The organism is Paraburkholderia sp. BR10141 (assembly GCF_056155635.1).
This window is the reverse complement of the sequence record NZ_JBMIQH010000003.1, coordinates 173,015-230,685: the sequence shown is the minus strand read 5'-3', so window position 1 is coordinate 230,685 and position 57,671 is coordinate 173,015. Positions and strand designations below refer to the sequence as shown.

Below are 57,671 nucleotides of genomic sequence, written 5' to 3'. Positions count from 1 at the left end.
TCTCGGCCCCGATGGACCGAGTCTTGGCGGCTTCGTCTGTCCGGTGACCATCATCGAGGCCGACCTCTGGCACATCGGGCAACTGAAGGCCGGCGACAAGATCCGCTTCGTTCCGGTGGAGGTAGAAGAGGCGCGTGAAGCCGCACGTCAACGCGCCCGCGAACTGGAAAGCCTGGAGGTCGAGTCGAACGCGTCGACCTGCAAACGCTCGTCCCTGACCTCGCCCATCGTGCTCGACCTGGGTTCGGGCGGCGAGCGGCTCGTTGCGCGCGTGTCCGGTGACACGCATCTGCTGCTCGAGATTGGGCCCGCCGAGCTGGACCTCGTCTCGCGCTTTCGTGGGCACGCGCTCATGCAGTCTCTCGAGGCCATGGCGCTTCCCGGCGTCGTTGATCTGACGCCTGGCATCCGTTCCCTCCAGATTCACTATCGACCGGAGCAGCTGGCGCTCGCGCAATTGCTGGATGTCGTACGTCAGGCGTGGGAGCAGGTCTTGCTGAAGAAGGATTTGCGCGTGCCGTCGCGGATCGTGCACATTCCGCTCTCCTGGGATGACCCGGCGTGCCAGCTTGCGATTGAAAAATACATGACCACGGTGCGCAAAGATGCGCCGTGGTGCCCGAGCAACCTCGAGTTCATTCGCCGGATCAACGACCTCGAATCCATCGATGCCGTCAAAGAGATCGTGTTCGACGCGAGCTATCTCGTGATGGGTCTCGGTGACGTCTACCTGGGTGCACCCGTTGCGACCCCGCTCGATCCGCGTCATCGCCTCGTGACGACCAAATACAACCCGGCCCGTACGTGGACCGCGGAGAACTCGGTCGGCATCGGCGGCGCGTATCTGTGCGTGTACGGCATGGAAGGGCCCGGCGGCTATCAATTCGTCGGCCGCACGCTGCAGATGTGGAATCGCTATCGCAAGGTCGCGAATTTCGCCGGTCAGCACTATTTGCTGCGCTTCTTCGACCAGATTCGCTTCTACGAAGTGTCGGCCGACGAATTGCTTCGCATCCGCGCCGATTTTCCGCTTGGGCGTTATCCGTTGAAGATTGAAGAGTCGGAACTCTCGCTGCCGGACTATCAAGCGTTTCTCGAGAGCGAAGCCGACAGCATCGGCAAGTTCCGTTCGCGACAGCAGGCGGCCTTCCAGGCCGAGCGCGAGCGTTGGCGCGAAGCGGGCACCCCTGAAGAGGCAATCGAGGCACCGGACGCGGAGGACGCCCAACTGGCTCCGTTGGAAGACGGGCAGATCGCCGTGGACTGTGAAATCGCCGGCAGCCTCTGGCAGGTGAAGGTGAAGACGGGAGACGTCGTTGCCGCGGGCGACGTATTGCTCATTGTGGAGTCGATGAAGATGGAGATTTCGGTGTTCGCCTCCTGTGCGGGGACCGTCGGCGATATTTACGTGGCCCCCGGCTCGCCCGTGCGCGCAGGGCAACGAGTCGCAGTCATTGAACGCCATTAAGTACAAGGACAGAAAATCATGCCGACATTCGATCTGCGGCTTTCCACGCTTCGCAGCGCGTATCGTGACGGGCGCCTCACGCCGCGCACGCTCGTGACTGAACTGCTCGGAAAAGCGAGCGCGCTGAATCCGGAGTTCAATCTCTTCATTCATCTACTGACCGAAAGCGAAGTCGCGCCATACCTCGACTGGCTCGAGAAGCAGGACTTCGAGCGTCTGCCGTTGTACGGCGTCCCGTTCGCGATCAAGGACAACATCGACCTTGCAGGAGTCCAAACGACCGCCGCGTGCCCCGGCTTTGCGTACATGCCAAAGGAGTCCGCGACGCTCGTCAGCCAGCTGATTTCGCTTGGCGCCATCCCGATCGGGAAGACCAATCTCGACCAGTTCGCGACGGGTCTGAACGGCACGCGTTCGCCATACGGCAAATGCCGCAACAGCGTGCATCCTGGCTACCCGTCGGGTGGTTCCAGCGCGGGTTCATCGCTTGCCGTTGCATTGGGCGTGGCGAGTTTCGCGCTCGGTACCGACACGGCGGGGTCGGGACGTGTGCCTGCCGGCCTGAACAATCTCATCGGACTCAAGCCGACCAAAGGCATCCTGTCGACGGCGGGTGTCGTCCCGGCGTGCCGCACACTCGATTGCGTGACCTACTTCACGGCAACAGCCGGCGAGGCCAGTGAGCTTCTCTCATTGACCGCACAAACCGACGTTCGCGATGCATACAGTCGCAGAAACCCGCAATGGAACTCGGCAAGCGCGTTCGGCAAGCCTACGTCGTTCCGGTTCGGGGTTCCGGCGCGTCTTGAATTCGCGGGATGCGCTGAGAGTCCGGAATTGTTCGCAAGCGCGCGTGCGCGTCTGGAAGCAGCAGGCGGCGAGGCAGTGGAGATCGATTTCGAGCCCTTTGTCGAGGCCGCGAATCTCCTTTATCAGGGCCCGTGGGTTGCGGAGCGCTACAGCGTGGCCGGAGAGTTGATGTCAGCGACGCCGGACGCCGTGCTTCCCGTTATTCGGAACGTGCTGGCCAAGGCGCCGGGCGCGACGGCGGTCGAACTGTTTCGCGCGCAGTATCGTCTGCAGGCGTTGAAGGCGATCTGCGATGCGGTGCTCGATTCATTGGACTTCGTGCTGACGCCGACGTATCCGCGCCCTGTGACGCTCGCTGAACTGGAGAAGGACCCGATTGGGCCGAACTCATTGCTCGGCTACTACACGAACTTCATGAATCTGCTCGATTACGCGGCCGTCGCCACGCCGACAGCGTTCATGAAGAACGGGCTCCCGTGGGGCGTGACGGTCTTTGGCCGCGCGTTCACCGACCAGTATCTGCTGGGGGTTGCCGATGTGTTGCAGACGGCGAGTGGCATCGAATGTGTTGGCGTAAGCCGCCCGGAGCCTTCCGCCAGGCGAGTCGCGGCCAACGACCGGATTCGCGTCGCGGTGTGCGGTGCTCACATGCAAGGGCTGCCGTTGAACAAGGACCTGGTTTCGCGAGGCGCGCGACGCATGCAGGTAACGCATACGGCTGCCCATTATCGGCTGGCCGCGCTGCCGCCTTCCGCGGACGGCACCCGACGCCCGGGATTGTGGCGAGTTGCCGGGAACGGCTCCGAGATCGCGGTCGAAGTCTGGGACATGCCGAGCGTCGAGTTAGGCTCGTTCATGGCAACGGTGCCGTCTCCGCTGGTGCTGGGGAAGGTCGAATTGTCGGACGGCTCGTGGGTGACCGGCTTCTTGTGCGAACCCTATGGCGTGAAGTCGGGAACCGATATCTCCGGATTCGGCGGATGGCGTGCATGGCTCGCGAGCGAGCGCTAGCCCGATTGACCCTGCGAGATGGAACGCTCGTCGCGACATCCAGTGCACAACCTGTGTGCCAACGCCAGCGCCAGTCGTGCCCCGACCTCGGCGTTGTGTTTCACGATCGCGATGTTCGTCGCCAGACTGCGTCCACCCGTGAGTGCCGTGATGCGAGACAGAAGGAAGGGCGTCACGGCCTTACCTGTGATGCCTTGTGCCCTGGCCTCAGTCAGCGCCTGCTGAGTCAGCGCGTCGATCTCTGCGGACTGCATCGCTGATGCCTCCGGCACCGGCGTGCTCAACACTACGCCGCCCTCGAGGCCCAGGTTCCACTTGGTGCGGATGAAGCGCGCCTGGTCCGCTGCGTCGTCCAGCCGGAAGTCCGCGCGAAAGCCGCTATCGCGCGTGTAGAACGCCGCGAAATTGTCCTGCCCGCAACTGAGCACCGGCACGCCGTAAGTCTCCAGGTATTCCAGTGTGAGCCCGATGTCCAGGACGGACTTCGCACCGGCACACACCACCGCCACCGAGGTCTTTGCCAATTCCTGCAGGTCGGCCGAGATGTCGAAGGTTTCCTGCGCGCCCCGGTGCACGCCGCCAATGCCTCCGGTGACGAAGACCTCGATGCCGGCCAGCGCGGCACATATCATCGTGCCAGCCACTGTCGTGGCACCGAGCCCGCCGGCGGCCAGCACAGCCGGCAGGTCGCGGCGGCTAACTTTGTGTACATGCTCAGAGCGGCCGAGCAGTTCCAGTTCGTCGTCAGCAAGTCCGATGTGAATTCGCCCCCCGATCAGTGCAATCGTCGCGGGTTCGGCTCCCGTCGCGCGGACCAGGGCCTCCACTTCGCGCGCAGTGCGAATATTCTCCGGATAGGGCATGCCGTGAGCGATGATGCTCGACTCGAGCGCGACAAGCGGGCGGCCGGCGGCCTTTGCAGCGGCTACAGCCGCGCTGAACGTCAACCAGGAGTGTGCGAGGTCGGCAACCATGTCTTTGGGCCTTCGGGTATCGTGGACTCGAGTATGCCGCATGGGGACGCTTCACAGCGCATCGCTCGCCCGATCCACGTGCTCCAGACGAACGATCGGGCAGTCCGGGTTGCGGATAGATCCTGACCGGCGCATTGTTCACGGGAATCGAACTGAGGCTCGCTTTCGCGTGCCGATCCATTTGACAGGCGTCGCCATGTTGCAGGAACGTTTTCTCTACTTTCCCAGGCGGCTGAGCATAACGACTGGCCTGGCCACGTCGACGATAGCCGGTGGCGGGAGGCGATCGGCTTCCTGCTCGCACCTTCCGGATCGGAATAGATGAGAACCCGCCCGATCCCGCCCCAGTGCGAACGCTTCTACATCCTCGACGCGAAGAACAGGCCTGTCGAGGTGTTCGACCGCAGCGAGTGGTCGCGCTGGATGGCCGAAAACGAATTGATCTTTCGCCGCACGCTGCTCGAAGAGTCCGGCGTGACGGTCACGACGCGATTTCGCGGTGTGACTGACGCGCGGACCGCCGAGCCCGCGCTCTTCGTGACGCGCATCGCCGGAATGCAAGCGCGAAAAGACAACGAGAGCTTTGGCGCAAGCACGCTCGGTGAGGCGCTCGAGTTGCACGAACGCATCGTGCAGAAGATCCTTCGGCTGCTGACCGGGCGGTGATCGGCGTGCCCTGATCGTTGGCAAGCTTTTTGCAAGTGAGTCGGCGTATCCCCTTCCCGGTCATCTTCACCGACTGCCCTCAAACGTCGGGAAGTGCGCCGGATCTTTGCCTATGCTTCCAGTGTGAGAGTGGCCTGATGCCAGGCTTGCGATTGCAGGGGGAAGGATATGCATGTTCGGACGGGTTTTGTCGGGTGCGTAGGCGACACGCCGCTGATCAGGCTCGCTCGTCTCAGCGACGAAACCGGCTGCGAGATTCTCGGTAAGGCCGAATTCATGAACCCGGGTGGTTCGGTGAAGGACCGGGCGGCGCTGTCCATTATTCTGGACGCCGAGCAGCGTGGCGAACTTAGGCCCGGCGGCACGGTAGTGGAAGGGACTGCGGGCAATACCGGCATCGGCCTTGCCCATATTTGCGCGGCTCGCGGCTATCGCTGTGTCATCGTTATTCCCGAGACGCAGTCTCCCGCGAAAATGGAACTGTTGCGCGTCCTGGGTGCGGAAGTCCACCCGGTACCGGCCGCCCCCTACAAGGACCCGAACAACTACCAGAAGATCGCCGGAAGGCTCGCGGAGGAACTGGACGACGCGATCTGGGCGAACCAGTTCGACAACCTTGCCAATCGCAAGGCTCACTACGAGAGCACCGGCCCAGAAATCTGGCGCGATACCGCTGGCACGGTCGATGCGTTCGTCAGCGCGACCGGTACTGGCGGCACCCTCGCCGGGGTGGCCCGCTTCCTGAAGGAGAAGAACCGCGATCTGTGGATCGTTCTCGCCGACCCGTACGGCAGCGGCTTGTACAGCTACGTGAAGACGGGCGAGATTCACGCGGAAGGCAGCTCGATTACCGAGGGGATCGGCTCCAGCCGCCTTACCGCGAACCTCGACGGCACGCCGATCGATGACGCTTATCAGATCGACGACCAGTCATGCGTCACCATGGTCTACCGATTGCTGCGCGAAGAAGGGCTCTATGTCGGCGGTTCGACAGGCATCAACGTCGCGGCTGCTGTCAGGCTTGCCCGGGAGATGGGGCCGGGGCATACGATCGTCACACTGCTGTGCGACGGCGGCGAGTTGTACCGCTCCCGCCTTTTCAATCTGGACTGGTTGAAACAAAGGGGCCTGGTCCCGGCGTAGACTGCCCGTCAAGTCTGGCGTCACCCATGTTCCCCTTGTGTTTATCTCGTGAGGAGGTCAAATGAGCACCAAGGACAAAGGCAACGTGCGCGCATTCGTGCAGACGGCCGAGCAGATCGGCGGTTGGGTGTGGGTTATCTCGCTCGTCGATTTCGATGCGCGCGAAGTGCGGCGCTCGCTCGTCGCCGAAGAGCCCTTTGCGACGGAGCGCGCGGCGAAAGACGCGGGCTACGCCCGTCTCGAAGCGCTCGCACACGATCAGTAGCTGCGCAGGGAGAGTCCCCATGGCCAGTCCACGAGGTGCACCGGCGTTCGATGTAACCGTCGACGCCGGCAGTTATCGTGTCGCGCGTCCTGATAACCCGCAACAGGTTATCGAACTACTGCGCGAACACAAGATTCAGATCGTCGACCTCAAATTCACGGATCTGCCCGGTCTCTGGCAGCACTTTTCGATCACGCTGCCCGAGGTGCACGAAGACCTCTTTGCCAACGGGATCGGTTTCGACGGTTCGTCGATCCGCGGATTTCAGGAAATTCAGGAATCCGACATGCTTCTCAAGCCGGATCCCACGACCACGTTCATCGATCACGTGAGCGAAACGCCCACACTTTCGATGATCTGCGACGTGATCGATCCGGTGTTGCATCAGCCGTACTCGCGCGACCCGCGCTACATCGCGAAGAAGGCCGAAGCCTACCTGAAGCAGACCGGCATGGCGACGACGTGCTATTTCGGGCCCGAGCTCGAGTTCTTCATATTCGATTCGATCCGTTTTGGCCAGGATGCCCATAGCGGCTACTTCTTTGTCGAATCTGCCGAAGGGGACTGGAATTCGGGCCGCGACGAAGGCGCGTATGGCGGCGGCAACCTCGGTTACAAGCCTCGCTTCAAGGAAGGATATTTCCCGGCGCCGCCGCACGACACACTGCAGGACATCCGCTCGACGATCGTGTTGTTGCTTCAACAGGCCGGCGTGCAGGTGGAAGTGCATCACCACGAGGTGGCGACAGCGGGGCAGAACGAAATCGACATGCGGTTTTCCACGCTTACGCGGATGGCCGACAACGTCATGATCTACAAGTACATCTGCAAGAACGTCGCGCGCCAGCACGGCAAGGTGGCGACGTTTATGCCGAAGCCGCTCTTCGCCGACAATGCGAGCGGCATGCACTGCCATCAAAGCCTGTGGAAGGACGACGAGAATCTGTTCTACGATGCGCATGGCTGGGCGCTTACGTCTGACATGTGTCGATGGTATATCGGCGGCCTGCTTAAGCATGCGCCAGCGCTGATGGCGTTCTGCGCTCCGACCACGAACTCCTACAAGCGCCTCGTGCCCGGATATGAAGCGCCGGTGAATCTGGCGATGTCACAACGCAACCGCTCGGCGGCCGCGCGCATTCCGATGTACTCCGATTCGCCGAACGCGCGGCGCGTCGAGTTCCGGTGTCCCGATCCGTCGGCCAATGCGTATCTCGCCTTCTCAGCAATGCTGATGGCCGGGCTCGACGGCATCGAAAACAGGACAGACCCAGGCGATCCGCTTGACGTCAACATTTACGACCTGCCGCCCGAGAAAGCGAAGGACGTCCGTCAGGTGCCGGGTTCGCTCGACGAATCGCTGAATGCGCTCGAGGCCGACAACGAGTTTCTGCGCAGAGGCGATGTCTTCACTGAAGATGTCATCGATACGTGGCTTGAGTACAAGCGCAAGCATGAGATCGACGCAATCAGGCTGCGTCCGCATCCGTGGGAGTTTTATCTGTACTTCGACGTCTGATCACACGTGCAACGCTGAGGGGAAGGATGGGCGCAATAACTATAATGAATTGGGCGGCGCCCGCCTCGCGTGACGCGTTTTGTACTGCGGGGCATCGAGGGGGCTGCTTCGTTCCCCTTTGCGCGAGGCAAATCATGCAACGCCCTGATGCGATCCTCAAGCAGGTGATGGCGGCGTTCGAACGCGAATCGCACCTGAAACTCCACAATTGCCCCATTCACATCAGCCGCGATAGCGGTGCCTTGACGGTTGCAGGCGAAGTGCCGGACATAGCGTCCAAGAAGCGGTTTATTCGGTTGACCCGGACTTGCAGCGACGGCGAACCCCTCATTGACCGACTGCGCGTCAGCGCTGAGCCGCCGATTGGCGACGGCGAGTTGCGCACGCGGATCTGCGAACGGATTTTGCGAACGGTGGAGTTCCGCAACTGTGTGATATGTGCGCGCGTGAAAGACCAGCTCGAAATGCTGCGCGGCACCATGGACCAGGCCGGCGAGGAGGGCGGCGGCGTTGTGGAGGTCACCGTGGAAGGTGGCGTCGTGACGTTGACGGGCCAGGTGATGAGCCTGTCGCATCGACGGCTCGCAAGCGTGATCGCGTGGTGGGTCGGCGGGTGCCGGGACGTGACGAATCTGCTGGAGTTGGTGCCGGCCGAAGCGGATGGCGACGAAGAGATTCACGAGGCCCTCGCTCTCGTGCTCGAATCCGATCCGCGCGTTCACGCAGAACAAATCACAATCAACGTGGAGAGCAAGCGGATTACGCTTGCGGGGCGTGTAGCGACCGAAGCTGAGAGGCGCCAGGCAGAGATGGATGCGTGGTGTCTGGACACCGTAGGAGGCGTGGTCAACCGGATCGAGGTGCGCGCCTGAGTGTGAGTCGTCGCCATCGCGAAATTCCCCGGCATCGGGCGATCACAGGATCTGATAGCCGCATGGTGGCTGTGCGCGTACCTGCGGGTCATGGCGCTGCTCACTGCTGGGCAGCAAGCAATTCGGCGGCAGCGGTCGGCTTCCCGAGGAAGCACCCAAAACCCAATGGCGCGTTCCGGGCTGTCCGCCATGCACCCCTCAGGCATCGCTGGGCGAGCGCTCAAATGCCCGAGCGAGTCGCAGGCGGTAGCACGGCCGCAGCATGGCGGACTTCCACCGCGATCGACCGCAACGGAGCTTCGGCAATGAAACGGTCGAGCAGTTCGCGCACATCGTAATCGATGTAATCGGCGCGCGAGGTGTCGACAATCACTGTCGCGCGATCCGGGATGTGAGCGAGCATCTGCTTGAGCGGCACCTTGCCTAAAAAAGATACGTCCTTGCGAAAGGAGACCAGGAAATGATCGTCGTGCCGCGCGAGCGCGATCGGCCGATGCAGATTCGCCCACAGCGCGAGGCCCGCGCTGCACAGCACGCCGAGCATGATCCCCGTGAGGAGGTCGGTGGCGAGCACGCTGGCGATCGTAACGATGAATGGCGCGAACGGCGCCGCGCCTTGTTTCGCGAGCGCGACGAACAACGAAGGTTTGGCGAGCTTGAGGCCGGTGTGAATGAGGATGGCCGCAAGACTCGCGAGCGGAATCATGTTGATCACGTCGGTGAGTGCAAACACGCTGACGAGTAGCAGCACGCCGTGCACGATCGCAGAGAGCCGGCTTTGCGCGCCGGCATGCACGTTGGCCGAGCTGCGCACGATGACCGAAGTAATGGGCAGTCCGCCGATCGCGCCGGCGACGATATTGCCGACCCCTTGCGCCTTGAGTTCACGGTTGGGCGGCGCGGCGCGCCGCTGCGGGTCGATCTGTTCGACCGCTTCGAGGCTCAGCAGCGTCTCGAGACTTGCAACGACGGCGAGGGTCAGGGCGACGATCCAGATCTCCGGGTCGGCAAAGCGCGCGACGCTCAGCTCGAATTCACCGAACTGAAGAGCGTCGCCGAGGGCCGCGAATGATTCGATGGCAGGCAGTGCCACGCGTTGTTCGACCGGCAACGCGAATGCCGAGCCGAGCGAGCCACAAACCAGCGTCGCGCTCACGCCCGCAAGCACGACGACGAGCGGTGCGGGCACGAGCCGCACCAATGCGAAGCGTCGCAAGGCGCGTGTTTCCCAACCCGCGAGAATGGCGAGCGAGATCACAGTGACCGTGCATACGATGGGCGAGATCGACTCGAGCGCGTGAGTGAGAGACCCGGTCTCGTTGCCCGACGTCAGTCCGAGCGCGAGCGGGATCTGCTTGATGACCAGCATCAGGCCAATGGCGGCGAGCATGCCCTTGATGACGGGTGTGGGCACATACGAGGCGAGCCGCCCGGCTTTGAGCATGCCAAAGCCGAACTGCAGCACACCGGCGAGCAGCACAGCAATCAGGAATGCAGAGAAACTGCCGAGGCGCGCGATGCCATCCACGACGATCACGACGAGGCCAGCGGCGGGGCCGCTCACGCTCAGGCGCGAGCCGCTGAGCGCGGCGACGACGATGCCGCCGACAATACCGGAAACGAGGCCGGCCAACGGCTCGGCCCCAGAAGCCCTTGCAATGCCGAGGCATAGCGGCAGGGCGACGAGAAAGACGACGGTGCCGGCGGCGAGGTCACGCGCAAGCGCGGACAGTGAAGCTTTCGAAGTCATGATGGAAGCGGGTAGAAAAGAAGGGTGGAGGACTCGACGGCGGCGGTCCTGACGCGACTTGAGGCGTGCGCCTCAAGCGTGCGTGGGCTGTGCAATGCGCAATGGATTAGCATAGGCCGCGGCGGTTGCTTTCGCTGATTCAACGTCGTAGCCCGACGCGAGTTCACGCAGCTGGCCGTCGTTCAGCGAAAAGATCCAGCCGTGCACGAGCGGCGCAGGTTCGCCCTCACGTACGAGCGGATGCTCGCGCAGCAGGCGCACCTGTTCGATCACGTTCAGTTCGGCAAGGCGGTTGATGCGTGCCTCTTCCGATGGCAGGCGCGCCAGCGTCGAGCGGTGCGTTTGCGCGAGCGCGCAAAGCGGCTCGATGCGACGGTTCACATGGGGCAGGGCGTCGGCGGGCGGTAGCAGCGAGGCGCGTACGCCGCCGCAGCCGTAGTGCCCGCAAACGATGATGTGCGCGACTCGCAGCACACGCAGCGCGTATTCGAGCACGCTCGTGTTGTTGTCATCGTCGGGATGGAAAAGGTTCGCGATATTGCGGTGAACGAACAAGTCTCCGGGCGCGCAGTGCGTGACGCTTTCGGCGGGCACGCGGCTGTCGGAGCAGCCGATCCAGAGCACCTGGGGCTTTTGCCCTGTGGCAAGCGTGCTGAAGAATTGTGGGTCGCGCCGGGCGATTTCCTGTGCCCAGGCGACATTGGCAACGAGCATACGTTTCGGCAGATTCATGGGTCGAGGCTCCGTTGGAGGTGGCGGCTTCGCTCAATCCTTACGTATACCTTTCTATCAGAAATCAGCCTGTCGGTTTCGAAAAATAAATCGGAACAATGCGCGGCGAATATAAAAAAACAGCCCCGCAACGCTCGAGATCCCGCTCGTCGAGTCGAATGTTCGGCAGCCTGCTGGGACGGAGGAGCCACTCACGTCACCCCTACGCCTCGCGCAGGCAACGCTTGCCGATGAAGAATCGCCTGGATGGGTCATGTCGCCGCCCCGTCGCGTGGCCCAGTATCCATTTTCTCCATGCGGAACAGGAAAATGTTTGACATCGAAGGCGCGTTAAGGACAACGACGCGGTCTATCAAGTGGGCAATGAAGCGAAGTCGGCGCGGAAAAAACGTATCCCACTGGACGTTCGGGATCAGGAAGAAGTCGATTTTCGATACTGGAAGATCAAGCTTTTCGATTGCTTTTAGGACTTTCGTAGCGTTGCAAAGCCGGTAATAGGCGGGATAATCGTTTGCCTGTGGAGCGATTGACCGACGGTAGAGATACTTTATCCCGAGCGCCTGCATGATCCGCACGATGACAGTGAACGGGTGTCTCGCGTTAGGCGACATTGACCAATACACACCGCCGGGTTTGAGCACCTCGATCGTTTTGGCGAGAAACGAAGTCTCGTTGACGACATGCTCTACAACGTTATAGGAATAGGCGAGGTCGTACGTGTTCGACGGAACGGGGATTTCCTCCATGGCACAGGTCCACCGCTGCCTGATCAATGGATGGGGTTGAACAACGGGGAACGGATCGACGCCATCAACTTCCCCAAGGACATGCTGGATCCTGCTGATGGTTGGGTTGGTGCCGTGACCACATCCGATGTCGAGTACATGGCAGGATATTCCGGGCTCCGCTGCGAGACGAGTGGCGTAGTACTCCTGAAAGAATGATCGATTAGCGTCGTAATGTTCGAATTTACGATTGCAATCAACATAATGATATGAAATCGTAATATGGCTCATTTCGACCTCTGAATGGCGGAATGACGTGCTGGCGACGAAGATGTCGGCAAACTTTCCGGGAGGAAGGGATTTAAATCACGATCTCAACAATAGGACACATATGCGAAAACGGCGGTGATATTTATTTATTTTCGTGGGCGCGTTGAAAATATAGATGATGGCCGAGCCAAAGTTCGAAAACCGTGGATAGAAAGCTGATTTGGCTGGTTTGCGAAGGTCTATATTTCGCTGGAAAACCGACGATCAAATGTCCGTGCAACGGTGTAGATCATTGGCCGTTGTGGCTCGTCGCGACGACGGTTGCGACCGCTGGCCGATTGAGCGCATGATGGGTGACCGCGGCTTGAGGCTGTGCTCGTACCGCAGGAGGCAGCACGCCTGGCGCGGCGGCGATATCCGGAGCGGTGAAAAAACGCACGGCAGCGACACAAGGAGCTGGCGATGAAATTCTATGCGCGTGAGTATGAAGGGCGGCTGGAAGTGTTTAGCTTCGACGGTGTGTATAGAATTCGCATCGCTCAGTTGTGCGGCGCGGCAAAAACAGCGTTCGCCGACACCGTCCAGCTATGGATAGGTGACGGCGTATCAGCAGACGAAGCCGTTGCGCGAGAAGCCGAGTCGTTGGCTCGATTAATTAACGAATATTAGAAAACGACACGTTGCGGTGGGCCTGGGAACGAGCGGTCGCTCATGACCCTTTCATGGGCGCATCCAGCACGGCTTGCAAGCCCGATGGCAAGCAATGATCAGAGATCTCCGCGGACCTCACCGGTTCCCAGCTCGCTCCGCTGCCGGTTGACCTCCGCCCAAAGCTCATCGCTGTCGTCATTGCGAAGCAGGACTACCCAGTCCAGTTGTTCCTCGGCCACGCCGAAGTATTCCTGGATTTCCCGGCGAACGGCATCGATGAACTGCGCGTATTCCGGAGTTGCCTGGGCCTGCGCGTGCAAGGCGTCGTATGCCGCATCGTCCGCGCCGCCGCCGTGCTCGTCGATGTAGCGCGAGATCCACTGGTCCCGCTCGCGGTCGTAGTCGGCTTCGGCACGCATCGCCTGCACCGCCGTGTAGAAGTCCAGTTGGGCAAACGCGGCGATCGCCGCCGTTGTTGCCTCGTCGAATGTAGATGTCATCGCCTATCTCATGGTTGCCGTGGCGCATCATCGCACAGGCCGCAACAGGGCGTGTGCCGCGAACTCGTCAACCATGCCGTCCCAGGAAGACGACGGGAGGGCAAGTCACTTGAGGGGGCATCCGTTTGCGATTCGCTCCCGCGTCAACGGAAATCGTGCTCCATCTCGACCTCTGCCCGCAGACTCTCTGTATCGCGATAAATAGAGGCTACGGCGACGACGCGCCCGTCTCGCTTGTAGCGCAGGAAGCAGTCGCGCGCTGCAATATCGCCGTCAACTGAAATCTCGTCCCAACTGTCCGCGTGCCCGAGATAGTTGATCGGGACATCGTAGTGCTGGCTCCAGAAGAATGGCACGGCGTCGAACGTCTCACGTCCGCCAATCAAGTTCATCGCCGCCGTTTGTCCCTGGCGCTGCGCGACGACCCAGTGCTCCACGCGAATTGCCGTGCCACTGTGCGGGTCGGGCCAGCGTGCGATGTCGCCGGCAGCGAAGACGCCAGGCGCGCTGGTCTGCAGGCAGGCATCGACCACCACGCCGCGGTCGATCGCGAGGCCGGCTTGCTCGGCCAATGCCAGTCGCGGCCGCACGCCGACGCCGACCACCACCAGATCGGCCTCCAGGCTGCCGCCCGCTTTGAGCGATACCTGCCGCGCGTCGATCGCGCTGGCGGTGTTCCCGAGGTGGAAGACGACGCCGTGTTCTTCATGCAACCGCTGCACGAATTCACCCATCTGTGGCCCCAGCACACGTTCCATCGGACGCTGCTCCGGCGCCACGACATGGACTTCGAGTCCACGCGCGCGCAATGACGCCGCCACTTCCAGTCCGATGAAGCTGGCTCCGATGACAACCGCGCGCCGCGAGTTCTCCGCGCGAGCGATGATGGCGCGGGAATCGGCCAATGTGCGAAGGGTATGCACATGCGGCAAATCCATGCCGGGAATAGGCAAGCGAACCGCTTCGGCCCCGGTGGCTAAAAGCAGACGGTCGTAGGGGACCTTGCTCCCATCCGCAAGCTCCACTTCCTGCGCGGCGATGTGAAGACGCGAGACACCGGTGTTCAGCCGCAGATCGATGCGTTGGTCTGCGTAAAAAGCATCGTCTCGAAGCGGCGCCCACTCCTCAGGCGCGCTGCCGGCCAAATAGTCTTTGGAGAGGTTGGGCCGGTCCACCGGCGGCGCCGCGTCGTCGCTCAGCATCGTGAGACTGCCCGCGTAGCCGAGGCCCCGCAGGCGCTCGGCCGCAGCAAAGCCTGCGGCCCCTGCACCGACGATCACGATCTTCTGTGGCGCTCCGGCCGGCGAGGGCCCGGAACCCGCGGGCGGCGCTTTTTTGTGCAGTACAACAACCTTGTCGCCCCGGATCTCGGTAGACCAGCATGCGACAGGGCTGAGCGCAGGCGCTCGCACCGCTTCCCCTGTACGCAGGCTGAAACACGCGTGGTGCCACGGGCACCGTACCGTGTCCCCGACGGTCAAGCCTTCGGCGAGTGGGCCGTGGTAGTGAGTACAGGCAGCGTCGATAGCGAAGAATTCATCACCGAGCCGCGCAATCAGCACCGCATCATTACCGACGTGTCCTGACAACAGGCCAGCTTCACCGAGGGATTCGATGGGCACGCCTTTTGCCAGATCAGGACCGCTTTCATTCGATGCCTCACCACTCATGGCGACCTCCACGGGCACGTGACCCAGCTAATGCATCACTACCGGCGTCCTCGGCAGAGGCCGCCAGTTTCAATGTTAGTCCACGTTGATCAGAACACCGCCGCAGGCAGGACCCGACATTGCCAGAGACCAATCCGCTTGCGGAACTCTTTCAGTCATCCGAAAGCTTCGTGATTCCGGATTTCAGCTGGCATCTGCGGTGAGGCGTGGGTCCCGTGGGAAAACCGTTCGCGGGTCGCGTCAACTTGTTGTGGCATGATTTCAAACTCTGCATCTGCCGTTTCGTTCGTTTTCCGCGCAGTGAAACAAGGTGGATCGATGATCGATGACGTCAACCACGGTTTCAGTCGCAGCCGGTCGCACTGGCATTCTCGCAGTGCGTCTCACCGCCATGCAGCCGGCGACACGCTCACGCGTGCTGCATGGGGCATCGTCCTGATCGCGTTGTCCGGCTGCACGGTTGGCCCCAATTACCATACGCCCGCGCCGCCCGCTACCGGCACCTACACGTCCACGCCGCTACCCGATCAAACGGCCTCGGCGCCGGGCGCTTCGGGTGTCCCGCAACAGTTCGTGGCCGGCCTCGACATTCCCGCACAGTGGTGGACGCTCTATCATTGCGAGCCGCTCGACGCGCTGATACGCGAGGCGCTCGCCAACAGCCCCAACGTTGCCGCGGCACAAGCGGCGCTCAGGCAGGCCGGCGAAAATCTTCGCGCGCAAATGGGCACCACGCTCTATCCGTCAGTCGATGCAAAGGCCAATGCCACGCGTGAGAAGTTCAACGGCGTCACGTTCGGCGAGCCGCAGCTCACGGAACTGCTGAACCTCTATAACGCATCGGTGAACGTGTCGTACAACCTCGATGTGTTCGGCGGCGGAAGGCGCGAGCTCGAGTCGTTGCGCTCGCAGGTCGATTACCAGGGCTTTCAGTTGCAAGCGGCGTATCTCGCGTTGTCCGCGAACATCGTGACGGCGGCCATCAAGGAAGCGTCGCTGCGGGAGCAGATCGAAGCGACCGCGCGCATCGCCGACGACGAAGACGCGCAGCTCGGCATCATGCGCAAGCAGCTCGAACTGGGCGGCGTGAGCCGCGCAACGGTGCTTGCACAGGAAACGCTGGTGGCGCAGACGCGCGCGACATTGCCGCCGTTGCATCAGTCGCTCGACCAGACGCGTCACCAGCTCGCGGTCCTGGCGGGCAAGCCGCCGAGCGATGCGGACGTGCCCGAGTTCCGGATGTCGATGTTCACGCTGCCGCAAACGTTGCCCGTCAGCGTGCCGTCTTCGCTCGTGCGGCAGCGCCCCGATATTCTCGCCGCCGACGCCACGCTGCATCAGGCGAGCGCCCAGGTCGGCGTGGCGACGGCGAACATGTATCCACAGCTCACGCTCTCCGCGAGTTACGGCCCCGAGGCGCTGACGCCCGCGGGCCTTCTGAAGTACGCCGACATGATCTGGAGCATCGGCGCAGGCATCACGCAGCCGATCTTTCACGGCGGCCAGTTGAGTGCGCAAAAGCGCGCGGCAGAAGCGGCATTCGACGAGGCCAACGCGCAATACCGCCAAACGGTGCTGCTCGCATTCCAGAACGTCGCCGATACGTTACGCGCGCTGGAGCACGATGCGACCGGCCTGAGCGCGCAGACGCAAGCATGGCGCGCTGCCAGCGATTCGCTCGACCTGACGCGCGGTCAGTTTCGTATCGGCGGCGTCAGCTATCTGGCGCTGCTCGATGCACAGCGCCAATACCAGCAGACGGTCGTGAATCTCGCGCAGGCGCGGGCCGCGCGCTATGCAGACACGGCAGCGCTGTTTCAGGCGCTCGGCGGCGGCTGGTGGAACGACACGGCGACGAGCCAGGCAGCCCAGCCGAGTCCGGCTGCGCCGAAATGAATCCTTTTGCAGTGGCCACCCCGGCCAGGACATGACGATGACGACGAAGAAGCCGATGGCAAAGCGGATGATCATCATGCTGATCTGCGTGGGCATACTGCTCGCCGCGCTGGTCGGCTTCAATCTGTTCAGGGCGCACATGATCCAGAAGTTCATGGCGAGCAACGCCGCACCGCCCGCCACCGTCACGGCCGCTATTGCAGGCTATCAAACATGGCAGCCGCAGCTTGTCGCCGTGGGCAGCCTGCGCGCGGTGCGCGGCGTCGACGTGACGACGGAAGTGGCCGGGCTTGTGCGCGAGATCGCGTTCAACTCGGGGCAGGAGGTGAAGACGGGCCAGGTGCTCGTGCGCCTGAACGACGATTCGGACCGCGCGCAGCTCGCGTCGTTGCAGGCAGCGGCGGACCTAGCGCAAACGGTCTACAAGCGCGACAAGGCGCAGTTCGACATCCAGGCGATTGCCAGGGCGCAGCTCGACGCCGACGCCGCCGACCTCAAGAGTAAGAGAGCCCAGGTCGAGCAACAGGCCGCCCTCGTCGTAAAGAAGACGATACGCGCGCCGTTCGCGGGACGCGTCGGCATCACGACGGTCAACCCCGGCCAGTACCTCAATCCGGGTGACGCCATCGTCACGCTGCAAGCCATCGACCCGATCTACGCCGACTTCTTTCTGCCGCAGCAGCAGCTCGGCCAATTGCAGGTTGGCCAGACCATCGTCGTCGATACGGATGCGTTCGGCAACCGCACGTTCGACGGCAAGATCCGCTCGATCAATCCGCGTGTGGACAGCACCACGCGCAACGTCCAGATCGAGGCGACCGTCGACAATCGCGAGCGCAAGCTGCTGCCCGGCATGTACGCGAACGTGAAGATCGATGCGGGTGGCGCGCAGCGCTATCTGACCTTGCCGCAAACGGCGATTACCTATAACCCATATGGCGCGACCGTGTTCATCGTGAAGCCCGGCGAACATAAGAACGCACAAGGCAAGATCATGCCCGTCGCGCAACAGGTGTTCGTCACGCCGGGGCCGACGCGCGGCGACCAGGTCGCGATTCTCAAGGGCATCGGCGAAGGCACGCAGGTCGTGACGAGCGGCCAGCTGAAACTGAAAAACGGCACGCCCCTTGTGATCGACAACCGCGTGCTGCCTGCGAACAGCCCGAACCCGACGCCCCAGGAACAATAGAAGAGCGCGCGATGAAATTTACCGACATCTTCATTGATCGGCCGGTCCTCGCATCGGTGGTGAGCCTGCTGATACTCGTGCTCGGCTTGCGCTCGCTTGCCGCGCTGAAGGTCAGCGAGTATCCGCAAACCGAAAACGGCGTGGTGACGATCACGACCGCATACTACGGCGCGAGCGCCGACACGATGGCGGGCTTCATCACGCAACCGCTCGAAGCCGCGATCGCACAGGCACAGGGTATCGACTACATGTCGTCGACGAGCACCACGGGTGTCTCGACGATCACCGCGACGCTGCGCCTCAACTACGACTCCAACCGCGCGCTCACGGAGATCAACACGCAGATCGCATCGGTGCGCAACCAGTTGCCGCCGCAGGCGCAACAGCCCGTGCTGACCGTGCAAGTGGGTCAAACCACCGACGCGATGTACATGGGTTTTTACAGCAACGTGCTGCCGAGCAACAACGTTACGGATTATCTGCTGCGCGTCGTGAAGCCGAAGCTCGATTCCGTCCAGGGCGTGCAGACGGCGGAAGTGCTCGGCGGCCGTCAGTTCGCGCTGCGCGCATGGCTCGACTCGAGCAGGCTCGCCGCGCACAACGTGACGGCCGCTGACGTATTCACGGCGCTCGGCAACAACAACTATCTGGCGACGCTTGGCACAACGAAAGGCCAGATGATAAGCGTCGATCTCAACGCGGGCACCGACCTGCATTCCGTCGAGGACTTCAAGAAACTCGTCGTCACGCAGAAGAACGGCGCGATCGTGCGGCTTGAAGACGTGGGGAACGTCGTGCTCGGTGCTGACAATTACGACTTCAACGTCGCGTTCAGCGGCAAGCGATCGGTGTTCATCGGCATCAAAGTGGCGCCCGATGCGAATGTGCTCGACGTCGCGAAGCGCGTGAAAACGATCTTTCCGGATCTGCAGAGGCAGTTCCCGACGGGCATGACGGGCGACATCGTCTACGACGCGACCGACTTCATCAACACGGCGATCACGGAAGTAGTGAAGACGCTCGTCGAGGCGCTGCTGATCGTGACGGTCGTGATCTTCCTTTTCCTCGGCAGCTTGCGCGCGGTGATCGTGCCGGTGATTGCGATGCCGCTCTCGCTGATCGGCACGTTCTTCGTGATGCAGGTGCTCGGCTATTCGATCAATCTGCTGACACTGCTTGCGCTCGTGCTCGCCATCGGCCTCGTCGTCGACGATGCGATCATCGTGGTCGAGAACGTCGACCGGCATATGAAGGAGGAGGGCAGGCGGCCTTTCGAAGCCGCACTGATCGCGGCGCGCGAACTCGGCGGCCCGATTCTCGCGATGACGGTCGTGCTGATCGCCGTGTACGTGCCCATCGGCTTTCAGGGCGGACTGACTGGCGCGCTGTTCACCGAGTTCGCGTTCACGCTCGCGGGCGCCGTCACGGTGTCGGGCGTGATCGCGCTGACGCTTTCGCCGATGATGTGCTCGCGTTTTTTCCGCATGGACCAGCAGTCGGGGCGCTTCCCGCGCTTCGTCGACCGGCAGTTCGAACGTGTGCATCACGGCTACCGGCGTCTGTTGCATGCGATGCTCGACACGTGGCCCGTATTCGTCGTGATGGGCGCGCTGCTCCTGTGCGGCACCGTCTATCTCTTCATGACGTCGCAAACGGAGCTCGCACCTCAGGAGGACCAGGGCATCGTTCTGTCGCAGGTCCAGGGTCCGCCGAACGCGACGATCCAGCAAATGCAGACCTACGCGGATCAGGTCTTCGACATCTCGAATCAGTTGCCCGAATACGCGCAGATGTTCCAGCTCACGGGCGTACCGACGCTGAACCAGGGTATCGGCGGCGTGCTCTTCAAGACGTGGGACAAGCGCAAGAAGGGCGCGACGCAATTACAGCAGGAATTGCAGCAGAAGTGGAACGGCATCGCGGGTGCGCGTGTCGCCGCATTTCAGTTTCCGCCCCTGCCGGGCGCGCAAGGATTGCCCGTGCAATTCGTCATCAGCACGACGGAGCCGTTCGAGAACCTCAACGAAGTGTCGCAAGCCGTGCTGCAAAAGGCGCGCGCAAGTGGCATGTTCTTCTTCGTCGACAGCGATCTGAAGATCGACAAGCCCGAAAGCGTGTTGCTCGTGGACCGCGACAAAGTCGCTTCGCTCGGGCTGACGCAAAGCGATGTCGGGCAGACGCTGGGCGCGGCGCTCGGCGGGAACTTCGTCAACTACTTTTCGATCGCTGGCCGCTCGTACAAGGTGATTCCGCAGGTGCTGCAAACGGACCGGCTGAACCCGTCGCAAGTGCTCGACTATTACTTGCGTACAGCCAATGGCAGCGTGATACCCGCATCGACGGTCACGCATCTGCAGCGCAACGTCGTGCCCGAGTCGATCAATCACTTCCAGCAGCTCAATTCGGCCACGATTTCCGGCGTGCTCGCGCCGGGCATCTCGCAGGGCGAAGTGCTCGACTTCCTGCGCAAGGCCACGACCGACGTCGCGCCGGCGGGATACACGGCCGATTATTCGGGTCTGTCGCGACAGTTCGTGCAGGAGTCCGGCGGCTTCGTGACCACGCTGCTATTGGCGACGATCATCGTGTTTCTCGCGCTCGCCGCTCAATTCGAGAGCTTTCGCGATCCGGTCGTGATTCTCGTATCGGTCCCGATGGCGCTGTTCGGCGCGCTGATCTTCATCAACGTGGGACTCACCACGCTCAACATTTACACGCAGGTGGGCCTCGTCACGCTGATGGGCCTCGTGAGCAAGCACGGCATTCTGATCGTGCAGTTCGCGAATGAACTGCAACGCGCGGGGCGCGGCAAGCGCGAGGCACTCGAAGAAGCGGCTGGCGTGCGCTTGCGGCCGATTCTGATGACGACAGCCGCGATGGTGCTGGGCGTCGTGCCGCTCGTGATCGCGTCGGGTGCGGGTGCGGCCGGCCGCAACGCAATGGGACTCGTGATCTTCACGGGGATGTCGATCGGCACGCTGTTTACGCTGTTCGTCGTGCCCGCGATGTATATGTTCCTCGCCGCGGACCACCATCGAGACAGCGAGCATCCGGAGCAGACCTGAGCAACCGAAGAGATTTCACGATTTTCTGGATGTTTTCGCCACGAATGGTGTGGGGATGTGCTGAACTTTCTCGCTGCCACACTTCGGGCAAGGCGGATGAGCGGATTGATGTTCAGCAAGATGCTCGGCATGCTCGAACATCTCACCACATTTCTCGCACCGGTACTGGTAAGTCGGCATGGTATTCCTCTAACGAGAAACCGGGCGACAACCCATTCCAGTGCAGGAAATGGGCGCGCTCTCCGGTGTCGGTCCGGTCGCAAGCTAGTGCTTGCGATGCATCCAGCTCATATGGTGCGTGTCGAGCCACTGGCTCAGGCTCTCTCCCTGGTGTTCGCGCCTGTAGCGACGGGACAGGGCCATGGCAACGACAACGAGAACCACAAGGCCAACCCAAAAACTGATCATTGACTGAGTCATGGCAGCCTCCTTCGGGAATGCGACCATGCACTGAATTCTAGTGCCGAGGCGGCGGAATTCGCCCTGAAAGTTACCGCGGCGATCACTTCCGGCCAGAGCTCGAAGCAGGGATCACGTTCACGGGACCCAATGGTATGTCTATTCCTGTTGCCTAAATGAAGCGTTTGCGAGGGCAGGGCAGCAGGGCCGTACCCCAGCCGCTCTCCCGAACGTTGTCTCGTAACGGAAGCCGTGATAGCGAGTTATGTAGTGCTTGCACCATTCAAAGGAACGGCCAACGCTTGCGTCAAGCGCTGTCACGGCGCAAGTGAATAAGCACTCAGTTCGGAAGTACGGGACAGCAGCGCCTGGTGATCGAGATACAACACGTAATCCGACTTGATGACCTTTTTAACGCTTGGCGCGTACCAGTAGGTTTCGGTGAACGGCGCATCGTACAAGCGATCAAGCTGCCTGGCGTTCACCCCATGGCTGACTATCTTGTAGGCGTCAAATGAACCAGCGGGTACCTGTATCCTCTCGAACGCAACGATCTCGCCGTGGCCGCTGACATCAATGGTTCCGATCGTGAAACGCCGGACATGATGAAAGTCCCAGTTCTTTCCCACAGTCATTGGGAAACTCAGGGTTCCATTGCTTGGCTCATACGTTGTTCCGTTGCCATCCCGCGTCAGGTTGCCCTGACTGTCGTAGTGGTTTTCCTTTTGGCGCCCACCGTTCCACGAGGACGACATCGTCGTCTGCGTCTCTGTTACTGCGACTACCGTCACAACAAGAGGAACGCCGGGCGTGGAGTCGGTTCGCCCCCATATAAAGGTCCACGTATCACCGACCTTGTAGCTCGGCGCGTCAGCCGTGGGTGTGCCAGGTGGGCTTGCTGGCGGCTGCGCTGTGCACGGATTCGTCAGACACCCGAGCAACAGTGCGGCATGGCACGAGTGCCTCGTGAGCAACGAGAGGGTTGGCGTCGCGTTGCGGACTTTCACGAGTGGCTCCCGACCGCGATGACACACGAAGACCTGGCGCCGTGAGTTGGAGATTCCTTTCATTATTGTTCTTTGTTGCATTTGTGCAGACGAAATGTTGCTATCTGCCGCTCGCGCAATGCCCTGGGCAACGATCGTCACGGTTCGGAGTCGATGACGGATTGAAAATCCCTCCCGCCGGGCTAGTCTCCGGGCCACCGCCATATTCCAGCCCGGCGCTGGGCGCCGATTCCGGGTTGAACTCAGCGGCCACATGAACAGGAACGGCACCGGGCTGCGAGGGCAGATCCCGTTCGTCAGGGCGCCCCAGTAAAACATCGAGGGTTTTGGCGTGCATCGCCCAGATTTCGCAGAAGACCCCGAAAGCCTTCTGCATTGAATCGAGCGTGTCAACAGCTGTGGACTCTTGAATGCGGTGACGCCGGAGCTGGCTGACGAGCGTCTGTTGCCTGGCGAGGGCGACGGCGCTTCGGGCGACCGTGTTGCGGGCGAGCCGCTCCCATTTCCACGCGTGCAGCAATGCGGGTACGTCTGGCACGTGTTCGTAGAGCCAGTACTGACACACGGCGGCGTGCGATGCGAAATCGGCACCGCGATGGCGCAGGATTTCCATCCAGCCGAGTACCTGAAATACGGAGATAAGAGTTCCCTCGGGGCCCCATAGCGTCGAGAGCAGAAAGTAGTCTGCCTGCGCTGGTGCGCCGTCCAGAAGTACCTGCGGTTCCATCGAATCAGGCAGAAATGTGTCTGTGACCATGTTTGCCCGCGTTGCGCAACGTTGAGGGTCCATTGTGTCCGAAAAAATGCGCCGTGGTGAAGTCGTCCACGGTTCAAGAAGGCCTGGCAGCCGCTCAGCTGCTGGCCTCATGCTCGAGTTGAGCCGCAGGTACATGCCGCACGTCGGTACCTTTGACGACATAGACGACGAATTCGGCGATGTTTTTAGCATGGTCCCCAATGCGCTCTATGGCTTTGGCGATGACCATGTAATCGAGCCCAGTCGAAACGACGCGCGGGTCCGCCGTCATTTCGGCAATCAGTCCGCGCGTAAACGCCCGAAACTCGTTATCGATGGCCACATCGTCCCGCACCAGATGCGCGGCTGCGGCACTATCCATTCGTGCGAACGCATCCAGCGCTCCATGAAGGAGGCTCATGGCCATCTCTGCCGAGGTTTTGATTTCGACGATTCCGATGACCGGAGCTTCACTATTGGCCTGGATGCGACGGATGCGCTTGGCCACCTTCCGTGCTTCATCGCCAGCGCGCTCGAGATTGGTGGTGCACTTCGAGATGGCCAGCAGAAGTCGAAGATCGCGGGCTGCAGGCTGTCTGCGAGCGATGACGTTACTCACCTCTTCATCGATTTCCAGCTCCATCAGATTCAGTCGTTGCTCGCTCTCGAGCACCGCGTAGACGACGTCGGGGTCGAACGCATGCAGTAACGAAAGGGCGCGAGCGATCTGCAACTCTACGAGGCCGCCCATCTCAAGGAGCCTCGTCGAAGCGAGGGTGAGGTCAGCGTCGAAACCGCTGGATAGATGTTTTTCCGGCATCATCGTCCCCTTGATGAGCCACGCGCGCGGAACTGCCAATCAAATGGACCATCCCGTGGACGCAGCGCAGACAGACATGATAGGTCCGGTCCTTGCATGCATGCCTGTCCGGAATCCACGACTTATGGATCGCCTTAGCCGCTGAGGCGCGACGGCGTGACTGGCAAATGCAGGTCGTAGCGAGAGCTGGTTGACGGTTGTTGCGCGTGCGATCGGTAAGGCGACGCGCCGCGCCAGGTGGGACAGCTGCAGCTTGTGCACGAATGACATGGGCATCGAGGCATAAGATTGCCAGACTTGCCGGGGCCAAAAGTGGCTAAACTTCCAGGCGGTACTGCGGCATACGGGTGACCCGCCAATGCAGCAGAAGAATACGAAGGTTGCGTGTTGTGGGGTCACGCCATCGGGCAGCAAGATTGAGCCGCGGCGCTAGATCTCACTGACGCAATGCTCTTCGACCCAGCCCATTGCGCGTTCGCGCGCATAGCTCAGCGCTTCGTTCTCGTCGATGAAGTTGTCGTCCAGACAGATGTCATGGACGTCATCTTCGAATGAGCCGTCTGACGCCGGGACGAAGATTCTCGCGTTCGCCACAATTCTCCCGTCATCGATGCTTGCGCTCGTGCTGATCAGGCAAGACTGAAACATGAATTGCATGGCTCGCTCCGGTAGCTTGTCGCGTGATGAAAAGCGCCTGCGCAAATGTCATGCCGCGAGTCGTCCCAGCGAGTTGGAGGTGACTTCGCCTTGCATGCGACGCATGTTCCTTTTGAAGAGAAGGGCGCCGACCGCAGCGGAGGGGCGCTCTCGCTCCCGCCTCGGAAGCCTGTCCATAAAGATGCACATACGAACACACATACATCGTGTACTTTCGGGTCGGCCCTGAATATGCTCGTACAAGCCATCTTTAAGCTTTTCTTCGCCAGGTAGACGCGACTCGAAGGAGGCGGTCGCGATCTGAAGTCGGTCAGGCTGGCAACACATGCGGCGGTAAAGACCCGCCGGTCCGGGATTCCAGGAGACACAAGTGCTGAGCCCTCACGAATTTGCGACGCTCATGCTGGTCAAGTCATCGCCCGACCAGATCGACATGGGCCGCGAGGAACTCGATACGCTGCTCGAGCAACAACTCGTAGCACTCGAGAGCCTCGCAACCGGTGCACGCTTCGCGCATGTGACGGATGAAGGCGAATCCCTGCTTCAGGCCATGACGCGAAAACGTTGACAGGCACCCGGTCGCCCCGCTTCGAGCCGGGCGCGGGATGACCGGTCGATCAACACCCCATTTTTTTCATTCCGCGCTGGCGACGCGCGGGGTCGCAGCATTTCCGCCCATTAAGGAGACTATTGATCATGCACACCCAGGAACTGGTCGCAAGCGCTCAACGTGGCAATCTCGACGCCGTTTATGGTCTGATCAGCACGATGGTCGATGGGATCGGCAAACTCACTGAACTCAACGCACAATACATACGAGCGACACTCAAGGAGGCGTCGGAGTTGTCGCAGACCACGGTGGAAAAGCCACAGGACTGGATCGCGCTCCATGGCACGCTCGGAGCGCCAATGGCTGAGAAGGTTCAGTCCTACACTCGCGAGCTTTTGGGGATCGTGTCGTCGACGCACGCTGAACTTCTCAGCGTCGCACGGGCGGAAGGCGAAGCACGTATGCGCCGGGCGCAGACATTCGTCGAGGAAGCGACCAGAAACGCGCCTGCGGGCTCAGAGGCGGCTGTGGCTGCGTTCAACTCCGCGATTACCGCGGCCAATACGCTCTACCAGACGCTCGGGAATACGGGGCAGCAGGCGGTCGAAGTCGCGCGAAGCAACTTTAACCTGGTCGCCAATGCCGCGTCGAAGAGTGCCAGGCGCGCGAGCGCGCAGTAACAGCGACCGGCATGGCGTGAGTTGGTCTCATGGGGCGACGGGCGTGTCGATCCATGCCTGTCGGCCTTTGATCATCGTGGCGACGTGAGTGCCAATCTATTCGTTCTGGCGCAACGGCGACGCCTTGGCCAGTCCGCAATCGACCAAATAGCTCGCGAGCATCAGAATCGCCAGAAGAGGAAATGATGGCGCGGGCGCGCATGACCTGCGTGCGACGGATTGCTCACAGGCGCAAGCTGTGCGTGCGCATCAACGACACGCGCGCGCAGTGCCATGTCATAGAAAGCCCCCACCATCGGCAATGCGCCATGCGCACCTTCGCCCCAGTAGTCGTTGCGCAATGTCACGCGTGCGTCGTCGAAGCCCACCCACGCGCCGGCGACCAGTTGCGGATGGATCAGGATGAACCAGCTATCCGTGTTGTCCTGCGTCGTTCCGGTTTTGCCGGCCACGTCGGCGTGAATGCCGAAACGCGTCCTGATGTCGGAGCCAGTGCCGCGGTTGACGACGTCACGCATCGCATCGACCAGCTTGAGCGCAGCAGCGGCGGGCAGCGCCTGCTCCGGTCGTGCAGCAGGGAATTCGGCGAGCATGTTGCCGTTGCGATCCTCGATACGTGTCACCATGCGCGGTTCGACATAGGCTCCCCGGTTCGCGATCGTGCAATACGCCGAGACCATCTCCTTGAGCGTGACCGGGCTCGTGCCCAGGGCAAGCGAGGGCACGGCATCAAGGGGACTTTCGCGCACGCCCATTTCACGCGCGAGTGCCGCAACCTTTGCCGGTCCCTCCCGCTGCATGAGCTGTGCAGTCACGCGATTGCGTGAGAAGGCAAGCGCATTGCGTAGTGTCATCGGGCGGCCGGTAGGGGGCTCGGGGTCAGTCGGCCGCCATACCGCATTGCCCTTCAATGCAATGGCAACGTTGCGGTCGACGATCGTGTCACCCGGTTGTGCACCATCGGCAAATGCCGCACCGTACACAAAAGCCTTGAAGGTGGAGCCGGGTTGCCGGCGCGCCTGCTGCACGTGATCGAACGGCTCGTCGCGATAGTCCCGGCTGCCGACCCATGCCTTGATGTCTCCATTGCGTGGATCGATGGCGACGAATCCGGCCTGAATCTGGGTTTTGCTGTGGCAGAGCGCATCCACAAACGCCGCATCCTGCGCAAGTTTCCTGATTGCGGCCTGGTCGGAAAGGCCGGTGTCCCGTGCGGTCCGGTACTCCGCTGTCTGTCTGATGAAGGACTGGAACAGTTCGGTCCCCGGCCAGCAGCCTGTGCGCTCGTTCCATGTGCCGCTCGCGATCCACTGCAGCTGGCCGGCCTGCCAGGCAACGGCCTGTGTCGCCATTGCCTGAAGTCGGGAGTCGATTGTGGTGTGCACCACGAGCCCGTCCGAATAGATGTTATAGCCGTTGCGATCAGCCCACGCGGTCAACCACCTGCGCAGCTGTACTGCGAAATGCGGTGCAGTGCCAATGGGCTCGGCCTGCGGTTCGAAATCGACATTGAGCGGTTGCCGGTTCAGCCGGGCATACTCAGGAGGACTGAGCTTGCCGTATTTCAACATCTGCGCAAGTACCGTATTGCGGCGTTCCAGTGCGCGCTCAGGATTGAGCACGGGGTTGTACGTGCTATTCGCCTTCAGCATGCCAACGAGCGTTGCACTCTCGAGGACATCGAGGTCTGCTGCGCGCTTTCCGAAGTAGGTGCGCGCAGCCATCTCGACGCCGTAGGCGTTGTAGAGGAACGGCACGGTGTTGAGGTACGTCTCGAGGATCTGGTCTTTGCTATAGACAGATTCGATCTTGAGCGCCGTGATCGCTTCCTTGAGTTTGCGGGTCAACGTCGGTGCGCGGCCGATTTCGTCGGGATACAGGTTGCGTGCCAGTTGCTGCGTGATGGTGGAGCCACCCTGCCGGGCCCCGGCAAACGTGCGCAATGCCGCCGACGGAATGCGCCTCAGGTCAATACCGTGATGCTGATAGAAGCGGCGGTCCTCGGTCGCGATCAGGGCATCCACCACATGCGGTGAGATCTGGCTTAGCGTGACCCACTCGCGATTGACCGGCTTGAATTCCGCGAGCACGGTGCCGTCGGCGGAGAGGATTAGCGCGGGACGGTCGACGCGTGCCTTGCGGATGTCACCGAGGCGGGGGGTGAATGGAATAAGGGCCAGCGTATACGCGAGCGACAGCGCAGGCACAGCGGCAATTGTCAGTGCAATGCCGCGACGTGTCGGATGGCGCATGCTGCGCCACGTCGCAGCGATAAGGCGCACGGTCATTGCACCAGCGCTGGCAGCAGCTGCCCGACCGGATTTCGCCCAGCGTGCGCAGCGTTCACGAAAGAGCGACACATAGGGGTGATTCACGGTGGTTGAGCCATATACGAAACGCCGGATCGTACCAAAGCCCAGGCGGTATTCCGGCAGAAAAATGGCTCTGCAGGTGCACTGCTAACAGACGATTACACTTGTTTCGATTCTGCGGCACGAGGACGGCGGTATCGCGCGTTCAGGGGAGGCGCGTTCAGGGGGCGACCCAGCAATCGACCCAGGTATCGCCTCGACGGATATACAGCGCGCGTCGGTGACGGTCCGCCGCCGAGAGGTCCAGCCAGTCCAGGCGTGTGGGGCGCACCTCAACGACGCCGAAATGCCGCAGACCTTCGCCCGGTCCAGGAATGTGCGTCTCATCGAGCGCATCATCAGCGTGGATGATGGGAGTCCCGGGCGGCAAGCGCGTCCGGTAGACGACCAGGTCATGGTCGGGACTGGACCTCCACGCATCGAGCCGGGCCTGCCCGTCGCAAAGTATTCGGGTTTCGCCGGACACGCGGACCTGCAGGTTGTGAACAGGGTCGACGCCGACGAGCGCGATTCGCGGCTCCCGTCTGAGTTCGGCAATCTTCGGCGAGCGCAGGTCGGTATGAAAAGTAAGCACGTTCTGCGGTTCAATGGCACTCCGAAGCAGCACGGTGCGGACGTTCGGTGCACCATCGAGGCTAACGGTTGCCGCCTGCATGACCTTGAAGGGATGTTTATCTTCACGGACAGCGGCAGCGAGGCAATCCCAGATGCGGTTGTAGATTTGTTCGAGGTTCATCGGCGCGGCACCTTCAGCGTTTGCGCGCCTCGTACCGGCTCGTGCGGTGATGCCACGGGTCGGCATCATGGGCGAACTGGGCATCGAAGTGGTCGGCGTGCGAAAGGGGGCGTTCCATGTTGCCAAGGCAGGCTCAGAGTGTCCAGTCTTCGTCCGCCGCGGCTCGCTTCGCGAGCGCAGCGAGATCGTGCTCCGCGTGGCTCTGACGGACGAACACGGGCAGATCCGCTGCCATGCGAGCGAACCAGCGGTCGCGGCACAGCGGGCCGGCGCCCAGGCCGCGCGCACAGGCATGCAGTGTGGCCTCGACGGCGCTTTCCGCAGCGGCGCGAGCACGCAGCGCAAGCGCCATGGCGTCGGCTTGCGGCGCGGAGTCGATCTTATGTGCGGCGTCGCGCAGCAAGGCGCGCGCAGCGCTCAACGCGGCGTCGGCCGCTCCGAGATGCGCATTCAGGTGCGGATCATCGCGGCGCCTCGCCGCATCGCGCAGGCGGACGGCCAGCGCCGCGGCCGCGCCGTACCAGCACGCGGCGATGCCCGCGCCGCCGTGCCAGAAGCCAGGACGCCGCAAGTAGCCGTCCACTGGACCGACGAGCGTGGCGTGTGCGTTGAGCACATCGATTTCGACGCTTTGCGTCGCCGCCATGCCGACGGCTTCCCAGCCACGTGCCGTGACCGTCACGCCTGGTTGGTCCATGGGCAGTGCGGCGAGCCAATCGCGATCGTCGCTGTCGATGCAGGTCACCAGCGCGTGCGTGACGAATGCCGCACCTGAACACCACGGCTTGACGCCTGAAAGCCGGATCTGCCCGCTGCGGCTTGAGGCGTAACGCAGCTCGTTGCGCGGAGAACGGGCTGCCCATACACCCCATATTTCTGGTTCCAATCTGCGGGGCACCGCTACATGCGGCAGGCACGGCATTTCAAGCTCCGACTGAATGGCGAGTGCGTCGGCATGCGCCTCGTAGATCTTGAGGAGCGAGAGATCCTGTCCGGCGAGCCCGGCGAGAAATTGCCAGCGCGCGAGCGTGCGCCCGCCTCCCGGCAGCGGCAGCGCGGGGCCCACGGCGACGAGCTGGCGTGCGGCGCCCGCGAGCGACTGCGCGTCGAGTGGCAGCGTGCAGCCTTCGAGCAGTGCCGCAAAGTCGAACGGGCCGCACCCGCCGTCGCCAGACAACGTACGGACCTGCCGTGGAGTCGCGCTCTCCATCACAGCCCCGGATTCGTGCGCGCGGTGCGGGCGCCAACCGCGATGCTGGCATTGCTGGCGGCGACGCGGCTGCCTGGTGTCTTCGGCGCTCTTGCCATTGCGATTGACTCCTCGGTTCTGAAGGCCTCGATATACCACCGACGGAAAAATTGCTTGCGTGCCATGGCGATACAGCAAACGCGGTGCCGCGTCATGCAGGTCCGCCACGAACGCGGGAATGCCGCCTGCGCGAGCAGGCGCGTGCGTCCCGCACGAGTCACTTCACTCTAGTCAGGAAGGTATGAAAGCCGGCGAGCGCGACCGGTCGCGACGCTTTCTCGTGAACCGAAACAATCGAAGCAGGGAAAATCCGGCGCACGGCTGGGCGGCGGACATCGGACCGGGCCTGGGTACGATCGCAACCGACAACGATCCCGGCGGCATCCTGACGTATTCGCTGGCAGGCGCGCAGTATGGCTTCGATCTCCTGTGGGTCTGCGTGCTTTCCTGGCCGTCGATGGTGGCACTGCAGATGGTGTCTGCGCGCGTCGCGGCCGTCACGGGCAAGGGCCTGACCGAGAATATGCGGGAACACTATTCCCGCTGGTTGTTTCTGCTGGCGGTCGCCCGTTTTCTCGGAGCCAATACCGTGAACATGGCCGCCGACATGCTGGCGATGGGCGAAGCCGCGCAGTTGATATTCAGGGGATCGGTCCCGCTCTTCACGGTTTTCTTTGCCGGCATGTCGCTCGCGCTGCAGTGGTGGGTGCCTTATGCGCGCTATGCAAACTACCTCAAGTGGCTAGCTCTGTCGCTGTTCTGTTATGCAGGCGTCATGCTGGTGGCGGACGTGCCGTGGCGCACTTTGGCCTGGCGCGCTTTCGTGCCGCACATCAGCTGGTCGGAAGACTATCTGGGGATGCTGCTCGCGGTGCTCGGTACCACGGTCAGCCCGTATCTGCTGTTCTCGCAAGCCGAGCAGGAAGTCGAAGAGGGCTCGCACGACGGCACTCAGGACAGCAGCCGCGTACAGCAGAAAGACGTCCGGCAGCAGCTAAAGAAAATACGAAGCGACATACTGGTGCGTACCTCGATGTCCAACGTATGCGGAGCACTCATCCTTTGCGCCGCGGCCGCGACATTACACGCGACCCATGCATCGCTCACTCCCTCTGGCTCGACTCGCGAGGCCGCGCAAGCGATCGCGCCGGTCGCGGGTGCCTACGCGCAGCCGCTGCTCGGCCTCGCGCTGCTTGGCACAGCGCTGCTCGCACTCCCGCCGCTGGCCGGCTCGGCCGCGCACGCCGCCGCCAGTTCGTTCGGGTGGCAGCGGGGCACGCAGCGGGATCGCCGGATAGCTGCAATCCTGGTGTTGCTTATGGCGGTGAGCACTATCGTCGCACTGCTGTTTGGCGCATTCGGCGTCGATCCGCTCCGGGCCTGCTACTGGAGTGCGCTGACCAACGGGATGACAGTGTCGCCGGTGTTGATCCTGCTCGTGCTCCTGAGTGCCCGGCGTGAAGCGGTGGGCGAGATGAAAGCGCACTGGTTCACGCGCGCCTTGTGCTGGCTTGCAACCATCACTACCTGCGCGGCCCTGGCCGCTCATGTCGTCCTTCAGCTTCCCTAGCTGTGCATGGCGCAGAGGCGCTCGTCTGCGTCGGCAGGAGGGCTGCGAAGCCCGGCAGCGGCGCTCGCGTGGTTGGCACGCCCGTTGCGCATGGGCTCTTGTCGATAGCGATTTGCGCGGTTTCGCGCATTGTGCAGGCAGGCTGACTGGGAGAGAGACATGAAAATGGGAACCACGAAAAGCGAAGGCAGGGTCCGTGAACTTGCGGGCGACGCGCAAGAGGCGGTCGGCGAAATGCTGGGCGACGCGAGTACCAGATTGTCGGGCAAGGCAAAGGCGCTATGCGGCAAGTCACAACAGCTGGCGACCGACGCGGCGGTCGTGACGCGCGAGACGATTGCGGACAATCCCCTGGCGACCGTGGGTATCGCCGTGGGCATCGGCTTCGCGCTCGGAGCGTTATGGGGAGCGAGCCGCGAATAAGCGGACCTGAACCAGACGGATGTTGCCGGCACGCCGCATGTGCGAGGTGGACCATGACAATTCACGCGAAGCTCGACCGCTGGCACAACGTGTTGCGATTTCTCGCGGTCCGCACAACGGACTATGGGCAACTGCTGTCACTCGAACTGTCCGAGGCACGCACATCCATGACGCGCGAAATCCTCGCGCTCGTGGCTCTCGCCGTAAGTGGGTTATTCACGCTCTCATTTTTCTGCGTCGCGCTGATCGCATCCGCGTGGAATACACGCTATTTCCTCACTGTCGTGTGGAGCATAGCGGTGCTCTGGCTATTCGCCTCGATCACCGCATTGCTGGTATTGCGCGCACAAAAGCCGGCGCGTTCGTTCGCGGTACTCAAGAGCGAATTGCAAGCGGACCTTGAAACGCTCAACGAGGCGCTTAAATGAGTCGTCGCTCCCGATTGAATCGTCAGGCATCTGAAGCCGTCCTGCTTACTCATATGGAATTGACGCGCGTGCGATTGCTTGCGGCCAACGTTCGCTCGCGGGCAGCCGGGCACGCTGCCGCCCGTGCACATTCGCGTAGCCTGGCGAGCGTCGTCCGCCCGGTGTCCGCCGCGCCGCTCCTCGCCATGCTCGGATGCTTCACGCTGGGCGCACTGCTTATCGGCCCGAGACGCGTCTTGCCCGTCGTGATGCGCACCGGTCTGGCTGGCTGGATCGTGCGCAATGTCCGGTTGCGTCTTGCACGCTGAGCGGACCGCACTTCGGCGACGATCATGTGTTGCTCGACGCGAAGCTCGACCCATTGCGCCACGACAATGAGACGCGGGTTAAATTCATGTGCGAACGGCAGCGTGGCACGCGGCGTGCGCTAGAGCGAGCGCAACTCTTAACCGAAAGGAGCGCAACATGACTATCCTTGATCCCCAGGCAGGGGGCACTGGCGCACAGATCGTCGGCGGGGGCGTCGGCGAAGGCCCGGGGCCCGAAATCATGGCCGCGGCCACGCTCGACGGCGACAAGGTGATTTCTGCTGACGGTGAACACGTCGGCAAGATCTCCGACATCATGCTCGATGTACGTAGCGGGCGCGTCGCGTACGCAGTCCTGGCTGAGGGCGGATTCCTCGGCATGGGTAATACGCTTCACGCCATTCCGTGGAACGCACTGACGCTGGACACCAATGAGAAGTGCTTCCGTGTCGACATCCAGGCTCAACGAATCAAGGACGATCCCGGATTCGATAAGGATCACTGGCCATCGATGGCTGATTCGACGTGGGGGACGCAACTGCATGACTACTACAACCGCCGTCCCTACTGGCTGGCGACCGGGGAGCTTCCGGGACGTGATCCCGGAATGAATAACCCGACGGACTTGTGAGAGCAACCCGACCTCCGTGGGACGAATAGTCCCACGGGTGAGCCTGAACGGAGCTGCTGTAAAACTTCCTCCAGAGCGGCAAATGGGGCATCGGCTTTTAGCGGCCGGTGCCATTTTTTTTGCAAAGGCGGTGTTCGCTGGTCAATACCCTGACCGGCGCCGCGCCGACCGCCATTTACGGTGTTTGCTAAATGAAAGATACGGGCGCGTTTCTTGCTCCCCATCCACCGCGCTTCATGCAGCATCAATACCGGTTCTCCGACTTTTGCCAGGCTGACTACCGCCTCAGCACGTCGGCGCATTGCATCGACTAGAACAAAACAGATGACTCGGCTGCATCGGGTTCCGCTCGGCTTTCCCGGCCACGAGGTGAAAATGGACGCTCCTACGGTTATGACGACGGTGGCGGAGGAAAACAACCTTGGGCGAATCGCTCGTACGTTGGGCGCTTTCCGGCGCGGCGACGCCGCAGCGCGATTGCCGGACGACTGGGAGGGCCTGTACGGTGAAGTTGCGGCCGAATACAACCTGCTTGCTGCGCAATGCGGCAGGATGTCTGTCCAGCTGCGGGATGTGGCGAGCGATCTGACTGTGCGCACACCCGGCGATATCGGAAGGCGCCTGTCCGCCGAAGCACTCGAAGGCTTCTGGCTCGATCACGCCGCCAATATCAATGCAATCATCCTGCGAGGCGAACCTGACACGGACCGTGCGAAAACAGTGCTTCTCGCGCTGAGTGCGCTTAAGGACGGCGAAACGGCGGAACTGCCGCCCGATTGGTCGGGTCTGCACGGCAGGCTGGCCCAGGTGTTCAATGAACTCGTCGACCAGAACGTACGCATGTCGGAAGAGCTCGCGCGTCTGAGCCGCGTCGTCGGGAAAGAAGGGCGTCTCAACGAACGTGCCGCGTTGCCGGCTGCGCGCGGGTTCTGGCGCGACTCGGTGGATGCCATTAACTCGCTGATCGGCGATCTGGTGCACCCCACGAGTGAGGTTGCCCGCGTAATCGGCGCGGTGGCCCAGGGCGACCTCTCCAAAAACATGGCGTTCGAAGCCGATGGCCGCGCATTGCAGGGCGAATTTCTCCGCACGGCACGCACGATCAACACCATGGTTGATCAGCTGGGCACCTTCGCGGCCGAAGTCACACGTGTGGCGCGCGAAGTGGGCACCGAAGGCAAGCTCGGTGGCCAGGCCGACGTCCAGGGTGTTGCAGGAACCTGGAAGGACTTGACCGACTCCGTCAACTCCATGGCCGGCAACCTGACCAGCCAGGTGCGCAATATCGCGGAAGTGACCATGGCTGTCGCCGCCGGCGATCTTTCGAAGAAAATCACGGTCGACGTGAAAGGCGAAATTCTCGAACTGAAGAACGCCATCAACACGATGGTGGACCAGCTTCGCTCATTCGCTTCGGAAGTGACACGGGTCGCCCGCGAAGTCGGCACGGAAGGCCGGCTCGGTGGACAGGCGGATGTCCAGGGGGTTGCCGGCACATGGAAGGATCTCACCGACAATGTCAACTTCATGGCAGGCAACCTGACGAGTCAGGTTCGCAATATCGCGGAGGTCACGAAGGCCGTCGCTGCCGGCGATCTTTCCAAGAAGATTACGGTTGATGTGAAAGGGGAGATTCTCGAGCTGAAGAACACCATCAACACGATGGTGGATCAGTTGCGGTCGTTTGCCTCGGAGGTGACCCGTGTGGCCCGCGAAGTGGGCACGGAAGGCAAGCTCGGTGGCCAGGCCGACGTGCAGGGCGTGGCCGGCACGTGGAAGGATCTGACCGACTCGGTCAATTCGATGGGTAGCAACCTCACCGCGCAGGTGCGCAATATTGCCGGGGTGACCACCGCCGTCGCCGCGGGCGATCTGTCGAAAAAGATCACCGTCGACGTAAAGGGCGAAATCCTGGAACTGAAAAACACCATCAATACGATGGTGGATCAGTTGCGTTCGTTTGCTTCCGAGGTGACGCGAGTTGCCCGCGAAGTCGGCACGGAAGGCAAGCTCGGCGGCCAGGCGGACGTGCAGGGCGTGGCCGGCACGTGGAAGGATTTGACCGACTCGGTCAATTCAATGGGCAGCAATCTCACCGCGCAGGTGCGCAATATCGCCGAAGTGACCACAGCCGTTGCGGCCGGGGATCTTTCAAAGAAAATTACCGTGGACGTGAAAGGCGAGATCCTGGAACTCAAGAACACCATCAATACCATGGTGGACCAGCTCGGCTCTTTCGCATCCGAAGTCACCCGGGTGGCGCGCGAGGTGGGCACCGACGGCAAACTCGGCGGCCAGGCGAATGTGCAGGGCGTAGCGGGTACATGGAAGGACCTGACCGACTCGGTCAATTCGATGGGCAGCAACCTGACCGCACAGGTTCGCAACATCGCGGACGTCACGACGGCAGTCGCGGCGGGTGACTTGTCAAAGAAGATCACCGTTGACGTAAAAGGCGAGATTCTGGAACTGAAGGACACCATCAATACGATGGTGGACCAGCTCCGCTCGTTTGCCTCGGAGGTTACGCGCGTGGCCCGCGAGGTGGGCACGGAAGGCAAGCTCGGCGGGCAGGCCGACGTGCAGGGCGTTGCCGGCACCTGGAAGGATCTGACCGACAACGTCAATTTCATGGCGGGGAATCTCACGAGCCAGGTGCGCAACATTGCGGACGTGACCAAGGCTGTGGCTGCCGGTGACTTGTCAAAGAAAATCACGGTGGACGTGAAGGGCGAAATCCTCGAACTGAAAAACACCATCAACACCATGGTCGACCAGCTCGGCTCATTCGCCTCTGAAGTCACGCGGGTGGCGCGCGAAGTCGGCACGCTCGGCAAGCTCGGCGGCCAGGCCGATGTGCAGGGCGTGGCAGGAACGTGGAAAGACCTGACCGACAACGTGAACTTCATGGCGGGCAACCTCACGAGCCAGGTACGCAATATCGCGGATGTGACCAAGGCAGTGGCAGCCGGCGATCTCTCGAAGAAAATCACGGTCGATGTGAAAGGCGAGATCCTCGAGCTCAAAAATACCATCAATACGATGGTCGACCAGTTGCGTTCGTTTGCCTCCGAGGTGACCCGTGTAGCCCGGGAGGTCGGCACTGAAGGCAAGCTCGGTGGTCAGGCCGATGTGCAAGGGGTGGCCGGGACCTGGAAGGATCTGACCGACAACGTGAACTTCATGGCCGGTAATCTGACGAGCCAGGTACGCGGCATTGCCAGGGTCGTGACGGCTGTCGCGGACGGCGATCTCGATCGCAAGCTGACCGTCGAAGCAAAAGGCGAGATCGCAGCGCTCGCCGATACCATCAACAGCATGACCGACACGCTGGCAACCTTCGCGGACCAGGTGACCACGGTGGCTCGCGAGGTGGGCGTCGAGGGCAAGCTGGGTGGGCAGGCCAAGGTGCCAGGCGCCTCGGGAACGTGGAAGGGGCTTACCGAAAACGTGAACCAGCTCGCCGCAAACCTGACCACCCAGGTGCGCGCGATTGCCGAAGTCGCGACCGCGGTGACCCAGGGCGATCTGACTCGCTCCATCACCGTTGAGGCCCAGGGTGAGGTTGCAGCGCTCAAAGACACGATCAACGAAATGATCCGTAACCTGAAGGACACTACCCAGGTCAATACGGAGCAGGACTGGCTGAAAACCAATCTCGCCAAATTCAGCCGGATGTTGCAGGGCCAGAAAGATCTCGTTGCGGTCGGCGAGCTGATTCTTTCCGAACTCGCCCCGGTAGTCGGCGTGCAACGCGCCGAATTTTATGTGCTGGATACCGCTTCCAGCCCGGCATCCCTTCGTCTTACCGCGAGCTACGCTTCGGGCGGGCACGCTACGCACGGCAAGCAGATTCATCTCGGCGAGGGATTGATCGGCCAGTGCGCAGTCGAAAGACGCAAGATTCTGCTTGAGTCGCCCGCAACCGAGCCCTTCCGTATTATGTCCGGACTCCTTGACGCAACGCCTCACAACGTGCTCGTTCTGCCCGTCGTGTTCGAGGCGAAGGTCAAGGGAGTCATCGAACTCGCATCGGTTGAGCGGCTCAATCCCACGCACCAGGCGTTTCTCGATCAGTTGACGGAGAGTATCGGCATCGTGATCAACACGATCGAGGCAAATTCCCGCACCGAGGACCTGTTGAAACAGTCCCAGACGCTAGCCAACGAGTTGCAGAGCCGGCAGGAGGAACTCGAGCAGACCAACCAGCAGTTGCAGGAGAAAGCGCACCTCCTTGCGCACCAGAACGAAGAGGTCGAACGCAAGAATGCCGAAGTCGAGCAGGCGCGACAGGCGCTCGAAGAAAAGGCAACACAACTGGCGTTGACCTCGAAGTACAAGTCCGAGTTTCTCGCCAATATGTCTCACGAACTGCGCACACCGCTGAACAGTCTGCTGATTCTCTCAGACAACCTGTGCAAGAACGCGGACGGCAACCTCTCGCCGAAACAGGTCGATTTCGCGAAAGCGATTCATTCGTCGGGTAACGATCTGTTGATGCTCATTAACGACATCCTCGATCTTTCGAAGATCGAGTCGGGCACGGTAGTCGTGGACATCACCGAGCATCGAATTGAGGATCTCACCGTATACGTTGAACGCACGTTCCGTCATGTGGCCGAAGCCCGCAAGGTCGACTTCATGATTCACACGGAAGCACAACTTCCCGCGTCCCTCCATACCGATCCGAAGCGCCTTCAGCAGATCCTCAAGAACCTGCTTTCCAACGCGTTCAAGTTCACCCACGAAGGGCATGTCACGTTATCGATTGAAGAGGCCTTCGACGGCTGGACAGCGGATAACGAGAGCCTGAATCGTGCGCACCAGGTCATTGCGTTTTCCGTGTCCGACACCGGCATTGGTATCTCGGCGGAGAAACAGCAAATTATCTTTGAGGCATTCCAGCAGGCCGACGGCAGCACGAGCCGCAAGTACGGGGGTACCGGCCTTGGTCTTGCAATCAGTCGCGAACTGTCCAAGCTGCTGGGAGGGGAAATCAGGCTCATCAGTTCGCCAAACAAGGGCAGCACTTTCACCCTGTATCTCCCGTACGGCAACGAACCCGGCAAGGCGCTGCGCAGGACGGCCACCCATGACGAGCCACGCGGTTCGGTAGCCGTATTGAATTCTCGAGCGCGGTTGGAGTCGGTCACTGGCCCCGCGGTGCGTGAACCTGTAACCGCCGTAGTGGAGGAAGTCGCAAGCTTCGCTGACGAAGCGCAGGACGATCGAAGCAACATCGCGCGGGGCGATCGTGTGCTGCTGATCGTCGAGAACGATCGCCCGTTTGCGGGCTTTCTGCTTGACGCGGCGCGTGAAAAGGGCTTCAAAGGGCTCGTGACGTCATTGGGTTCCGTGGCGTTGACGCTTGCGGACCAGTTCAAGCCCGCTGCCGTTACCTTGGACCTGTTTCTGCCCGATATGGAAGGGTGGCGCGTTTTGTCCCGCTTGAAGCACGATCTGACGACGCGTCATGTACCGGTTTGCGTGGTCTCCACAGACGAGTCACGCGAGCGCGCGTTCAGTTCGGGCGCTTTCGGCTTTCTGCCCAAGCCGATCCAGTCGCGCGAGCAATTGGACGAAGCGTTGGGCCGGCTGATGCAATACGTGGAAACCGATGCTCGCCGGGTACTGGTTACGCTAGCGCCAACGCCGCAGCGCGAAACGCTTATTCAGCGTCTGGCAGGCGAGCGCATCGCGTTGCAGTTGGCCGTGCCCGGTCACGAAACGTTTAGGTGCCTCGCTTCACAGTCGGTGGACGCGCTGGTCATGGACGTCGACGGATTGAGTAGCATGTCGCCCGACGAACTGCACGAGGCGCTGCCCGGGCGTACAGCTTTTTCGCCGCTGCCGGTGGTCCTGATCGGGGAACGGGGAGCGTTACCGGCGCGTTGGCTGGGCGCGGCCGAGCGGTACGTCGTCATGCCGGTCTCTACACCGGCGCATCTGCTCGATACGACAGTCGCCGCGATGCATGTCGGCTCCGGTCGACTCGGCAAGCAGGCGCAGGCGGAACTGGAGAGCTTGCGGGAGTCGGAAATCGCGCTAACAGGCAAGAAGGTGCTGATCGTCGACGATGACATGCGCAACATCTTCGCTCTCGCGACCGTTGTCGAAGACTACGGCATGCGTCACGTCTGGGCCGACAATGGACGCGACGCGATCCGTCTGGTCGCAACAGACCCTGCAATCGACGCCGTGCTGATGGATATCATGATGCCCGAGATGGATGGCCTCATGACGATTCGCGAGATCCGCAAGCTGTCTGCCGGTCGAACCTTGCCGATCGTTGCCGTAACCGCCAAGGCAATGAAAGGCGACCGCGAACGGTGCATCGCCGCAGGCGCGTGGGACTACCTCTCAAAGCCCGTGGACCGCGCCGATCTGCTTGCCGTCCTGAACGCGTGACTTCATGCGTAGGAACTACCATGGAAACGTATTCGCGGGAAGAGGGCGATCAGGTCAACATTCTTGTCGTCGACGATGTGCCTGAGCAGCACCTCGTTCTTCGCAGCATTCTCGAAGAACTCCGCGAGAACATCGTGGAGGTTTCATCCGGGCGGGCCGCACTTGCGGCCGTGCTCGAACAGGAATTCGCAGTCATCCTGCTGGATGTGAACATGCCAGGCATGGACGGACTGGAGACGGCGTCGATGATGCGCGCGTACCGGCGAACCAGGCAAACGCCCATTATCTTTGTCACCGCTTATGTGGATGAAAAGGAAATGTCGCGCGGCTATTCACTGGGCGCTGTCGACTATATATCCTCGCCTGTCGTTCCGGAGATACTGCGGGCGAAGGTCCGCGTTTTTGTCGACATGTACCGGATGCGCAACCAGCTACTCGCGCGCGCGGCCGAGCGCGAAGAACTTGCAAAGGTCGAGGCGCAGCGCGCGGCTGCCGAACAGGCGCGATACCGAGCCGACTTTCTTGCCCGCGCGAGTCAGGCGCTGACCCGCTCGCTGGAGGTCGACGATACCGTTGCGAGGATCGTTGAACTGCCCGTGCCCGCGCTCGCCGACCTCGCGGTTCTGGTGTTCACCGCGGGGGAAGGAGTGGCGCCGAAAACCGTTGCGTACATTTCGAACGCTGCGTACGCAGGCGCTCAAACCGAGGCGGCTGGCGTCCTGCTGCCGCGGACTTTGCCTTTGCAGGCACTCGAGGATCTGGTCAAAGAGTGCCTCTCGAAGGGCCTCCCGGCAACGCGCCAGATCGACGGGAGCCCGGTGCTGGCGTCCAGCCACGACGACGGCAGCGTTACCGGGATGCCCCTCGAACTGGACGCAATGACGGCCTGGCCGTTACTGGTTGACGCCGCCCAACCCTGCGTCATCGTGCTGGGCGTGCGCCACTCGATCGAACGCATCGACGAAGGGCCCGTGACGCGCGAGTTTGTGAGCCGTGCGGCAATCGCGCTCGAAAACGCCTTGCTTTTCTCGGCGATCCGCGATGGCGACCGGCGCAAAAATGAATTTCTGGCGATGCTTGCGCACGAACTGCGCAATCCGCTTGCGCCTATCGTCAATGCCGTGGCGGTGATGCGAAGTGCCAAGTCGACGGATCCCCACGTGCTGCGATGGGGTAGCGACATTATCGGAACGCAGGCGGAGCATCTCGTGCGCATTGTGGACGACCTCCTCGACGTCTCGCGAATTGCGCGCGGCGTGGTCACCCTTCGTACGGAATTCGTGCTGCTGTCGAACGTCATCGACCGGGCAATCGAGGCGAGCGGACCGCACTACAGCAGGCGTTCGCAAACCCTGATACGCGAAACTCCGGATGTCGACGTCGTGATCGAGGGTGACATCGTCAGGCTCTCGCAGATCGTGACAAACCTGCTCAACAACGCGTCCAAATTTACGTCGCCCGGGGAGCGCGTGTACATCTCGACAAAATATGACGGCGCGACAGCCTCGATTGTCGTCTCCGACGAAGGCGTTGGTATCGATCCCGCGTTTTTGCCACACGTTTTTGAACTCTTTGCACAGGGGCAGACTTCGCTGGACCGCAGCCAGGGAGGCCTCGGCATCGGCCTGACGCTCGTGCGCCATCTCACGGAAATGCATGGAGGCACGGTTCAGTGCGAGAGTGAGGGCCAGGGAAAAGGAAGCCGGTTTACCGTCCGCTTGCCGGCGCGCGCGGTTCAGCAGTTGACCAAAACACAGACGAATGTGGTTCCGATACGGCGCACTCAAGGCGCGCGCGTCCTGATCGTCGACGATATGACCGCGACAGCAGAAAGCCTTGAAGCATTTCTGCGCATACATGGGCATCAGGTTCAGCGTGCCTCTGATGGCCCCACAGCGCTCTTGCAAGCACGTGCATTTCTGCCGGAAGTCATTCTGCTAGATATCGGACTGCCTGGTATGTCAGGCTTCGAAGTCGCGCAGCATCTTCGTGCCGACGAAGCGTTGCCGCGCAGCCTGATTATTGCCATAAGCGGCTACAGCCAGGAGGACCATCGAAACCGCGCTTCCGATGCCGGTATCGATCATTACCTGGTCAAGCCGGCCGATCTCAACGTTCTGATCGGCATCATCGAAGACTACGGACAGTCGAAGACGCCTGGTAACGGCGCTTTCGCCTAAGCAATTGCAGGCGGCTGCTGAGTGATCCACGTGCCAGCCATGCAGGCAGAAGGTCCCGGCGCAGCAGCAGCGCGCGGCAAGCCCCTACGGTCGCGCCTGTTGGCGCCGGTATTCTTCCTGTTTCATCTCCATGTACTGCTGCCGGTCAATTTCGTGCAGTTGCCGTGGATATTGCTCGCTGGCACTGAACCAGTTACTCAGGCGCTGCTGCACGCGATTGTCCGGTAGGCTCGTCGGTTCGCCGAGATAGGCATCGATGGCCAGGTAGTAACGCATGGTATTGCGTTCCACCAGACCGCGCACCCCGTCGACGAATTTCGGCTCTGCCGCGGACGGTTCCGCGAGGTTGGTGAAGCCGACCTTGCCATGACCGAAAGTCGCGAGATAGCCCTTCATGGCGAGACGCCCGATTGCCCCGTAACTATACGCATAGGTCAGGTGCAGGAACGTGCGACCACTCCCGAGCGACACCGCTTCCAGAACGATCTGATAATCGCGGGTGTTCAGCGGCCCGCTATCGGAGTGCAGTTTTAGCCGGAAGTATCCCGGGCTGGTGGTTGCCGGTTCGTAATCGAATTGCAGACGGTAGGTGGACGCGAGTTCTTCAGCGACTTCCTCTTGACTGACGTATACGGTCAGCGTGTCGCCGCTGCTGCTGGCAGAGGCGTGGCAGTACTTGATATTGGGATGCAGGATCAAGACATCGCACCAGTTCCTCGGGCTCTGCGTCGGGTCATTAAATACATCACTGACGGTCCCGAATGGGTAGTCCAGCACAGCGTAGATTTCGCCCGTGACGGTTGAGGGGGACTCGCGGGAATCGAGATACAGCCTGCGATGAAACGCGGCATGGTCGAGTTGTGGTTTCAGGCTCTCGTAGGTGGCGCGCAAGCTGGTGGCATTGTCAGCTGGCTGAGCAGACAGCCCCGCGCACGGCAAATAGCTTGCCGCAAGAATGGTCAGCGTGCGCACTATCGTTCGCGCCAGCGTCGCGACGCGGTCTCTGCGAGACCGATGAATTTCGGATTCGATAAAATCGGACATAAGGGTCCTGGATCGGGATGGCCCACCATCCACGAATGTATGCTTGTTCGTCTGGTTCCGCGCAAGGGACATGCCTCGCGGGCGGTTGATAAAGACTCGATGTGGCCGGTCCGATGCGCCGCGCGATCGAGAACTATCTTGCGGCGAACGATCTCGCCATCGAGCCGGCACAACATCGCCCTGGCGCTCGATGAAACGGACGGCGAAGCCGTCGCCGCGCTCAACCTGTCCCGGTGAATGCGTTTTGCATAAACGTAGACTGGGTTCGTCGTATGGATCTACAGATTCGTGCGTAGATGCCGATAAAGAAGGGTTGGGCGAGAGATGGCAACGGAGTTCGGAGATTGGGCAGTGGTACTTTTTGTATCGACCCACCGTGGAAAGAGGAAGAAAACAAGGAGAAGACGAGAATGGATCGGGCGACTTTATCGCGGCTGCGTCAAACTATTGACGACCTGGAACGCTTGTCAGCGACGCTTCCCCATAAGAGTGAGGGAGTCATATTCCTCGCTCGGATCATTCATCAGTTGCAGATCCTTCAGGACACGGTCATTGCGGGAGATGCCCGCGAAACTGTATTTGTGTGCTCGGAGCAGATTGCGTCGATCGCCCGCTCGCGTGAGACGTTCGTGCGTGTTGCTGGCCTCGTGCTGTATGCCCAGGCCGTTGAGATTCTGACGGCGCTACAGAAGGAGGCGCACGTTTTCGCCGCCATTCAGCCGCAACATCACGGACCTGGCAAGATGATTCACGGGTGATCGACGCGCTTCCAACGGACAACGAGACGCAGCAGCTCGGCCATAGCGGACGGTCGGTGACCCGCGGCCGTGGGGCGGCTGCACGTTCCATTGCGGACGTTCGCATTGCCACGCGTCCCTAGCTGCCCGCCGATGCAAGTTCCAGTTTCTTGCGCTGCAGGAACCGGCGCACGGCCGGATCGCGCTCGAGGCCGATGGCGAGATCGTACGCGTCAAGCGCTTCGGTCGTAGCGCCGGCACGCGCGAGCAGATTGGCACGTGCGGCCCAGTATGGCTGGTAGTCAGTCAGCCGCGGATCGTCCGCATACGGCGCGAGCGCGTCGAGCGCCGCCTGTGGGCCGTCGCGTTCCGCCAGCGCCAGTGCGCGGTTCACCGCGATGACGGGCGAAGCTGCAATGGCGAGCAGCCCATCGTAAAGTTGCACGATCTCGTCCCAGTTCGGGCAATGCGATCGGCAGCGATGCACATGCGCCGACTGCAGCGCGGCCTCGAGTTGAAAGCGACCGATTGAATTTAACGCGTTCGCGCGCCGCAGCAGTACGTTGGCTGCGTCGATCATCGGTGCGTTCCATGTTGCCGGGTCCTGAGCCGATAGTGGCACGTAATCGCCGGCCGCATCGCGTCGGGCATCTCGCCGCGCCTGCGCAAACAGCATCAGCGCAAGCAGACCCAGCGTCTCCGGTTCCTCGGGCAGCAGTTCGACGAGCAATTGTGCAAGATACAGCGCCTCGTCGGCTAGATCGCGCCGTTCGGTATCACCGCCGACCGGGTCCGTCCAACCTTCCGCATACGCTGCATAGACAGCTTCAAGCACTGAGTCGAGCCGGCCGGGCAGTTCCTCACGCTCGGGCACGCTGAACGGAATGCCCGCTTCGCGGATCTTGGTCTTCGCGCGCACGAGGCGCTTGCTCATGGCGGCGGGAGACATCAGAAACGCGGATGCAATCGTCTTCGCTTCCAGGCCCAGCACGACCTGCAGCATCAGCGGCGTGCGAATTGCGGCCTCGAGTGCAGGGTGAGTGCACGCGAAGAGCAGCGCGAGCCGCCGGTCGGGCAACGCGCCGGGTTCACACTCGTCGATCTCTTCCGCGAGGATCGCGAGCTGGTTCACCACTGCGTCGCCGACATGGCGATGGCGTGCGCCATCTATCGCCCGGCGGCGCGCAACGGTCAACAGCCAGGCTTCGGGGCTCGCGGGGCAGCCCTGCTCCGGCCAGTCCGTGAGCGCCGCCGCAAACGCGTCGGCGAGTGCGTCCTCGGCCGCGGCGACGTCGCGCGTGCGCATCGCCAACAGCGCGACGAGCTTGCCATAACTGCGGCGCGCGACGGCCTCGGCAATGGGATGTGCGGCGGCGTCAGCGTGACGGCCGCCGCCGGACTGGCTCATGCAGCAGATGGCGCATCGTACGGAGCGGTCCAGACCGGGCGCACTTCCATGATGCCGTGCGCCGCGCCTGGACACCGCGACGCCCACGCCATTGCCGCGTCCAGGTTGGGTACGTCGATCAGGTAGTAGCCCGCGAGCTGCTCCTTCGAATCGGAGTACGGTCCGTCGAGCACCTGCGGCTTGCCGTCGACCAGCCGCACGGTCGTGGCCGTATTCGTGTGCTGCAGCCGGTTGGCACCCACCAGCGCCCCCGCTTTCTGGAGCGATTCCGTGTATGCGTGATAGGCGGCGACGCCTTGCTGTCGCTCGCTGTCGGTCATCTGGTTCCAGCTGTTTTCTTCCGAATAGATCATCAACAGGTATTCCATTTGAGCCTCCGTCATGGGGTTGAGGCGGATGAGTTCCATCGTCCCGCCATCATAATGACGCTCTCGCGTCATGCTGACGGACAAGGCGCATCAAATAAATCGCGGAGGGCAGATGTCAAGCGGCAGCAGCAAGAGGTCGATGAATCAATGCAACTAACGGCCCGTCAGTTTCGATTGCACGCAGCGCGGAGAACGCCAGGTGATCTCTCGATGCGTCATGCGGTGACCAGATCGAGCGATTGGCGGGAATGTCGCACGACGTGCCGCTGCGCGAAACGAAGCGCAGAGAGCGAATCTCTGCGCAGTTTATATGCAGTATCAACTGAGAATGGGTGGCAATTCCCGTCGTGGCGAGTTTGGCAGGACCTTCGGTTGCATCGGTTTCGTCTCGACGATGAGGCGATGATGCGGCACTGGATGAGCGGCGGCAGTTGCGAGCGAACGTCGCGAGCCGTCACTGTGCGGCGGCATCTTTGCCGCCAGGCGCGCGCCAGCGACCGGCTTGTGCCGGGTGTTGTCCTTACTGTTGCCGGTTGAAGCGCGATGCGGCGGCGCGTCCGTTGTCGTTCGCGCGACAGTACTCGGCGCATGCCAAACGTTTGCGTGACGGCCATAGCTGAACGCGTGATGCGATCCACCCTCCGGCGCGTGTGCGGCAGCAACCGGCTCGTGCCGAACGTTGCGGACAATCTGCCCGGTCACGACATGACCTGTATGGTTCCCGGAGTCTTTCGGCCAAAGCCCGAGCATCGCTGCCCCCGCCTTGAGTGCTCCGTCGTCATCCTGGTCTTTATGATCGCCCGACGGCGGCGCAGGGCGGGCTGCCGCGGCGCGCGGTACGGCGCCCGCAGGCTGGCAAACACATGCGTTGCCCGCAGCCGCACCGACCGAGATCTGACCTGTTGCCTCGGTCCGTTTCGCGACGATGCCGTGACACACATCCGGCGGCATCGATTGTTCGCGATACTCGACGGAGGCCGCGGCCGCCGTCGTCACACTCATTACCGCAACTGCCATTACCACTGCCATTGTCGCGCGCACGACATGTCCCCTTGTTTGATTTTTGCGCCACCCGGGCGGCGATTATACCTATCTGGCATCAGAGGCCGGCAAGCGCTTTTGAAGCAAAAAAAAGGGCGCATTCCCTGTCGACTTGCCTGAACGGGAGTGAGTTGTTGGTGGGCTCGTACAGTTCGATCGTCATCTCGCCCGGGGAGAAGCGACACGGCGCCGTGCCAGCGTCCGGTTCCGCTGGCGGGCCCTGATCCCAAGCGCCCAGATTGCCGGCGCGCGCGGCAGTGCTGATGGGCGCCAACCATCGAAGGCCTTGCTTCCGCCCACCGTGCAACTAACGGTCCCCTCCACCGACACCCCTAACCGCCGGTTCCCGGCGCATTACTTCAGCCGGCAGGGCAGGTGGCGCGCTCGGTCGCTTGCCTCTGGCTGTCATGGGCGTCTCGAGCGTCGATGGTCGACGTCCTTGCATTTTCCGAGGAAGGTGCAGCTGGCAGGTGTTGCCGCGTGATTTTGCGTCTCATGCGCTCCAATGTACTCGTCGGAGGAAGCTGGCGATGCGTGCAGCAGGATATGTACAAGTACTTGTACATGAATGAGGCGCGTGGTAGACTTGTACGATATTTGGTACAAATCTGCCTCGAAGGAGGATGCATGCGCACGATTCCCTTTTCGGACGCCCGCGCGAATCTGAAGCGCGTCATTGACCAGGTAGTGGATGACGTAGACGTTACGCTCATTACCCGGCGGGACGCACCCAACGCGATCGTCATGTCTCAGGAGCATTACGACAGTTTGATGGAAACGGTCCACCTGCTGCGCTCCCCGGCCAACGTAGCCCATTTGGAGCGCTCAATCGCGCAGGCAAGGTCGGGCAAGGTCAAGTCCCGCAAGCTGGTCGAAGACAGCGAATGAGCGCGCCTTGAACATCATGTGGACCGCCGAGGCATGGGACGACTATGTCTACTGGCAGGGGCAGGATAGAAAGACGTTAAAGCGGATCAATCAACTCATCAAGGATACGCAGCGCTCCCCGTTTGAGGGCATTGGCAAGCCCGAGCCATTGAAGGAAAACCTGACGGGTTTCTGGTCACGCCGGATCGATGAGACGAATCGTCTGGTGTACGAAATAGACCGCGCGCAGATCAACATCATTTCGTGTCGCTACCACTACTGATCGACGCCAGCGTCCAGCTGCATTGCGAGGCTGCCCGAATTCTCCAGGCATGCCTGCCGGCCCATCCCGGACGCGAACCGGTAAGCGGTAGATCGGAGCGCATTTGACCTGCAAGCTGTCTTTTTGCTGATCTGGGGCACTTCTGCTGGGGAGCGTCGCTTCGCTTTGCGGTCGAAGCATTCGCGTCCAGGAAAGGGCAGCCGCCCATCAGTACGCGCATGCGCCTGCGTGCCGTTGACCAGGACCGGTCACCTGACGGCGCGATGCCTGCATGCAGGCATGCTGAAGGCGAGGCCGGTCAGTGCTTGAGGCGACATTCCCATGCATGACGAGCCCCAGCCGGGACTCATCGGATCGACACCACATCGCCGTCTCCCGGCTATCACCTGCGTGGCGAAAGCGGCGATCCCTGCGCTTCAATTTACAGGCTGCCGGGCGCGCACATATGCCAGCAGCGCGAGACGGTTCCGGCGTTTTGGAAGAGCTGGGGGCGCGTTAATGCTCCTTCGGTTGACAGTCGATCTGTAGTGTCGAAAGTAGCGAGACTATATCGCTGGAGGTTTGCAGAATGCCTGCAAGGTCGTAGATCAACCAGCAGAGTGGTATCTATGCCGGCGATGGTGGCTTTAATGTCCAGGTGGGCAACCATACGCAGCTCGACGGCGGCGTGATTGCGAGCACGGCGACGCAGGACAAAAATACGCTGTCGACCCAGACCTTCGGGTACACGAATCTCCAGAACACCGCGGATTATTCGGGTTCGACGGTGGGCCTGAGCGTCAGTGGATCGATGGGCAAGAGTACGCCGCAGGGCACGGGCTTTAGCGCACCAGTCTCTCCCAATGGTGTGGCCGGAGCGAGTCCGAACCAGCTCGGGCCCGCGGGCCTGGGCGTGGCGGGTGTGAGCAGCAGCCAGTCCGGGACGACGTATGCAGCGGTGAGCCCTGGCACGATCACCGTGCGCGGCGACGCGGGTACGGGCCACGACAGTACCGCTGGACTGAGCCGTGACGCCGCGAGCGCGAACGACGGTGCGGTGAAGAACACGTTCGATGCGCAGAAGGTGCAGAACGACATGAGCGTCCAGCAGGGGGCGGTGCAGGTCGGGATGCAGGTGGTGGGGGACGTTGCGACGGCGCTGGAAGACCAGGCGAATGCGAAGCTCACAAAGGCAACAGAAGCCAAAGACGCTGCGCAAAAGGCAGGAGATACGCAGGCCGAAGCGCAGGCACAGGCCGATATCGATTCGGCGAAGCAGCAGCTCGCGCTGTGGGGCAACGACGGGGCGGCGCGCATCGGGTCTCACGCGATTGTGGCGGGCGTGGGCGCCGCGCTGGGTGGCGGCAGTGTCGCGGGCGCGGTTGGCGGAACGATTGCGGGGGACATTGCGGGCAACGCGGCAGCGCAGGCGCTCGATAACACCCCCGGAGGCAGGCTGCTATCGAACGTGATTTCGGGCGTCGCAGGCGCGGTGGCGGGCGGTGCGCTGGGGGGTACTGCCGGCGTGATGAGCGGGGCGAATGGGGCGCTGGGAGCGGATCTGTACAACCGGCAGTTGCATCCAGATGAGCGCGCACTGATCAAGAAGCTGGCGCAGCAGAAAGCCGAGCAGACCTGCAATGGTGACGCTACCTGTATATCGACAGCGACAACCCTGTGGTCCGACTTGCTTGAGCGTGTGGCCGAAGGACAAGTCGACGATGCCGCCAACGCCAAGAACATGGGGTATCTCCAGAATATCTTGCAGACAGCGACTGTGCAGAATAGCCAAGGGGCGCTGGGCGGTGTTGACGCGTATCTTAAGAACTTGCAAACCGCGCAAGATATGCTGGCTCCGTACATGGGCAAGCCGATTATGGTCGGCGGCGCTCCGATCATGGCTGACGGAGGTGTGGAAACCTACTTCAGTGCCACGCCAGCGCAGCGCGCGGATCAGTACACCAACTACATCCTCCGGACACAGGCTCCTGGACCTGTCGTGCCGGGGATGGACTTGCGCGATCAAAACCGGCTCGATTACCTTGCTACCCTGAACGGTTCAGCGCAGCCCGAATACACCTTGGAGCAATTGGTGTTTGGGGGCGCACTGACCAACAAAGTGATCGGTACGGTTGGGCGCGCTCTAGGGGCACTCGACGCGACGCTCGCTGGCGATGTGGTTGCCTCGCAGGGAGGTAACATCGCGGCCAGCCAGGTCACGAACCAGGGTATGACACTGCCGCTGTCGGCTGCGGAACGTGCAATGCTTTCTCAACTCGACAACTTGCCGAACACGACCTTGCAGGGTGACGCGCGCGAATTTGTCGTGAACAACTATTTCGCACGCAATGGTTACACGCAGCTCGACGGAAAATGTGGCGTCAATTGCTTTGACGGAGTCTATGTGAAGGGCGACACGGTCTACATCAACGAGGTCAAGCCACTCAATTCGAACGGGTCGATCAAGCTCAATGGGCCTTCCGGATCCTTGCCAACGCAGATGACAGATGATTGGGTGACCGGCGCAATCGATCGCCTGCGGCAAACGGGTGATGCTGCTGCGACGCAAACCGCAGATATTATTCAAGCGGCAAAAGATAACGGTAAGCTTGTTAAGTTGGTTACCGGCGTTGATAGCCAAGGGGCAACCGTTGTCAAGCTCGGGGGAGCAAAATGATTGAATTAAGCCGTGAGCAAAAGCTTCTCAATGTCCTCGGCGCAGAGGAGAAGGCAAGCCATCGTCAAATCGAGTGGTTCATGCATCGTCGAAAGACAGCCAGCTTAGGCAGCATTCTTTGCGGCCTTGCGGGGTACGCGCGAAACAGCGCTATTCATGCCTATTTCATCGAGCGTGACCTCGAGAAATGTAAGCAGAATTTCTATCTGGCGTCCAAGCTCGTTCTAGCGAGCGTGGGGCAGAATGGAGGCGCTTCTTTCGAGGTTGGAAGAGACATTCAGATTGCACTGCTATCTGACTGCGAGGAGATAGTTAAAGAAATCGCTTGCCTAGAAACGGCGGATTTGGTAAGAGACCGCAACAATCCGCTCAACAGCCGGTTCCATGTTTACATGTTGCAAATGGCTATCCGCGGCGAGGACCAAACGGTTCATGCCATGATCGAGAAGATCGCAAAGCATGGCCGAAATCCGCTGCGAGCAGAATGTGCCGAAGGCCGTGATTTCTTTTCACTTTTGCTCAAGGGCGATAAGGAAGGGCTAGGAGATCTAATCCAGAAGAAGCACGCCTTTATTAAAGGAAGTGGCGATGTGGCAGAGGAGTTCATGTCATACCGCGGCACCTTGGAGAGCAAACTGTGCTGGTATCGCGGCGTCCGTGTGGAGATCGAACATCCTTTAGTTCCCGTGGAGTTGATGCCCGTCCGTCCGCTAGCTCACTACGACAACGTCTACGATTTTCTCAAGCCAGGGTGGGTGCCGCCACCGCAAGGCTTCCTCGGCAAGCTATCTCGGCTGTTCAGCAACAACACTTGACCTGTACAACCGGCAGCTGTATCCGAACGAGCAGCAAAAACTCGCGCGAAGGGACAGACGCCCGAGGAGCCGCAACGTCTGGCGGATGCGGCGTGCTATCTGTTGCAGTGCGCGGCGGGGCTGTCTGACGTTAACCCGGCCAAAGCGAATGCACTGATGTCGCAGCAGCGCTGGCGGGTTGCGGCGTCCTTGAAGGACAGCGATGAGGCACGCCGACGCAGACTCGACGTTGCGCCTGCTTATCCAGAAACCGTACTGGTCGCCACACGCGCCTACAGGCGGAACGCCGACGTGATTGCGGCCGTACTTGTCCGGGCGGCGGGTATCTGTCAAGGATGCGGCAGTGAGGCGCCGTTCAGGCGGCCAGACGGGACGCCATATCTGGAAGTGCATCACGTGAAGCCGCTTGCACAAGGCGGAACAGGCACCGTTGCAAATGCTATTGCCCTGTGTCCGAACTGCCATCGGGAGCGGCACCACGGTCCAAGTTCTTCTGGGATGAACGGTTGAATCGCGGTGTAGATTCCCGCGCCGCGGGACGCCTTCGCGCAATTGCGTCATCAAGACGACAGTGACAGTGCCTCTGGAAGGTCTCCCTGGCCGCCCCCCGACGGATAGTGGGGGCGGTCCAGGTGGTTCGGCGCTGTGGGCTCAGTCGTTGGACAGCGAACCCAGAAATGTCGCCACCTTCGCCTTGCTGGTTTTCTGCAATCGAGCCATGACGGCGTGATCGAGTCCCTTCAGCCCGTAAGTTTGAGCGATATCGTGCTGCAATCGGCACCACAGATGGCTGGCGACCTCAGCGTCAACCATCGCCCGGTGAGCACGACCCGATTTCGGTAACCGAAGCATCTCCGCCAAACTGGACAGGCGGTGACTCAGGGCGCCTGGGTAGATCCGCCTGGCGACGAGCATCGTGCAAGCAAATGAATGCTCCGCTGGCACTCCAAGAAGCCCCAGTTCTGCCTGCCAAAACCGCTTGTCGAAACCGGCGTTGTGGGCAACCACGGGATGGTTTCCAACAAACGCTGCAGCTTCCCTCATGACTTTCGATACAGGAGGAGCCGACGCGATCATGTCGTTCGTGATGCCGGTGAGAGCAATGACATCGGACGGGATGCGCCGTCCTGCGTTCATCAGGCTCTGGTAACGATCAACAATCTGACCGTCACGCAGGAGGATGACGGCAATCTCGGTAGCGCGGTCGCCCAGATTCGGCGAAAGCCCGGTTGTTTCGAAGTCGAGTACCGCGACGGTTTGCATGTTTCTTTCGTTCACTAATCAGTTGATGCTGCACTACGCACGCTTCCCCAAAACCTGACGAGCCGCCCAGGCAAGACGCCCCTATCCCGATGCCTGGCTGCATGGAGAACACCCCTGTACAAAGCCAAACGGAGCTTTTCGTTCTTTCTTGCCGTCAAGCTGATAGCGCCTTTGCTTGTTCGCCGGGCCGCCGCTCAGGCCAGCTCGCCAACCAACGACACACTCAGAGCCTGAATTTTCAGGGTATTGGTGGCGGGCGCCCGGATCCGGAGGCGTCGAATGAAGGGCGTATTCTACGCCTCGTGAACCGCCATCTTTTATATCGGCTCTCACGCCGTCGCGAGTTACAGGGGCGAACGCGGAGGGTCGACAGATGCAAACGCCTGGACCGACGCGAAGCGCAGGCGCTGCGCCTTCATCTCGCTGGCGTTGAGGATTGCGGGTTCACCGGCACCGGGCAGGCCGACAGGTTCAGCGGAGGGCGGGGCGCGGGACCGCATCCGGCGATTTTTGAAATCGCGTAGTTTTTTTGATAAACAGACGCCTTGTGATAAGAAAACTTATCCAAATAGCAATGAAGCACCACACCTTTCACCCAATTCTTCGCACCCCGTGTTCAACGCCTCCACACGGCAGGTGCTAATTTCCGCCACGCTTGCAGCTATCGAGCGCGCACCCATTCTGGCGCGCCGCGCAACGGAGAACGCGACATGGGCAAGACATTCAAAATCGCCGCCATCGCCGGCGACGGTATCGACCAGGAAGTGATGCCCGAGGGCGTGCGCGTGGTCGAGGCGGCGGCCGTGAAGTTCGGCCTGAAGCTCGAAATTAGCCATTTCGACCGGGCAAGCTGCGACTACTTCCTTCAGCACGGCAAGATGATGCCCGACGACTGGTTCGCCACGCTCGAGGGTTTCGACGCGATCTATTTCGGCGCGGTCGGCTGGCCCGACAAGGTGCCCGATCACATTTCCCTGTGGGGTTCGCTACTGAAGTTCCGCCGCGAGTTCGACCAGTACGTGAACCTGCGCCCGGTGCGTCTGCTGCCCGGCGTGCCGTGCCCGCTCGCCAACCGCAGGCCCGGCGACATCGACTTTCTCGCACGACGCGATCATGCAGGCCATCGAAAAGGTGCTGGTGGAAGGCCCGCGCACGCCAGACATGGGCGGCACGGCGAACACCACGGAGATCGGCAGGGCAGTCGCCGCCGCGCTTTAAGCGCAAAGGCGTGGGATGTTCCCGCTGGACACCCCGGTACTGCTCACGCACTCAGTGCGGCGCGGCCCCCGTTGCCGCGTTTTCTTCCGCGCACGGCTGTGCAGCCGCGGAGGCGCCTGCCGCCATATCGGCTGGCTGCGCGGCGCGGCACAGTGCCGTGAGCCACACGTCCTCGCCATGCGGTGCCACGCGCGCGTAGCCTTGCTCCACCACCAGCCGCCACGTATCGTCGGGCAGCGCCGCCCGATACAGCACGCGATAGTCGCCGCGGTGCGCGAGCGCTTCGTTCACGGCCGCTTCGCGCGCCGCGCGGTCATCCGGGTGAATGTGCCGCGAAAGCTCGACATAGTGGCGCGGCGCGTGCGCCGGCTCGACGCCGAACAGGCGACACCATTCGTCCGAAACGATCAGCTCGTCCTGCGCTCGCAGCCAGCGCCAGGCGCCGAAGCCCGCAATGCGCGCGGCATCGTTGAGCAGTTGCAGCCGCCGTTGCTCTGCGGATTCCACTTCCTTGCGCGCGCTGATGTCAATGGTGGTGCCCACCACGCGCACCGGGCGCCCCGCGTCGTCCAGCAGCGTGGCGACGCGCGACTCGATCCAGCGGATCTGCCCGTCCGGCAAGATGATGCGGAAGTCCCACACGCGCGGCGCCGTGCTCGCGACCAACTCTCTAAGCGTCTCGTCGTTCAGCCAGATCGAATCCTCGGGATGGAGGATTTCCCAGAATTCGGCGTTGCTGTGAATCTCGCGGCCATAAAGCTTCGCGCAGTTGCTCGAATAGATCAGCTCGTCGGTGACGAGATTCCATTCCCACGTGACGATGCCCGCCAGTTCCTGCGCCTGCTTCATGCGCGCCTCGTTCGACATGATCTCGGCGGTGTAGCGGCGGCGCAGATCGGTCATCGGCAGTTCGGTATTGCCCGCGATGCCGAGGTCTTTCACGGCATCGTCGCCGTAGCGCAGCCAGACCCAGTTTACGTCGAGAAACGCTGCGAGGCGGCGCAGGTTCGAATAGTCGATCTCGCCGCCGCGCGTCCACTTGTGCACGGCGGGGCGTGAAATGCCGACGGCGTCGGCGACTTGCTGCAGGCTCAGCTTCTTGTGCTCGAGCAGCACTTTCAGACGGAACGCGAACGTATCCTCGGACATCCATTTCCCTCTGTGACGAATCTCGCGCGGTCGAAAGAATCAAGCGCAAAAGGGCGGCATACACCCCAAGGCCGCCGATCGGGGCCGGGAGTATGCCGCCTCTGATGAATGGGGCGCGCGGCCCCGACGTTTCGTCTGCTCCGTAATTCCCGCTAGTTTAACGGATCGGCAAGCGGGCCGTTCCGGACGGACGTCTCACGGTGTCCCGCCTACGCAGCCGGCCTAGAGGTCGATCACGAGGCGCGGCGTGCGCGCTCGCGACACGCACAGCAAAATAGTCTTCTGCGCGGCTTTCTCGTCGTCGTCCAGATATTGGTCGCGGTGATCCGCCTCGCCTTCGAGGATGGGGACTTCGCAGGTGCCGCACACGCCTTCGCGGCACAGCGACTCCACCGTCACGCCCGCGCGCTCGATAGCCTTGAGGATGGTCTCGTCTTCGCCCACCTCGAGTTCGATGCCGGACTTCGCCAGTACGACCGTGAACGCCTTGCCGCCCGTGTCCGTCGCGGCGAACTGCTCCGAGTGCAACTGCGCCTTCGGCCAGCCCAACAGCGCGGCGTTCGCGTAGACCGCGTCGTTGAGGCCTTGCGGGCCGCAGACGTAGACATGCGCGTCGCCGGGCAGATTGTGAAAGAGCTTGAAGAGATCGAGCTTCTGACCTTCGCTGTCGATATAGCAGTGCACGTTCGCCGCGTGGCGGCCGGTCTTCAACTCGTCGACGAAGGCGCCGTGCTCGGGGCTGCGGTACGCGTAGTGCAGCTCCAGCTCGACATCCTCGGGGCGATGCTCGGCCAGTTGCGCGAGAAAGGGCGTAATGCCGATGCCTCCCGCGATGAACACATGCCGCTTGGGGCCGTGTGTGTTCGCGAGTTCGAACAGATTGGCGGGCGAGCCGATCGCGAGCCGCGTGCCTGCCTCGACCTTGTCGTGCATGAAGGCTGAGCCGCCGCGCGAATCCTCTTCGCGGCGCACGGCGATCTGATACTGGCGCGTGTCGTGCGGCGAACTCAGGAGCGAATACGCATTGTGGTGCCAATGCTCGCCGTCCTGCATCGAGACGAGCACGTGGGCGCCGCCGCTGAATTCAGGCAGCGGGGCGCCATCGGGCAGCGCGAGCGTGAAGCGCTTGATGAGCGGAGTGAGTTGTTCGACGGCGACGACGTCGACAGTGATCGATTCGCGGGCGTTCATGTTGACTTCCTTGACTTCTGAATCCGGAAAAAGCAGCGGATGCGGCACGGTCCGCATCCGCTCGAAGCTGGGCGCCCGCCTTAGCGCGTGACACCCGCCATGCAGAGGTACTTGATCGACAGATAGTCTTCGATCCCGTACTTCGAGCCTTCGCGGCCGATGCCCGACTGCTTCACGCCGCCGAACGGCGCGACCTCGTTGGAGATCAGGCCCGTGTTGATACCGACGATGCCGTACTCCAGCTGCTCGGCCACGCGCCAGATGCGGCCGATGTCGCGGCTGTAGAAGTACGCGGCGAGGCCATAGATCGAATCGTTCGCGAGCTGCACGACTTCCGCGTCGCTCGAAAAGCGCACGATGGGGGCGACCGGCCCGAAGATTTCCTCGGCGAGCACGGCCATGCCGGGTTTCGCATCGGCGAGCACGGTGGGCGCGTAGAAGTTGCCGCCGCGTGCATGCGGCGCGCCGCCTGTGACTACGTGCGCGCCTTGCGCAACGGCGTCGCGCACGAGGCCGTCGACCTTGTCGCGTGCCGCTTCGGTAATGAGCGGGCCGATGTTCACGCCTTCGGCGAAACCGTCGTCGACCTTGAAGGCGCTCACGCGCTCGGCAAAGCGGCGGCAGAACTCGTCGTACAGGGCATCGTGCACGTAGAAGCGGTTCGCGCACACGCAGGTCTGGCCGGCGTTGCGGTACTTCGACAGCAGGGCGCCTTCGATGGCGGCGTCCAGATCCGCATCGTCGAACACGATGAATGGCGCGTTGCCGCCCAGCTCCAGCGAGACCTTCTTGACCGTGTCCGAGCACTGGCGCATCAGGAGGCGGCCTACTTCGGTCGAGCCCGTGAACGTGAGCTTCCTGACGAGCGGGCTCGACGTCATTTCGAGGCCGATCTCGCGCGACTTGCCCGTGACGATGTTGATCACGCCGGCCGGAATGCCTGCCTGTTCCGCCAGTGCCGCGAGTGCGAACGCGGAAAGCGGCGTCTCGTTGGCGGGCTTGATGACGATGGTGCAGCCGGCGGCCAGCGCCGGTGCGGCCTTGCGGGTGATCATCGCGGCCGGGAAATTCCACGGCGTGATGGCGGCGCACACGCCGATCGGCTCTTTCGTCACGACGAGGCGCTGGTCCGGGTTCGGGCTCGGGATCACGTCGCCGTCGATGCGCTTGCCCTGCTCAGCGAACCACTCGATGAACGAGGCTGCGTAGCCGATCTCGCCGCGTGCTTCCGCGAGCGGCTTGCCTTGCTCGCGCGTCATGATCTGGGCCAGCGCTTCCTGATTCGCCATCATGAGCTCGAA

48 protein-coding genes and 1 pseudogene (2 of these 49 running past the window's edge) are annotated in these 57,671 nt (G+C 61.8%); 27 read left to right on the top strand and 22 right to left on the bottom strand.

Annotation, left to right across the window (positions count from 1 at the left end; genetic code table 11):
* A protein-coding gene (uca, locus tag ACOJB8_RS05750) for an urea carboxylase (RefSeq protein WP_475011457.1) crosses the window boundary here: on the top strand, positions 1–1,468 show its end. It extends 2,132 nt beyond the left edge of the window; 1,468 of the gene's 3,600 nt are visible here — the last part of the coding sequence; its start codon lies off the left edge, out of view; it ends in the stop codon at positions 1,466–1,468.
* A gap of 18 nt (positions 1,469–1,486) precedes the next feature.
* The gene (gene atzF, locus ACOJB8_RS05745) at positions 1,487–3,289 is read left to right on the top strand and encodes an allophanate hydrolase (protein WP_475011456.1); all 1,803 of its coding nucleotides are present in this window, start codon (positions 1,487–1,489) and stop codon (positions 3,287–3,289) included.
* On the opposite strand, the gene ACOJB8_RS05740 is transcribed toward atzF, so the two are convergent.
* Positions 3,286–4,263: a pseudouridine-5'-phosphate glycosidase gene (locus ACOJB8_RS05740; RefSeq protein ID WP_475011454.1), complete on the bottom strand. Its 978-nt coding sequence runs from the start codon at positions 4,261–4,263 to the stop codon at positions 3,286–3,288. The genes atzF and ACOJB8_RS05740 overlap by 4 nt on opposite strands.
* A 321-nt stretch (positions 4,264–4,584) precedes the next feature.
* Between ACOJB8_RS05740 and ACOJB8_RS05735 the strand changes: the two genes are divergently transcribed.
* The 5 genes from ACOJB8_RS05735 (at position 4,585) to ACOJB8_RS05715 (ending at position 8,728) form a co-directional block, all read left to right on the top strand.
* Positions 4,585–4,929 (top strand): hypothetical protein, encoded by a 345-nt coding sequence (locus ACOJB8_RS05735; protein ID WP_069262087.1) that lies wholly within the window; start codon positions 4,585–4,587, stop codon positions 4,927–4,929.
* A gap of 168 nt (positions 4,930–5,097) precedes the next feature.
* A complete protein-coding gene (locus ACOJB8_RS05730) occupies positions 5,098–6,072 on the top strand; it encodes a cysteine synthase A (protein WP_368603131.1) in 975 nt (324 codons plus the stop codon).
* Between the two features lie 61 nt (positions 6,073–6,133).
* Positions 6,134–6,337 (top strand): hypothetical protein, encoded by a 204-nt coding sequence (locus ACOJB8_RS05725; RefSeq protein ID WP_069262085.1) that lies wholly within the window; start codon positions 6,134–6,136, stop codon positions 6,335–6,337.
* Between the two features lie 19 nt (positions 6,338–6,356).
* A complete protein-coding gene (gene glnA, locus ACOJB8_RS05720) occupies positions 6,357–7,856 on the top strand; it encodes a type I glutamate--ammonia ligase (protein ID WP_368617540.1) in 1,500 nt (499 codons plus the stop codon).
* A gap of 134 nt (positions 7,857–7,990) precedes the next feature.
* Positions 7,991–8,728 (top strand): BON domain-containing protein, encoded by a 738-nt coding sequence (locus tag ACOJB8_RS05715; protein ID WP_475011448.1) that lies wholly within the window; start codon positions 7,991–7,993, stop codon positions 8,726–8,728.
* A gap of 220 nt (positions 8,729–8,948) precedes the next feature.
* On the opposite strand, the gene ACOJB8_RS05710 is transcribed toward ACOJB8_RS05715, so the two are convergent.
* From ACOJB8_RS05710 to ACOJB8_RS05700, 3 genes are all read right to left on the bottom strand, one after another.
* The gene (locus tag ACOJB8_RS05710) at positions 8,949–10,478 is read right to left on the bottom strand and encodes a SulP family inorganic anion transporter (protein WP_368684366.1); all 1,530 of its coding nucleotides are present in this window, start codon (positions 10,476–10,478) and stop codon (positions 8,949–8,951) included.
* 72 nt (positions 10,479–10,550) lie between these two features.
* Positions 10,551–11,210 carry a carbonic anhydrase gene (locus ACOJB8_RS05705; protein ID WP_475011445.1) on the bottom strand — a complete coding sequence of 220 codons (660 nt, stop codon included), beginning with the start codon at positions 11,208–11,210 and terminating at the stop codon, positions 10,551–10,553.
* A gap of 251 nt (positions 11,211–11,461) precedes the next feature.
* Positions 11,462–12,226, bottom strand: a complete 765-nt coding sequence (locus ACOJB8_RS05700) for a class I SAM-dependent methyltransferase (protein WP_475011443.1) — start codon at positions 12,224–12,226, stop codon at positions 11,462–11,464.
* A gap of 441 nt (positions 12,227–12,667) precedes the next feature.
* Between ACOJB8_RS05700 and ACOJB8_RS05695 the strand changes: the two genes are divergently transcribed.
* Positions 12,668–12,874, top strand: a complete 207-nt coding sequence (locus tag ACOJB8_RS05695) for a hypothetical protein (RefSeq protein ID WP_028204535.1) — start codon at positions 12,668–12,670, stop codon at positions 12,872–12,874.
* Between the two features lie 98 nt (positions 12,875–12,972).
* Here ACOJB8_RS05695 and ACOJB8_RS05690 read toward each other — a convergent pair whose 3' ends face one another.
* Both ACOJB8_RS05690 and ACOJB8_RS05685 read right to left on the bottom strand, forming a co-directional pair.
* Positions 12,973–13,356: an ATP-dependent protease gene (locus ACOJB8_RS05690; RefSeq protein WP_368729893.1), complete on the bottom strand. Its 384-nt coding sequence runs from the start codon at positions 13,354–13,356 to the stop codon at positions 12,973–12,975.
* A gap of 143 nt (positions 13,357–13,499) precedes the next feature.
* A complete protein-coding gene (locus ACOJB8_RS05685) occupies positions 13,500–15,026 on the bottom strand; it encodes an FAD-dependent oxidoreductase (protein ID WP_475011439.1) in 1,527 nt (508 codons plus the stop codon).
* Between the two features lie 318 nt (positions 15,027–15,344).
* On the opposite strand from ACOJB8_RS05685, the gene ACOJB8_RS05680 reads away from it, so the two are divergent.
* Genes ACOJB8_RS05680 through ACOJB8_RS05670 form a run of 3 tightly spaced genes read left to right on the top strand, consistent with a single transcriptional unit; the run spans position 15,345 to position 21,176 of the window.
* Entirely contained in the window at positions 15,345–16,922 is a 1,578-nt protein-coding gene (locus ACOJB8_RS05680) for an efflux transporter outer membrane subunit (RefSeq protein WP_069262076.1), read from the top strand.
* A 37-nt stretch (positions 16,923–16,959) separates the two neighbouring features.
* Positions 16,960–18,111, top strand: a complete 1,152-nt coding sequence (locus tag ACOJB8_RS05675) for an efflux RND transporter periplasmic adaptor subunit (RefSeq protein ID WP_475011437.1) — start codon at positions 16,960–16,962, stop codon at positions 18,109–18,111.
* An 11-nt stretch (positions 18,112–18,122) separates the two neighbouring features.
* On the top strand, positions 18,123–21,176 hold the full coding sequence (locus tag ACOJB8_RS05670) for an efflux RND transporter permease subunit (protein ID WP_475011435.1): 3,054 nt from the start codon (positions 18,123–18,125) through the stop codon (positions 21,174–21,176).
* Positions 21,177–21,191: 15 nt separating this feature from the next.
* Here ACOJB8_RS05670 and ACOJB8_RS05665 read toward each other — a convergent pair whose 3' ends face one another.
* The 5 genes from ACOJB8_RS05665 to ACOJB8_RS05645 form a co-directional block, all read right to left on the bottom strand.
* A complete protein-coding gene (locus ACOJB8_RS05665; protein ID WP_083245053.1) occupies positions 21,192–21,356 on the bottom strand; it encodes an FmdB family zinc ribbon protein in 165 nt (54 codons plus the stop codon).
* Positions 21,357–21,892: 536 nt separating this feature from the next.
* Entirely contained in the window at positions 21,893–22,330 is a 438-nt protein-coding gene (locus tag ACOJB8_RS05660; protein ID WP_475011432.1) for a hypothetical protein, read from the bottom strand.
* A gap of 352 nt (positions 22,331–22,682) precedes the next feature.
* The gene (locus ACOJB8_RS05655) at positions 22,683–23,339 is read right to left on the bottom strand and encodes a hypothetical protein (RefSeq protein ID WP_475011429.1); all 657 of its coding nucleotides are present in this window, start codon (positions 23,337–23,339) and stop codon (positions 22,683–22,685) included.
* 94 nt (positions 23,340–23,433) lie between these two features.
* A complete protein-coding gene (gene phoU / locus ACOJB8_RS05650) occupies positions 23,434–24,138 on the bottom strand; it encodes a phosphate signaling complex protein PhoU (RefSeq protein ID WP_069262412.1) in 705 nt (234 codons plus the stop codon).
* A 429-nt stretch (positions 24,139–24,567) separates the two neighbouring features.
* Entirely contained in the window at positions 24,568–24,795 is a 228-nt protein-coding gene (locus ACOJB8_RS05645; RefSeq protein ID WP_069262072.1) for a hypothetical protein, read from the bottom strand.
* A 370-nt stretch (positions 24,796–25,165) separates the two neighbouring features.
* Here ACOJB8_RS05645 and ACOJB8_RS05640 point away from each other — a divergent pair, with 370 nt between their 5' ends.
* Together ACOJB8_RS05640 and phaP are read left to right on the top strand one after the other, a co-directional pair.
* Positions 25,166–25,363 (top strand): hypothetical protein, encoded by a 198-nt coding sequence (locus ACOJB8_RS05640; protein ID WP_069262071.1) that lies wholly within the window; start codon positions 25,166–25,168, stop codon positions 25,361–25,363.
* 128 nt (positions 25,364–25,491) lie between these two features.
* Complete coding sequence (phaP, locus tag ACOJB8_RS05635) at positions 25,492–26,025, top strand: TIGR01841 family phasin (RefSeq protein ID WP_368603119.1); 534 nt, start codon at positions 25,492–25,494, stop codon at positions 26,023–26,025.
* A gap of 161 nt (positions 26,026–26,186) precedes the next feature.
* Here the strand turns inward: phaP and ACOJB8_RS05630 are convergent, their stop codons facing one another.
* From ACOJB8_RS05630 to ACOJB8_RS05620, 3 genes are all read right to left on the bottom strand, one after another.
* Positions 26,187–28,277, bottom strand: coding sequence for a penicillin-binding protein 1A (locus ACOJB8_RS05630; RefSeq protein ID WP_475011422.1), 2,091 nt, complete (start codon positions 28,275–28,277; stop codon positions 26,187–26,189).
* Positions 28,278–28,557: 280 nt separating this feature from the next.
* Complete coding sequence (locus ACOJB8_RS05625) at positions 28,558–29,133, bottom strand: pyridoxamine 5'-phosphate oxidase family protein (RefSeq protein ID WP_475011420.1); 576 nt, start codon at positions 29,131–29,133, stop codon at positions 28,558–28,560.
* Positions 29,134–29,266: 133 nt separating this feature from the next.
* Complete coding sequence (locus tag ACOJB8_RS05620) at positions 29,267–30,310, bottom strand: acyl-CoA dehydrogenase family protein (protein ID WP_475011418.1); 1,044 nt, start codon at positions 30,308–30,310, stop codon at positions 29,267–29,269.
* A gap of 313 nt (positions 30,311–30,623) precedes the next feature.
* Between ACOJB8_RS05620 and ACOJB8_RS05615 the strand changes: the two genes are divergently transcribed.
* The 7 genes from ACOJB8_RS05615 (at position 30,624) to ACOJB8_RS05585 (ending at position 42,330) form a co-directional block, all read left to right on the top strand.
* Entirely contained in the window at positions 30,624–31,952 is a 1,329-nt protein-coding gene (locus ACOJB8_RS05615) for an NRAMP family divalent metal transporter (protein ID WP_368617553.1), read from the top strand.
* A gap of 159 nt (positions 31,953–32,111) precedes the next feature.
* Positions 32,112–32,375, top strand: a complete 264-nt coding sequence (locus tag ACOJB8_RS05610; protein ID WP_475011415.1) for a glycine zipper domain-containing protein — start codon at positions 32,112–32,114, stop codon at positions 32,373–32,375.
* 53 nt (positions 32,376–32,428) lie between these two features.
* Entirely contained in the window at positions 32,429–32,803 is a 375-nt protein-coding gene (locus ACOJB8_RS05605; RefSeq protein WP_069262066.1) for a phage holin family protein, read from the top strand.
* Positions 32,800–33,111 (top strand): hypothetical protein, encoded by a 312-nt coding sequence (locus tag ACOJB8_RS05600; RefSeq protein WP_342948107.1) that lies wholly within the window; start codon positions 32,800–32,802, stop codon positions 33,109–33,111. Before ACOJB8_RS05605 ends, ACOJB8_RS05600 begins: the two co-directional genes overlap by 4 nt.
* Positions 33,112–33,268: 157 nt before the next feature.
* Complete coding sequence (locus ACOJB8_RS05595) at positions 33,269–33,742, top strand: PRC-barrel domain-containing protein (RefSeq protein WP_069262064.1); 474 nt, start codon at positions 33,269–33,271, stop codon at positions 33,740–33,742.
* 324 nt (positions 33,743–34,066) lie between these two features.
* Positions 34,067–40,150, top strand: coding sequence for a HAMP domain-containing protein (locus ACOJB8_RS05590; RefSeq protein ID WP_475011413.1), 6,084 nt, complete (start codon positions 34,067–34,069; stop codon positions 40,148–40,150).
* 20 nt (positions 40,151–40,170) lie between these two features.
* Entirely contained in the window at positions 40,171–42,330 is a 2,160-nt protein-coding gene (locus tag ACOJB8_RS05585) for an ATP-binding response regulator (protein ID WP_475011411.1), read from the top strand.
* An 84-nt stretch (positions 42,331–42,414) separates the two neighbouring features.
* Here ACOJB8_RS05585 and ACOJB8_RS05580 read toward each other — a convergent pair whose 3' ends face one another.
* Entirely contained in the window at positions 42,415–43,374 is a 960-nt protein-coding gene (locus ACOJB8_RS05580; RefSeq protein ID WP_475011410.1) for a hypothetical protein, read from the bottom strand.
* A 344-nt stretch (positions 43,375–43,718) separates the two neighbouring features.
* Between ACOJB8_RS05580 and ACOJB8_RS05575 the strand changes: the two genes are divergently transcribed.
* Entirely contained in the window at positions 43,719–44,132 is a 414-nt protein-coding gene (locus ACOJB8_RS05575) for a hypothetical protein (protein WP_475011407.1), read from the top strand.
* A gap of 118 nt (positions 44,133–44,250) precedes the next feature.
* Here ACOJB8_RS05575 and ACOJB8_RS05570 read toward each other — a convergent pair whose 3' ends face one another.
* The 3 genes from ACOJB8_RS05570 to ACOJB8_RS05560 all read right to left on the bottom strand — a co-directional run bounded on the left by ACOJB8_RS05570 (position 44,251) and on the right by ACOJB8_RS05560 (position 46,889).
* On the bottom strand, positions 44,251–45,519 hold the full coding sequence (locus tag ACOJB8_RS05570; protein WP_475011406.1) for an RNA polymerase sigma factor: 1,269 nt from the start codon (positions 45,517–45,519) through the stop codon (positions 44,251–44,253).
* On the bottom strand, positions 45,516–45,887 hold the full coding sequence (locus ACOJB8_RS05565) for a YciI family protein (protein ID WP_069262408.1): 372 nt from the start codon (positions 45,885–45,887) through the stop codon (positions 45,516–45,518). Before ACOJB8_RS05565 ends, ACOJB8_RS05570 begins: the two co-directional genes overlap by 4 nt.
* Positions 45,888–46,205: 318 nt before the next feature.
* Positions 46,206–46,889 carry a hypothetical protein gene (locus ACOJB8_RS05560; protein ID WP_475011403.1) on the bottom strand — a complete coding sequence of 228 codons (684 nt, stop codon included), beginning with the start codon at positions 46,887–46,889 and terminating at the stop codon, positions 46,206–46,208.
* Between the two features lie 666 nt (positions 46,890–47,555).
* Here ACOJB8_RS05560 and ACOJB8_RS05555 point away from each other — a divergent pair.
* The 5 genes from ACOJB8_RS05555 to ACOJB8_RS05535 all read left to right on the top strand — a co-directional run bounded on the left by ACOJB8_RS05555 (position 47,556) and on the right by ACOJB8_RS05535 (position 52,059).
* Positions 47,556–47,816 carry a type II toxin-antitoxin system Phd/YefM family antitoxin gene (locus ACOJB8_RS05555; protein WP_069262059.1) on the top strand — a complete coding sequence of 87 codons (261 nt, stop codon included), beginning with the start codon at positions 47,556–47,558 and terminating at the stop codon, positions 47,814–47,816.
* 16 nt (positions 47,817–47,832) lie between these two features.
* Positions 47,833–48,078: a Txe/YoeB family addiction module toxin gene (locus tag ACOJB8_RS05550; RefSeq protein ID WP_069262407.1), complete on the top strand. Its 246-nt coding sequence runs from the start codon at positions 47,833–47,835 to the stop codon at positions 48,076–48,078.
* Between the two features lie 637 nt (positions 48,079–48,715).
* On the top strand, positions 48,716–50,734 hold the full coding sequence (locus ACOJB8_RS05545; RefSeq protein ID WP_141710568.1) for a hypothetical protein: 2,019 nt from the start codon (positions 48,716–48,718) through the stop codon (positions 50,732–50,734).
* Positions 50,731–51,549: an immunity 49 family protein gene (locus tag ACOJB8_RS05540; RefSeq protein WP_475011401.1), complete on the top strand. Its 819-nt coding sequence runs from the start codon at positions 50,731–50,733 to the stop codon at positions 51,547–51,549. The genes ACOJB8_RS05545 and ACOJB8_RS05540 overlap by 4 nt, the downstream gene beginning before the upstream one ends.
* 156 nt (positions 51,550–51,705) lie before the next feature.
* Positions 51,706–52,059, top strand: a complete 354-nt coding sequence (locus ACOJB8_RS05535) for an HNH endonuclease (RefSeq protein WP_475011399.1) — start codon at positions 51,706–51,708, stop codon at positions 52,057–52,059.
* Between the two features lie 141 nt (positions 52,060–52,200).
* Here ACOJB8_RS05535 and ACOJB8_RS05530 read toward each other — a convergent pair whose 3' ends face one another.
* Positions 52,201–52,812 (bottom strand): 3'-5' exonuclease, encoded by a 612-nt coding sequence (locus ACOJB8_RS05530; RefSeq protein ID WP_475011396.1) that lies wholly within the window; start codon positions 52,810–52,812, stop codon positions 52,201–52,203.
* 710 nt (positions 52,813–53,522) lie between these two features.
* Here ACOJB8_RS05530 and ACOJB8_RS05525 point away from each other — a divergent pair.
* Positions 53,523–53,957, top strand: a pseudogene (locus ACOJB8_RS05525) (isocitrate/isopropylmalate family dehydrogenase); the annotation flags it as partial.
* Positions 53,958–54,081: 124 nt separating this feature from the next.
* Here ACOJB8_RS05525 and ACOJB8_RS05520 read toward each other — a convergent pair.
* The 3 genes from ACOJB8_RS05520 to ACOJB8_RS05510 form a co-directional block, all read right to left on the bottom strand.
* Positions 54,082–55,179: a PAS domain-containing protein gene (locus tag ACOJB8_RS05520; RefSeq protein ID WP_475011394.1), complete on the bottom strand. Its 1,098-nt coding sequence runs from the start codon at positions 55,177–55,179 to the stop codon at positions 54,082–54,084.
* A gap of 222 nt (positions 55,180–55,401) precedes the next feature.
* Positions 55,402–56,370, bottom strand: a complete 969-nt coding sequence (locus ACOJB8_RS05515) for a PDR/VanB family oxidoreductase (protein WP_475011392.1) — start codon at positions 56,368–56,370, stop codon at positions 55,402–55,404.
* A gap of 80 nt (positions 56,371–56,450) precedes the next feature.
* Positions 56,451–57,671, bottom strand: the 3' portion of a protein-coding gene (locus tag ACOJB8_RS05510) for an NAD-dependent succinate-semialdehyde dehydrogenase (protein WP_368619646.1). 240 nt of this gene lie beyond the right edge of the window; only the last 1,221 of its 1,461 coding nucleotides appear in the window; the start codon falls outside the window, past its right edge; the stop codon is at positions 56,451–56,453.

What these genes read in the sequence shown, in the direction of transcription:
- ACOJB8_RS05735 (WP_069262087.1), top strand. Translation starts at nt 4,585, where the DNA reads ATGAGAACCCGCCCGATCCCGCCCCAGTGCGAACGCTTCTACATCCTC.
- ACOJB8_RS05625 (WP_475011420.1), bottom strand. Translation starts at nt 29,133, where the DNA reads ATGAACCTCGAACAAATCTACAACCGCATCTGGGATTGCCTCGCTGCC.
- ACOJB8_RS05660 (WP_475011432.1), bottom strand. Translation starts at nt 22,330, where the DNA reads ATGTCGTCCTCGTGGAACGGTGGGCGCCAAAAGGAAAACCACTACGAC.
- ACOJB8_RS05585 (WP_475011411.1), top strand. Translation starts at nt 40,171, where the DNA reads ATGGAAACGTATTCGCGGGAAGAGGGCGATCAGGTCAACATTCTTGTC.
- ACOJB8_RS05725 (WP_069262085.1), top strand. Translation starts at nt 6,134, where the DNA reads ATGAGCACCAAGGACAAAGGCAACGTGCGCGCATTCGTGCAGACGGCC.
- ACOJB8_RS05630 (WP_475011422.1), bottom strand. Translation starts at nt 28,277, where the DNA reads ATGCGCCATCCGACACGTCGCGGCATTGCACTGACAATTGCCGCTGTG.
- ACOJB8_RS05705 (WP_475011445.1), bottom strand. Translation starts at nt 11,210, where the DNA reads ATGAATCTGCCGAAACGTATGCTCGTTGCCAATGTCGCCTGGGCACAG.
- ACOJB8_RS05595 (WP_069262064.1), top strand. Translation starts at nt 33,269, where the DNA reads ATGACTATCCTTGATCCCCAGGCAGGGGGCACTGGCGCACAGATCGTC.
- phaP (WP_368603119.1), top strand. Translation starts at nt 25,492, where the DNA reads ATGCACACCCAGGAACTGGTCGCAAGCGCTCAACGTGGCAATCTCGAC.
- glnA (WP_368617540.1), top strand. Translation starts at nt 6,357, where the DNA reads ATGGCCAGTCCACGAGGTGCACCGGCGTTCGATGTAACCGTCGACGCC.
- ACOJB8_RS05680 (WP_069262076.1), top strand. Translation starts at nt 15,345, where the DNA reads ATGATCGATGACGTCAACCACGGTTTCAGTCGCAGCCGGTCGCACTGG.
- atzF (WP_475011456.1), top strand. Translation starts at nt 1,487, where the DNA reads ATGCCGACATTCGATCTGCGGCTTTCCACGCTTCGCAGCGCGTATCGT.
- ACOJB8_RS05560 (WP_475011403.1), bottom strand. Translation starts at nt 46,889, where the DNA reads ATGAGTGTGACGACGGCGGCCGCGGCCTCCGTCGAGTATCGCGAACAA.
- ACOJB8_RS05605 (WP_069262066.1), top strand. Translation starts at nt 32,429, where the DNA reads ATGACAATTCACGCGAAGCTCGACCGCTGGCACAACGTGTTGCGATTT.
- ACOJB8_RS05530 (WP_475011396.1), bottom strand. Translation starts at nt 52,812, where the DNA reads ATGCAAACCGTCGCGGTACTCGACTTCGAAACAACCGGGCTTTCGCCG.
- ACOJB8_RS05590 (WP_475011413.1), top strand. Translation starts at nt 34,067, where the DNA reads ATGACTCGGCTGCATCGGGTTCCGCTCGGCTTTCCCGGCCACGAGGTG.
- ACOJB8_RS05550 (WP_069262407.1), top strand. Translation starts at nt 47,833, where the DNA reads ATGTGGACCGCCGAGGCATGGGACGACTATGTCTACTGGCAGGGGCAG.
- ACOJB8_RS05645 (WP_069262072.1), bottom strand. Translation starts at nt 24,795, where the DNA reads ATGCAATTCATGTTTCAGTCTTGCCTGATCAGCACGAGCGCAAGCATC.
- ACOJB8_RS05615 (WP_368617553.1), top strand. Translation starts at nt 30,624, where the DNA reads ATGAAAGCCGGCGAGCGCGACCGGTCGCGACGCTTTCTCGTGAACCGA.
- ACOJB8_RS05695 (WP_028204535.1), top strand. Translation starts at nt 12,668, where the DNA reads ATGAAATTCTATGCGCGTGAGTATGAAGGGCGGCTGGAAGTGTTTAGC.
- ACOJB8_RS05700 (WP_475011443.1), bottom strand. Translation starts at nt 12,226, where the DNA reads ATGAGCCATATTACGATTTCATATCATTATGTTGATTGCAATCGTAAA.
- ACOJB8_RS05740 (WP_475011454.1), bottom strand. Translation starts at nt 4,263, where the DNA reads ATGGTTGCCGACCTCGCACACTCCTGGTTGACGTTCAGCGCGGCTGTA.
- ACOJB8_RS05715 (WP_475011448.1), top strand. Translation starts at nt 7,991, where the DNA reads ATGCAACGCCCTGATGCGATCCTCAAGCAGGTGATGGCGGCGTTCGAA.
- ACOJB8_RS05600 (WP_342948107.1), top strand. Translation starts at nt 32,800, where the DNA reads ATGAGTCGTCGCTCCCGATTGAATCGTCAGGCATCTGAAGCCGTCCTG.
- ACOJB8_RS05565 (WP_069262408.1), bottom strand. Translation starts at nt 45,887, where the DNA reads ATGGAATACCTGTTGATGATCTATTCGGAAGAAAACAGCTGGAACCAG.
- ACOJB8_RS05710 (WP_368684366.1), bottom strand. Translation starts at nt 10,478, where the DNA reads ATGACTTCGAAAGCTTCACTGTCCGCGCTTGCGCGTGACCTCGCCGCC.
- ACOJB8_RS05670 (WP_475011435.1), top strand. Translation starts at nt 18,123, where the DNA reads ATGAAATTTACCGACATCTTCATTGATCGGCCGGTCCTCGCATCGGTG.
- ACOJB8_RS05540 (WP_475011401.1), top strand. Translation starts at nt 50,731, where the DNA reads ATGATTGAATTAAGCCGTGAGCAAAAGCTTCTCAATGTCCTCGGCGCA.
- ACOJB8_RS05665 (WP_083245053.1), bottom strand. Translation starts at nt 21,356, where the DNA reads ATGCCGACTTACCAGTACCGGTGCGAGAAATGTGGTGAGATGTTCGAG.
- ACOJB8_RS05655 (WP_475011429.1), bottom strand. Translation starts at nt 23,339, where the DNA reads ATGGTCACAGACACATTTCTGCCTGATTCGATGGAACCGCAGGTACTT.
- ACOJB8_RS05580 (WP_475011410.1), bottom strand. Translation starts at nt 43,374, where the DNA reads ATGTCCGATTTTATCGAATCCGAAATTCATCGGTCTCGCAGAGACCGC.
- ACOJB8_RS05570 (WP_475011406.1), bottom strand. Translation starts at nt 45,519, where the DNA reads ATGAGCCAGTCCGGCGGCGGCCGTCACGCTGACGCCGCCGCACATCCC.
- ACOJB8_RS05685 (WP_475011439.1), bottom strand. Translation starts at nt 15,026, where the DNA reads ATGAGTGGTGAGGCATCGAATGAAAGCGGTCCTGATCTGGCAAAAGGC.
- ACOJB8_RS05675 (WP_475011437.1), top strand. Translation starts at nt 16,960, where the DNA reads ATGACGACGAAGAAGCCGATGGCAAAGCGGATGATCATCATGCTGATC.
- ACOJB8_RS05515 (WP_475011392.1), bottom strand. Translation starts at nt 56,370, where the DNA reads ATGAACGCCCGCGAATCGATCACTGTCGACGTCGTCGCCGTCGAACAA.
- ACOJB8_RS05555 (WP_069262059.1), top strand. Translation starts at nt 47,556, where the DNA reads ATGCGCACGATTCCCTTTTCGGACGCCCGCGCGAATCTGAAGCGCGTC.
- ACOJB8_RS05690 (WP_368729893.1), bottom strand. Translation starts at nt 13,356, where the DNA reads ATGACATCTACATTCGACGAGGCAACAACGGCGGCGATCGCCGCGTTT.
- ACOJB8_RS05730 (WP_368603131.1), top strand. Translation starts at nt 5,098, where the DNA reads ATGCATGTTCGGACGGGTTTTGTCGGGTGCGTAGGCGACACGCCGCTG.
- ACOJB8_RS05520 (WP_475011394.1), bottom strand. Translation starts at nt 55,179, where the DNA reads ATGTCCGAGGATACGTTCGCGTTCCGTCTGAAAGTGCTGCTCGAGCAC.
- ACOJB8_RS05610 (WP_475011415.1), top strand. Translation starts at nt 32,112, where the DNA reads ATGAAAATGGGAACCACGAAAAGCGAAGGCAGGGTCCGTGAACTTGCG.
- ACOJB8_RS05535 (WP_475011399.1), top strand. Translation starts at nt 51,706, where the DNA reads ATGTCGCAGCAGCGCTGGCGGGTTGCGGCGTCCTTGAAGGACAGCGAT.
- phoU (WP_069262412.1), bottom strand. Translation starts at nt 24,138, where the DNA reads ATGCCGGAAAAACATCTATCCAGCGGTTTCGACGCTGACCTCACCCTC.